Source organism: Marinobacter zhanjiangensis, from assembly GCF_014651935.1.
GTDB classification, from domain to species: Bacteria; Pseudomonadota; Gammaproteobacteria; order Pseudomonadales; family Oleiphilaceae; genus Marinobacter; species Marinobacter zhanjiangensis.
In genome coordinates this window covers 1-55,140 of the sequence record NZ_BMXV01000009.1, presented here as the reverse complement: position 1 = coordinate 55,140, position 55,140 = coordinate 1, and the positions used below count along the sequence as shown (strand labels likewise).

The 55,140-nt window shown below is 60.2% G+C and carries 59 protein-coding genes and 1 tRNA gene (1 of these 60 only partly in view); 31 read left to right on the top strand and 29 right to left on the bottom strand.

Features of this window, described 5'->3' with window-relative positions; genetic code table 11:
- Positions 1 to 535, bottom strand: partial view of a lipase secretion chaperone gene (locus IE079_RS16850; RefSeq protein WP_189578023.1) — the beginning only. 539 nt of this gene lie to the left of the window's left edge; the window shows 535 of its 1,074 coding nt (coding positions 1–535); it begins with the start codon at positions 533 to 535; its stop codon lies beyond the left edge, outside the window.
- Positions 536 to 801: 266 nt separating this feature from the next.
- Between IE079_RS16850 and IE079_RS16845 the strand changes: the two genes are divergently transcribed.
- A complete protein-coding gene (locus tag IE079_RS16845; RefSeq protein ID WP_189578022.1) occupies positions 802 to 1,551 on the top strand; it encodes a glutamine amidotransferase in 750 nt (249 codons plus the stop codon).
- A gap of 435 nt (positions 1,552 to 1,986) precedes the next feature.
- Here IE079_RS16845 and IE079_RS16840 read toward each other — a convergent pair whose 3' ends face one another.
- Genes IE079_RS16840 through IE079_RS16830 form a run of 3 tightly spaced genes read right to left on the bottom strand, consistent with a single transcriptional unit; the run spans position 1,987 to position 3,959 of the window.
- Positions 1,987 to 2,127, bottom strand: a complete 141-nt coding sequence (locus tag IE079_RS16840) for a hypothetical protein (RefSeq protein ID WP_189578021.1) — start codon at positions 2,125 to 2,127, stop codon at positions 1,987 to 1,989.
- Entirely contained in the window at positions 2,124 to 3,569 is a 1,446-nt protein-coding gene (locus IE079_RS16835) for an anti-phage dCTP deaminase (RefSeq protein WP_189578020.1), read from the bottom strand. The genes IE079_RS16840 and IE079_RS16835 overlap by 4 nt, the downstream gene beginning before the upstream one ends.
- A gap of 9 nt (positions 3,570 to 3,578) precedes the next feature.
- A complete protein-coding gene (locus tag IE079_RS16830) occupies positions 3,579 to 3,959 on the bottom strand; it encodes a hypothetical protein (RefSeq protein ID WP_189578019.1) in 381 nt (126 codons plus the stop codon).
- A 171-nt stretch (positions 3,960 to 4,130) separates the two neighbouring features.
- On the opposite strand from IE079_RS16830, the gene IE079_RS16825 reads away from it, so the two are divergent.
- The 15 genes from IE079_RS16825 (at position 4,131) to IE079_RS16755 (ending at position 12,490) form a co-directional block, all read left to right on the top strand.
- Complete coding sequence (locus IE079_RS16825) at positions 4,131 to 4,292, top strand: hypothetical protein (RefSeq protein ID WP_227712571.1); 162 nt, start codon at positions 4,131 to 4,133, stop codon at positions 4,290 to 4,292.
- Positions 4,289 to 4,753 carry a hypothetical protein gene (locus tag IE079_RS16820; protein ID WP_189578017.1) on the top strand — a complete coding sequence of 155 codons (465 nt, stop codon included), beginning with the start codon at positions 4,289 to 4,291 and terminating at the stop codon, positions 4,751 to 4,753. The genes IE079_RS16825 and IE079_RS16820 overlap by 4 nt, the downstream gene beginning before the upstream one ends.
- The gene (locus tag IE079_RS16815; RefSeq protein ID WP_189578016.1) at positions 4,750 to 5,013 is read left to right on the top strand and encodes a hypothetical protein; all 264 of its coding nucleotides are present in this window, start codon (positions 4,750 to 4,752) and stop codon (positions 5,011 to 5,013) included. Before IE079_RS16820 ends, IE079_RS16815 begins: the two co-directional genes overlap by 4 nt.
- Positions 5,010 to 5,249: a hypothetical protein gene (locus IE079_RS16810; RefSeq protein WP_189578015.1), complete on the top strand. Its 240-nt coding sequence runs from the start codon at positions 5,010 to 5,012 to the stop codon at positions 5,247 to 5,249. Before IE079_RS16815 ends, IE079_RS16810 begins: the two co-directional genes overlap by 4 nt.
- Entirely contained in the window at positions 5,246 to 5,596 is a 351-nt protein-coding gene (locus IE079_RS16805) for a hypothetical protein (protein ID WP_189578014.1), read from the top strand. Before IE079_RS16810 ends, IE079_RS16805 begins: the two co-directional genes overlap by 4 nt.
- Complete coding sequence (locus IE079_RS16800; protein WP_189578013.1) at positions 5,593 to 5,862, top strand: hypothetical protein; 270 nt, start codon at positions 5,593 to 5,595, stop codon at positions 5,860 to 5,862. The genes IE079_RS16805 and IE079_RS16800 overlap by 4 nt, the downstream gene beginning before the upstream one ends.
- 224 nt (positions 5,863 to 6,086) lie before the next feature.
- The gene (locus IE079_RS16795) at positions 6,087 to 6,386 is read left to right on the top strand and encodes a hypothetical protein (RefSeq protein ID WP_189578012.1); all 300 of its coding nucleotides are present in this window, start codon (positions 6,087 to 6,089) and stop codon (positions 6,384 to 6,386) included.
- Positions 6,387 to 6,394: 8 nt separating this feature from the next.
- Entirely contained in the window at positions 6,395 to 6,604 is a 210-nt protein-coding gene (locus tag IE079_RS16790) for a hypothetical protein (protein ID WP_189578011.1), read from the top strand.
- Between the two features lie 5 nt (positions 6,605 to 6,609).
- A complete protein-coding gene (locus tag IE079_RS16785; RefSeq protein ID WP_189578010.1) occupies positions 6,610 to 6,834 on the top strand; it encodes a hypothetical protein in 225 nt (74 codons plus the stop codon).
- A 57-nt stretch (positions 6,835 to 6,891) separates the two neighbouring features.
- A complete protein-coding gene (locus tag IE079_RS16780) occupies positions 6,892 to 8,214 on the top strand; it encodes a hypothetical protein (protein ID WP_189578009.1) in 1,323 nt (440 codons plus the stop codon).
- 3 nt (positions 8,215 to 8,217) lie between these two features.
- Positions 8,218 to 8,481 carry a DUF2523 family protein gene (locus IE079_RS16775; protein ID WP_189578008.1) on the top strand — a complete coding sequence of 88 codons (264 nt, stop codon included), beginning with the start codon at positions 8,218 to 8,220 and terminating at the stop codon, positions 8,479 to 8,481.
- A 3-nt stretch (positions 8,482 to 8,484) separates the two neighbouring features.
- The gene (locus IE079_RS16770) at positions 8,485 to 9,657 is read left to right on the top strand and encodes a zonular occludens toxin domain-containing protein (protein WP_189578007.1); all 1,173 of its coding nucleotides are present in this window, start codon (positions 8,485 to 8,487) and stop codon (positions 9,655 to 9,657) included.
- A gap of 114 nt (positions 9,658 to 9,771) precedes the next feature.
- Positions 9,772 to 11,037: a phage replication initiation factor gene (locus IE079_RS16765; protein WP_189578006.1), complete on the top strand. Its 1,266-nt coding sequence runs from the start codon at positions 9,772 to 9,774 to the stop codon at positions 11,035 to 11,037.
- Positions 11,034 to 12,002 (top strand): phage integrase, encoded by a 969-nt coding sequence (locus IE079_RS16760; protein WP_189578005.1) that lies wholly within the window; start codon positions 11,034 to 11,036, stop codon positions 12,000 to 12,002. Before IE079_RS16765 ends, IE079_RS16760 begins: the two co-directional genes overlap by 4 nt.
- Positions 12,003 to 12,028: 26 nt before the next feature.
- Positions 12,029 to 12,490 (top strand): hypothetical protein, encoded by a 462-nt coding sequence (locus IE079_RS16755; RefSeq protein ID WP_189578004.1) that lies wholly within the window; start codon positions 12,029 to 12,031, stop codon positions 12,488 to 12,490.
- 59 nt (positions 12,491 to 12,549) lie between these two features.
- Here the strand turns inward: IE079_RS16755 and IE079_RS16750 are convergent.
- From IE079_RS16750 to rpsU, 4 genes are all read right to left on the bottom strand, one after another.
- A tRNA-Ile gene (locus IE079_RS16750) sits at positions 12,550 to 12,626 on the bottom strand.
- 312 nt (positions 12,627 to 12,938) lie between these two features.
- Positions 12,939 to 14,777 (bottom strand): RNA polymerase sigma factor RpoD, encoded by a 1,839-nt coding sequence (gene rpoD / locus IE079_RS16745; RefSeq protein ID WP_189578003.1) that lies wholly within the window; start codon positions 14,775 to 14,777, stop codon positions 12,939 to 12,941.
- A 190-nt stretch (positions 14,778 to 14,967) separates the two neighbouring features.
- The gene (gene dnaG, locus IE079_RS16740) at positions 14,968 to 16,719 is read right to left on the bottom strand and encodes a DNA primase (RefSeq protein WP_189578002.1); all 1,752 of its coding nucleotides are present in this window, start codon (positions 16,717 to 16,719) and stop codon (positions 14,968 to 14,970) included.
- Positions 16,720 to 16,899: 180 nt separating this feature from the next.
- The gene (rpsU, locus tag IE079_RS16735) at positions 16,900 to 17,115 is read right to left on the bottom strand and encodes a 30S ribosomal protein S21 (RefSeq protein ID WP_007153483.1); all 216 of its coding nucleotides are present in this window, start codon (positions 17,113 to 17,115) and stop codon (positions 16,900 to 16,902) included.
- A gap of 441 nt (positions 17,116 to 17,556) precedes the next feature.
- Between rpsU and tsaD the strand changes: the two genes are divergently transcribed.
- Entirely contained in the window at positions 17,557 to 18,609 is a 1,053-nt protein-coding gene (gene tsaD, locus IE079_RS16730) for a tRNA (adenosine(37)-N6)-threonylcarbamoyltransferase complex transferase subunit TsaD (protein ID WP_189578001.1), read from the top strand.
- 8 nt (positions 18,610 to 18,617) lie between these two features.
- Here tsaD and plsY read toward each other — a convergent pair whose 3' ends face one another.
- Positions 18,618 to 19,211 (bottom strand): glycerol-3-phosphate 1-O-acyltransferase PlsY, encoded by a 594-nt coding sequence (gene plsY, locus IE079_RS16725; RefSeq protein WP_189578000.1) that lies wholly within the window; start codon positions 19,209 to 19,211, stop codon positions 18,618 to 18,620.
- A gap of 107 nt (positions 19,212 to 19,318) precedes the next feature.
- Between plsY and folB the strand changes: the two genes are divergently transcribed.
- Both folB and folK (IE079_RS16715) read left to right on the top strand, forming a co-directional pair.
- On the top strand, positions 19,319 to 19,678 hold the full coding sequence (gene folB, locus IE079_RS16720) for a dihydroneopterin aldolase (RefSeq protein WP_189577999.1): 360 nt from the start codon (positions 19,319 to 19,321) through the stop codon (positions 19,676 to 19,678).
- The gene (folK, locus tag IE079_RS16715) at positions 19,675 to 20,172 is read left to right on the top strand and encodes a 2-amino-4-hydroxy-6-hydroxymethyldihydropteridine diphosphokinase (protein WP_227712570.1); all 498 of its coding nucleotides are present in this window, start codon (positions 19,675 to 19,677) and stop codon (positions 20,170 to 20,172) included. The genes folB and folK (IE079_RS16715) overlap by 4 nt, the downstream gene beginning before the upstream one ends.
- 7 nt (positions 20,173 to 20,179) lie before the next feature.
- On the opposite strand, the gene pgi is transcribed toward folK (IE079_RS16715), so the two are convergent.
- From pgi to dksA, 10 genes are all read right to left on the bottom strand, one after another.
- Entirely contained in the window at positions 20,180 to 21,829 is a 1,650-nt protein-coding gene (gene pgi / locus IE079_RS16710; protein ID WP_189577998.1) for a glucose-6-phosphate isomerase, read from the bottom strand.
- Between the two features lie 24 nt (positions 21,830 to 21,853).
- A complete protein-coding gene (panC, locus tag IE079_RS16705) occupies positions 21,854 to 22,702 on the bottom strand; it encodes a pantoate--beta-alanine ligase (RefSeq protein ID WP_189577997.1) in 849 nt (282 codons plus the stop codon).
- Entirely contained in the window at positions 22,702 to 23,493 is a 792-nt protein-coding gene (gene panB / locus IE079_RS16700; protein WP_189577996.1) for a 3-methyl-2-oxobutanoate hydroxymethyltransferase, read from the bottom strand. The genes panC and panB overlap by 1 nt, the downstream gene beginning before the upstream one ends.
- Positions 23,494 to 23,585: 92 nt before the next feature.
- Positions 23,586 to 24,104, bottom strand: a complete 519-nt coding sequence (gene folK / locus IE079_RS16695; protein WP_189577995.1) for a 2-amino-4-hydroxy-6-hydroxymethyldihydropteridine diphosphokinase — start codon at positions 24,102 to 24,104, stop codon at positions 23,586 to 23,588.
- On the bottom strand, positions 24,101 to 25,462 hold the full coding sequence (gene pcnB, locus IE079_RS16690) for a polynucleotide adenylyltransferase PcnB (RefSeq protein WP_189577994.1): 1,362 nt from the start codon (positions 25,460 to 25,462) through the stop codon (positions 24,101 to 24,103). Before pcnB ends, folK (IE079_RS16695) begins: the two co-directional genes overlap by 4 nt.
- Before the next feature lie 799 nt (positions 25,463 to 26,261).
- On the bottom strand, positions 26,262 to 27,662 hold the full coding sequence (locus tag IE079_RS16685; protein ID WP_189577993.1) for a sigma-54-dependent transcriptional regulator: 1,401 nt from the start codon (positions 27,660 to 27,662) through the stop codon (positions 26,262 to 26,264).
- An 8-nt stretch (positions 27,663 to 27,670) separates the two neighbouring features.
- Positions 27,671 to 30,634, bottom strand: coding sequence for a sensor histidine kinase (locus tag IE079_RS16680; protein WP_308427787.1), 2,964 nt, complete (start codon positions 30,632 to 30,634; stop codon positions 27,671 to 27,673).
- The gene (locus IE079_RS16675) at positions 30,624 to 30,800 is read right to left on the bottom strand and encodes a hypothetical protein (RefSeq protein ID WP_189577992.1); all 177 of its coding nucleotides are present in this window, start codon (positions 30,798 to 30,800) and stop codon (positions 30,624 to 30,626) included. Before IE079_RS16675 ends, IE079_RS16680 begins: the two co-directional genes overlap by 11 nt.
- 97 nt (positions 30,801 to 30,897) lie before the next feature.
- Positions 30,898 to 31,779, bottom strand: a complete 882-nt coding sequence (gene gluQRS / locus IE079_RS16670; protein ID WP_189577991.1) for a tRNA glutamyl-Q(34) synthetase GluQRS — start codon at positions 31,777 to 31,779, stop codon at positions 30,898 to 30,900.
- A 58-nt stretch (positions 31,780 to 31,837) separates the two neighbouring features.
- Positions 31,838 to 32,278, bottom strand: coding sequence for an RNA polymerase-binding protein DksA (gene dksA / locus IE079_RS16665; protein ID WP_189577990.1), 441 nt, complete (start codon positions 32,276 to 32,278; stop codon positions 31,838 to 31,840).
- A 447-nt stretch (positions 32,279 to 32,725) separates the two neighbouring features.
- Here dksA and sfsA point away from each other — a divergent pair, with 447 nt between their 5' ends.
- On the top strand, positions 32,726 to 33,448 hold the full coding sequence (gene sfsA / locus IE079_RS16660; RefSeq protein ID WP_189577989.1) for a DNA/RNA nuclease SfsA: 723 nt from the start codon (positions 32,726 to 32,728) through the stop codon (positions 33,446 to 33,448).
- Here sfsA and IE079_RS16655 read toward each other — a convergent pair.
- On the bottom strand, positions 33,443 to 33,787 hold the full coding sequence (locus IE079_RS16655; protein ID WP_189577988.1) for a Rieske (2Fe-2S) protein: 345 nt from the start codon (positions 33,785 to 33,787) through the stop codon (positions 33,443 to 33,445). The two genes, sfsA and IE079_RS16655, sit on opposite strands and share 6 nt — an antisense overlap.
- Entirely contained in the window at positions 33,780 to 35,390 is a 1,611-nt protein-coding gene (locus tag IE079_RS16650; protein WP_189577987.1) for a bifunctional aminoglycoside phosphotransferase/ATP-binding protein, read from the bottom strand. Before IE079_RS16650 ends, IE079_RS16655 begins: the two co-directional genes overlap by 8 nt.
- 123 nt (positions 35,391 to 35,513) lie before the next feature.
- Here IE079_RS16650 and mrcB point away from each other — a divergent pair, with 123 nt between their 5' ends.
- Both mrcB and IE079_RS16640 read left to right on the top strand, forming a co-directional pair.
- Complete coding sequence (mrcB, locus tag IE079_RS16645; RefSeq protein ID WP_189577986.1) at positions 35,514 to 37,838, top strand: penicillin-binding protein 1B; 2,325 nt, start codon at positions 35,514 to 35,516, stop codon at positions 37,836 to 37,838.
- A complete protein-coding gene (locus tag IE079_RS16640) occupies positions 37,835 to 38,398 on the top strand; it encodes a tetratricopeptide repeat protein (protein WP_189577985.1) in 564 nt (187 codons plus the stop codon). The genes mrcB and IE079_RS16640 overlap by 4 nt, the downstream gene beginning before the upstream one ends.
- Positions 38,399 to 38,457: 59 nt before the next feature.
- Here IE079_RS16640 and IE079_RS16635 read toward each other — a convergent pair whose 3' ends face one another.
- Positions 38,458 to 39,393, bottom strand: coding sequence for a DUF4382 domain-containing protein (locus tag IE079_RS16635; RefSeq protein ID WP_189577984.1), 936 nt, complete (start codon positions 39,391 to 39,393; stop codon positions 38,458 to 38,460).
- 314 nt (positions 39,394 to 39,707) lie between these two features.
- On the opposite strand from IE079_RS16635, the gene IE079_RS16630 reads away from it, so the two are divergent.
- The 4 genes from IE079_RS16630 (at position 39,708) to IE079_RS16615 (ending at position 42,790) form a co-directional block, all read left to right on the top strand.
- A complete protein-coding gene (locus IE079_RS16630) occupies positions 39,708 to 40,223 on the top strand; it encodes an RNA polymerase sigma factor (RefSeq protein WP_373296225.1) in 516 nt (171 codons plus the stop codon).
- A gap of 10 nt (positions 40,224 to 40,233) precedes the next feature.
- On the top strand, positions 40,234 to 40,923 hold the full coding sequence (locus tag IE079_RS16625) for an anti-sigma factor family protein (RefSeq protein WP_189577982.1): 690 nt from the start codon (positions 40,234 to 40,236) through the stop codon (positions 40,921 to 40,923).
- Positions 40,920 to 41,357 carry a hypothetical protein gene (locus IE079_RS16620; protein WP_189577981.1) on the top strand — a complete coding sequence of 146 codons (438 nt, stop codon included), beginning with the start codon at positions 40,920 to 40,922 and terminating at the stop codon, positions 41,355 to 41,357. The genes IE079_RS16625 and IE079_RS16620 overlap by 4 nt, the downstream gene beginning before the upstream one ends.
- Before the next feature lie 74 nt (positions 41,358 to 41,431).
- Entirely contained in the window at positions 41,432 to 42,790 is a 1,359-nt protein-coding gene (locus IE079_RS16615; protein ID WP_189577980.1) for a tetratricopeptide repeat protein, read from the top strand.
- A gap of 64 nt (positions 42,791 to 42,854) precedes the next feature.
- Here IE079_RS16615 and hemL read toward each other — a convergent pair whose 3' ends face one another.
- From hemL to IE079_RS16590, 5 genes are all read right to left on the bottom strand, one after another.
- Positions 42,855 to 44,135: a glutamate-1-semialdehyde 2,1-aminomutase gene (gene hemL / locus IE079_RS16610; RefSeq protein WP_189577979.1), complete on the bottom strand. Its 1,281-nt coding sequence runs from the start codon at positions 44,133 to 44,135 to the stop codon at positions 42,855 to 42,857.
- A gap of 78 nt (positions 44,136 to 44,213) precedes the next feature.
- A complete protein-coding gene (gene thiE / locus IE079_RS16605) occupies positions 44,214 to 44,882 on the bottom strand; it encodes a thiamine phosphate synthase (RefSeq protein ID WP_189577978.1) in 669 nt (222 codons plus the stop codon).
- The gene (gene thiD / locus IE079_RS16600) at positions 44,879 to 45,646 is read right to left on the bottom strand and encodes a bifunctional hydroxymethylpyrimidine kinase/phosphomethylpyrimidine kinase (protein ID WP_189578131.1); all 768 of its coding nucleotides are present in this window, start codon (positions 45,644 to 45,646) and stop codon (positions 44,879 to 44,881) included. Before thiD ends, thiE begins: the two co-directional genes overlap by 4 nt.
- A gap of 37 nt (positions 45,647 to 45,683) precedes the next feature.
- Positions 45,684 to 46,112: a protoporphyrinogen oxidase HemJ gene (hemJ, locus tag IE079_RS16595; protein ID WP_227712581.1), complete on the bottom strand. Its 429-nt coding sequence runs from the start codon at positions 46,110 to 46,112 to the stop codon at positions 45,684 to 45,686.
- On the bottom strand, positions 46,109 to 47,884 hold the full coding sequence (locus IE079_RS16590) for a chloride channel protein (RefSeq protein WP_189578130.1): 1,776 nt from the start codon (positions 47,882 to 47,884) through the stop codon (positions 46,109 to 46,111). The genes hemJ and IE079_RS16590 overlap by 4 nt, the downstream gene beginning before the upstream one ends.
- A 197-nt stretch (positions 47,885 to 48,081) precedes the next feature.
- Here IE079_RS16590 and argC point away from each other — a divergent pair, with 197 nt between their 5' ends.
- The 4 genes from argC to erpA are packed head-to-tail and all read left to right on the top strand — an operon-like array spanning position 48,082 to position 50,812.
- Positions 48,082 to 49,119, top strand: a complete 1,038-nt coding sequence (gene argC, locus IE079_RS16585; RefSeq protein ID WP_189577976.1) for an N-acetyl-gamma-glutamyl-phosphate reductase — start codon at positions 48,082 to 48,084, stop codon at positions 49,117 to 49,119.
- A 30-nt stretch (positions 49,120 to 49,149) separates the two neighbouring features.
- Entirely contained in the window at positions 49,150 to 49,890 is a 741-nt protein-coding gene (locus IE079_RS16580; protein WP_189577975.1) for a DUF6776 family protein, read from the top strand.
- A 1-nt stretch (position 49,891) separates the two neighbouring features.
- Positions 49,892 to 50,398 carry a bactofilin family protein gene (locus tag IE079_RS16575; protein ID WP_189577974.1) on the top strand — a complete coding sequence of 169 codons (507 nt, stop codon included), beginning with the start codon at positions 49,892 to 49,894 and terminating at the stop codon, positions 50,396 to 50,398.
- A 60-nt stretch (positions 50,399 to 50,458) separates the two neighbouring features.
- Complete coding sequence (gene erpA, locus IE079_RS16570) at positions 50,459 to 50,812, top strand: iron-sulfur cluster insertion protein ErpA (RefSeq protein WP_189577973.1); 354 nt, start codon at positions 50,459 to 50,461, stop codon at positions 50,810 to 50,812.
- A 7-nt stretch (positions 50,813 to 50,819) separates the two neighbouring features.
- On the opposite strand, the gene IE079_RS16565 is transcribed toward erpA, so the two are convergent.
- A complete protein-coding gene (locus tag IE079_RS16565; protein WP_189577972.1) occupies positions 50,820 to 51,923 on the bottom strand; it encodes an anhydro-N-acetylmuramic acid kinase in 1,104 nt (367 codons plus the stop codon).
- Positions 51,924 to 51,926: 3 nt separating this feature from the next.
- Entirely contained in the window at positions 51,927 to 53,357 is a 1,431-nt protein-coding gene (locus tag IE079_RS16560) for an OapA family protein (RefSeq protein ID WP_189577971.1), read from the bottom strand.
- A 282-nt stretch (positions 53,358 to 53,639) separates the two neighbouring features.
- Between IE079_RS16560 and tyrS the strand changes: the two genes are divergently transcribed.
- Positions 53,640 to 54,839, top strand: a complete 1,200-nt coding sequence (gene tyrS / locus IE079_RS16555) for a tyrosine--tRNA ligase (RefSeq protein ID WP_189577970.1) — start codon at positions 53,640 to 53,642, stop codon at positions 54,837 to 54,839.
- The last annotated feature ends 301 nt before the right edge of the window (positions 54,840 to 55,140 follow it).

Genomic DNA, 55,140 nt, shown 5'->3' with positions numbered 1-55,140 from the left:
GGGGGGCAAGGTCTTCCAGCTCAGCCCAGTCCGCCTCCGCTGCCGTCAGCGCCTTGCGATAGTTGATATAGTCGCCGAGGATGCTGGCGGCCTGGACGCCGGTTTCGCCCGCCAGGCCGGCTTCCACGTAGCGTTTCAGTTCGTCCAGGGTGTCTGGCCCGGCGTTCTCCAGCCCACGGAAGGCCTCGCGCAGGGACGCCAGAGCAATCTCATCCAGTACCAGATTGCCGTCCTCGTCGATGCCAATGTTCGCCAGCGCATGCTGCAACCGGTCCAGGCTGATTTCCGGTTGTGCCGATTCCGCCTCTTCGGCTGATGCCCGGGTGTCAGAGGCTTCACTTTCTCCGGCAACATTGATGCTGGTATCCGGCTCCCGCCACTCACTGGCAATGGTCTGCTCTGGACGACCTGAGTCGTCGGAGGAAGTCCAGCCGGGATCGGGCTCGGGGGAATCCGGCCAGAGCATCCAGCCCCCCAGCAAGACCAACGGTGAGATCACCGCTGCCAGCCACCATCCGTCACGATTTCCTGCCACATCCCTCTCCAGTCATAGTCTTGCCCCCCGCTGTCATCTGGATGGCGAGGTTCGAGTGATTTCAGTACACGTCCAGTGTAATTCCCCCAGATCTTAGGTTGCCATAGGCTGAGTGACTATGACATGAGTGGCAGTTAACTCATTAAATGGGGGCAACACACCAGTGCCGGCCTGGAAGGCGGCACTGGCCAGCATTTCCGGCAGACCATGTTACATTAACCATTCCATATTCCACCCCTTCCACCCGTAAGGAGTCCCGGACGTTCATGGCCAGCTTGCTCATTCTCAAGACCGGTTGCACCTATCCGGTGATCAGTCAGACCTTTGGTGATTTCGAGCACTGGTTTGTGCGGCATCTGGATGCTGACTCCCGGCCGGTGGTCAGGGATGTCACCCGGGAAGGGCCGCCGGAATCGGTGGCGGGCTGGTCAGGCGTGGTTATTACGGGCTCGCCAGCCATGGTCACGGAAGGTCTGCCGTGGAGTGAGCAAACCGCCTCATGGTTGCGGGAGGCGGTGGATAACGACGTGCCGGTGCTCGGCGTCTGCTACGGGCATCAGCTGTTGGCCCATGCCTTTGGTGGTCGCGTGGGGTTCCGTGATGAAGGCCGGGAATCCGGTACCTTCCCGGTGACGCTCACCGAGGAAGGCAAGCAGGACCGACTGCTTGGCCAGCTCCCGGAAACCTTTCCGGCTCACCTTACCCACGCCCAGTCGGTGCTGGCGTTGCCACCGCAGGCGATCCTGCTTGCTCACTCTGACGGTGAACCCCATCAGGCGTTCCGCATCGGGCGCCAGGCGTGGGGGGTCCAGTTCCACCCGGAGTTCGATCACCGCATCATGACGGGATACCTGGAAACCCAGGCCAGGGATCTGGAAAGAGAAGGGCAGGACCCGGGCAGCCTGATAGCGAAGGTGCAGGAGACAGCCCAGGCCACAAGCCTGCTGGCCCGGTTCGCACGCTACGCCAGCGGCCAGAACGCCGGTCGACCTTACACCGGATCGACATCGCGATGAGGCAATGACTAACATTTCAGACGTTACCCGGTGATCCACTTTTTATTAGCAACGTAGGTTTATGTGCAAGCATTGCGGTGATCTGCATTGTATTGTTGGACGAGACGTTTCAGGTCGGCCTTATGGCCGGCCTTTTTTTTATGGCCGGACGAAAATCGGGTGGGATGCTTGCAGTACCCGCGTGATGGAGTGTGGAAGGAGTGGTGGGCCCAGCTGGACTCGAACCAGCGACCAAGGGATTATGAGGGCCCTGCAGCGGCATTCGTAGCCCCACACAGTTGCACAGTGGTCTGAAAAACAGTGGGTTAGCAGATAGCAGCAACCACTTCAGACCACTTAAAACCACAAGGTGGTTGACGTTTTGTCGACACCTACTAGCGTCTAGTCGAAAGATCTGGCTGCGTCTTGGACGTCCTTGTCCCGTGCATAGGCTTGTTAGTTAGGTTTTTTGTTGTCTTTTGAATCTTGCTTTATAGAATATTTCGTAATAGAGAATTCGCGCTTCCAAGTTGGCCAAGAGTTAACTATATGTTGTGCTCTTTCATGATTTCTTTTGATTTTTTCTTCGGTTTTCATGCTTCCTCCTTGGTCAATTTTGAGTACTCTTCCACAAGTTTGGTTTCGGATTCTAGATAAGATAAGGGCGACATCGGTACGCGTAGTTCAGCTCCCCTTCTCTCCCAATTCACGACTTTCCCATCTTTTTTTCTTTTGACTTTTCTGCCGTTACCTAAGTTCATTGAGAATAGATCAACAAACTTGCGAGGTCCAATACCAACGAACTGAGTAAAGTTAACTTTGTTGCTGGCGCGTTCTTCTTTGTCGTTTATTGTGTCATCGTGTAACTTTGTTGCGAAGCTTTTGGGATAAGGTTCAATATAAACAACTTCCTTTGCTCCGGCGGCTACAATATGTTTGGCACAGTTGTGGCAAGGAAATGTCGTGGTATAGAGCTTGGATCCTCTTACGGAAATCCCATTTCTTGATGCTTGAATTAAGGCTTCCATTTCTGCATGAACTGCTCTTCCAAACTCTGTAAGATCAGCCAGTCTTGATTTTTCCAGTGTTGCTTTCGCTTCGGCAAGTTTAGTGCTATCGATATCATTTCCAAGTAAAGATTTTATTGCTTCGTCGATTATGTTTGTTCTTTCTCTTTCATTAGAATCATAACCTTTGATGTAATCACGGTTGTCGAATTCGTCAGGCCAATACAATCCTCCTCCAAATCTAGGAACGTCGTTTGCACCTGTGGATACGATGTCGCCCATGTCATTGGTGATTACAGCCCCCACTTGTCTGGAAAGATCTGCAGACCTCAGTGAAGCCGCATACGCCATAAACATTGCATATTCCTCCTCCGTTGGAGGAGTGTGCGGATTCGAGAATAAGAGGTCTACAATTCTACCTAGCTGCTTGGATAGCCTGGTGTTGTCATCTGTAGTTACAAACGCATCAGCCAGTTGGAATACATTCCGTGTTTGCTGGCCTAACTTGTCATTTTCTTTATCGTCGCGGCCTATCAGGGCATCTAGGTCGTCCTCCTCGACGCCTTGAAGTTCCCTTAAATAATGTTTTTTGCTCTCGGTGCTTGCAGATATTCCAAGCAGAAAAAACCCTTGACCATAGACCTGTCTGAGAGTATTTACTTCATCCGCATGTTTTAACGACCTTATCACATGTACCGTTCTAGGTCTGGGCGAAACAGATTCATTGTCTGTTTCCCTGCTCGCATTGATTTCGTCCATCGCCATTAGTGCGTAAAGGTCTCCCCTGCCGTACTTGTTTCGCAAGTCAGATCCTGTTTTCATGGCCCAATTTAAGCGATCAACTTCTTTGTCAAGTCTTGGTCTTTTAATGCCGAAATGTTTTTCTACAAGTTCACTTAGGTGAATATAATTAACGGTGTAGTTAAATTGAGAGAAGATACTTTTTAAACGATTTTCGACGTCGGCATGATTAACCCCAACTGGACTTGCTAGCCCGATAATTAGCTCGCAGTCATTTGAAAAGTAATCCATGAGTCACCGTTATTTGTTTTTTAGTTTGTTGATGTTCTCTATTAGCTCTAGGATTTCATCCTTACTTTTCCCTTCGTATTCTGTTTGAAGTTCATCAAGCATTTTTTCTAGCTTCCAAGAAGTTTGTTCTTTATCGAACTCATTGGGGCTGGCTAAGTCGTTAATGCAAACTTCATCGTTTTCGAATTTCTCGCCTAACACTAACCATAGAGAAAATCGCATCCATTTTTGCGACGCGAATTCTATGAAGTCAGCGGTCAGTCTCGCCCTTCCATTTATGACGTTCACCCACCTTCGGTAGTCGATTCCTGACTCTGACGCCAGGTCCTGGATCGATTCCCCGGACCTTCGGACTAGGTGGGTGAATCTCTCGTGAATGGTGCTACTCATTAAATTCCCCAAAGAACGAAAATCACCCTTGACACATTAATGCACGGTGCATTAATGTGTATGGTGTAAATAATGCACCGTTGATTGGTGCTGCGAGTTCTTTGTCGAATTTTAGCAGAGTGCAAAACAGTGGACGAGCAGAAACAACTCATCTTGCTAGCAACCCCGGTCATGACCCAGGACCGTTACGCCCAGCTCACCGGGCTGACGGAAGGGCAGGTCCGGGGCCAGATCGAAAAAGGCCACCTGCCTTCTCTGAAGATTGGCCGGGTTCGCATGGTGAACATTGCGGCGTTGTCCCAGGTGGCACTGGAACAGGAGGACTGGCAATGAAGCGTCTGAATAGAGCCGGTGAGGCGGTCGCCCTGTATGTCCGACTTCGCAGTGAGGGTGATTGCAAGATCCCTGGCTTCTGGTTCTTCGATGGCAACAAGCTCGTAGGGTCTGCCGACCGCCTGGGCCCGGCCTGCATGGTGGCGCCTGGAACGGTCGTTGTCAGTGCCTCCGGTCGCCAGTGGGTGGCCGTTGGCGGTGACAGTACCAACGGGGCTACCGGCTGGTCCTTCACCTCTCCTTATAAGGATGAGGCAGAAGTAGAGGGGGACGCCGTCCACTTCAACGACAACGCCCGATCCCTGAAGATCCGCGCCAAGCTGGACGATTACCTGGACTACTTCCAAAGCGTCAAAGGCACCCTGCCGGATACCGTCGTCCTGCGCCGCGAACAGCTATCCACCTGCGGCGCCATGCCCGGCCAGATCTACAAAGGTGTCCGCCTGGAGGCTTACTTATGACCCCGGCCACCCGCGAACTCAAGAAACACCAGGGCCGAACCCTGTTCAACGTTGCCATCCACTTCCTGGACAACGGCGACCGCGATACCGCCTTCGAATGCCTGATCAAGATCCAGGGCATGAAGGCGGCGTTCGATCAGTTGGACAGCACCCTGTGCGCCTACGCCACGTTGGCCGAATCCGCCTTTATGACCTACGCGCACTCCCACGCCATTAGCCCGTTTATGCACAGCGTCCGGATGGAGGCCTCTGTCCAATGATTCGCACCACCCACCAGACACCAGGGCAGGGCATGACCATGCCCCACAGCGCCATCCCGGTAACCGACCGGATGCGCGAACTCGTCGCCGACATCGACCAGATGAAAGGCCAGCTGATGTCCATCAATGTCGTTAAGGACTCCAGTGAAGAGATCCGCGCCGGTGTGGAACTGGCCAACCGGATCCGGGACCTGGAATCCAAACTTGGACGCCTGGTAGTGGGGGCTTCTCGATGAACCGCTCCCGCAAGCCCAACAAACAACTGGTTCGCGACTGCCTCCAGCAGGCATTTCAGGACACCTTTGCCTTCCAGGCCGCTCGTCCGTCCTCTGCGCTCACCACCGACACCCTGGAAGGCCTTTTTACACTCTTGGCCGACCGCCTGGGCCACCTGCAGCACGTCCGCACCGACTACCCGTGCGACTACCTGGCCCGGTGCAAGGCCACCTTTACCGATCAACTCATCCACGAACTGGAAGCCAGGGGCTACCACAGCCCGGCGTTCGACCGCCTGACACGACTGCGCGACGCCTGGGATCACGGCCACCTGGATCTGCCCACGGTGACGGAGACACAACCATGAACACCATCCCCAAGCGCAAACAAAACCTGCCGGCGGAGCCAAAACGCTTTTACGTCATGGCCACCACCCGCATCCATGCCGACCTGTTAAAGGAAGCCGCGGCCCGCGGAACGGATCTTTACACCCTCGGCGGTGCGGTCTTGAGCGCCTGGGTCGAGGCCGGCTGCCCGGATTTCTTCGAAAGGGACCAGGCCCACCTGGAAAAGTCCCCGAGTCCGCCCCCGTCATCGTCACCGCTCGCGCACGACCCGGGGGCCGGGCAGTGAGGCCTGCAAGGCTGGCGCGCAGCGCCAGGGCCGCAGGCCCCCTGGCCTTGCGGGGCTCACTGGCTGGACCACAGTGCGCATCACGAGCGGTGAGGATGACGGGGGTGGACGCCCGCCCCTTGATTCCGAGCCGTGAGCAAACGCAGCCACCCGCAGGGTGGCAGGAAGACAACACCCAGGCCCACGTGGGCCATCAACGCCAAACGAAGCAAGAGGACTGACCAATGGAAAACTACCTGAACCTGATGATCATCGGCGCGACCCGCTACGACATCGACGGTAACAAAGGGGGTTCCGTCTGGGCCTACAGCCCGGCAGAGGCCACCGACGACAACCGCGTCGGTAACGAAGTCATGAAAATCGCCTGCGACTGGAAACACATCGACCAGCTGCGCAACCACGCCGACAAGCTCCCGGCGCCCTTCGTCGTGAAGGCCCAGATGAAAGCCGGGGCAGGGGGCAAAGTCACCTTCAAGGCCCTGGAGCTCAAGCCCCAGGACGCCATGAAAAAACCGGCTGCCTGAGCTGAGTCATGGGCAGCCTGATTTTGTGTGACGGCACCTGGCAAACCGGCCCCACGGGCTGGGAGTGCACCGGCACCGTCACACAAATCGTGTACTCGGCCCCGGTCGAGCACACACCCGCGATGGCGGCGGAAGCCTTCTTCCACGGCTTCGCCACCGTCGTCCCCGTAATGGCCGTTATCTTCGGCGGTCGCCAAATCCTGAAAATGCTGAGGTAACGCTTATGAAAAAAGTAACCCAAATCAAGTCACGCCTGGCCGCCAAGGCAGGCATTGCAGCCGCTGCCATGGCGGCCAGTTCCGGCGCCTTCGCCTACGACTGGTCCACCGTCACCGGCGGTATCGACCTCTCCGGCGAAGAAACCGCCGTCGCCGCCATCGTCGCCCTGCTTGCGGGCTTCTTCGTGGTGCGCAAGGGCGGTCGCCTCCTGCTGAGCATGATCAAGTAGGAGCACCACCATGGCCGAGTTGTGGGACTGGACATTCTTCGTGATGGGAGCTGTGGCATGCGCCTACCTGTTCAAAGATATCTGATCCTGCTGCTCGGCCTGTTCGGCTTTGCCAATCTGGCCCATGCCCACGAGTACTTCACAGAACAATCAGCGGCTCATGCCGCCTGTCTGGCAGGCACCTCCGGGGAAATCTCCAGCGATTGCCAGGAAGTGAAAGAGAACCCCGGCGGTAACTATCCGTACTACTACGCGGCCTTCACCTGCGGAGGCGGCTGCAAAGTGAACTACTTCTTCAAGAACCAGGAGCCCGCGTGCGAAGCGCCCAACTACATCGACGTCGTCACCGGCGAATGCGTCCAGGTCCAGGAACCGGAAGAATGCTTCGAGAACGGCGAGATCTACAGCCCCGACACCAAAACCTGCATCCCGGAATGTGAGAACGGCACCCTCCTGGACGGCTACTGCCTGCTCCCTGACGACGATCCCGACGACCCCGACGACGACTGCACCCCGGACACCGACGGCTACCAGGGCACTTACGGTACCGGCAACGGCCAGGTCCACGTCTGCGCCCCGGCAAAGAGTGAATGCGAAGACCAGAACGGCACCTACGGCATCGTCAACGGCGAAGCCACCTGCCTGCCGGAAGGCTACGGCGCCGACACCGTCTGCGACTCTGACAGCCTCAACATGATCGCCGTCAACGACGGCTACGGCTTCACCTGCGAAAAAGTCGACGGCTACCCCGGCGACGAAGAAGAGGAAGAAGACCCCGAACCCAACACCGACACCGACGGTGACGGCGTCCCCGACGAATACGACCGCACCAACGACCCCGACACCGGCAACCGACAGCGTGACGATATCCTGGACGAACTCGGTGAAGGCAACCGCCACCTCCAGAACATCGACAACCGACTCAAAGGCATCACCGAGAACGGCCTACCCGGCACCGGTGGTGGCAACGGCAGTGGTGACGACAGCGGCAACCCCGCCCCCACCCAGGAAGGCCAGGAACAGACCAACGAAGAACTGGAAGGTATCGGCGACACCCTCGACGAAATGAACGAAAAGATGGACAACCCCGACGACGGCTACAGCACCGACGGCCTGGGCAACGCCGCCACCTTCGAACAGAGCTCTAACCGCCTGTATGGCGCCATCAGCTCACACCCCACCATCGCGGCGGTGAGCCAGGTCCCCAGCATAGCCAGCAACACCAGTTGCCCGACCTACACCTTCCCGGCCAACGACTACTGGGGAGCCACCACCATGGATGTCCACTGCGACATCCTCGAGAACTATCGCGGCCAGCTCTCGGCCCTGTTCATGGCGGTGTGGACCATCGCCGCCGTTGTTGTCTTCTTGAAGGCCTGACCTATGTTCCAGAACATCATCGACGCACTTATCGACATCGTACTCTGGCTGCCCCGCAAGCTGTATGAATGGCTCGTCGACGCCCTGGAAGGCATGCTCGACTGGATACCCGAAATCCAGGTCGCCGACGTCCAGGACGTCTTTAACAGCCTGGGCGGGGACATGCTCTACTTCCTCACCATGATGGAGTTCGACTACGGCTTGACCGCCATCTTCACGGCACTGCTGGCCCGGTTCGTCCTCCGTCGCATCCCCTTCATCGGGTGACCTATGTCCATCGTGGGATACTCCGGTTTGCCCGGCTCCGGCAAAAGCTACGGCGTCGTCGAAAACGTCATTATCCCGTCCCTGGAAGTGGGCCGGCACATCATCACCAACATCCCGCTCAAGCTCGGACGCCTGGCCGACGACTACCCGGACGGGAAAATCACCGTCTTCAACAACCAGGACGCCGAAAACGACCCCCAGTTCTTCAGCCTGGACAAACACCCCGCCGGCGCCATCTGGATCATCGACGAAGCCTGGCGCTTCTGGAAAAGCGGCATGAAGGCCACCAACATCCCGCAATGCCAGAAAGAGTTCTTCACCGAACACCGCCACGCCGTGGGCGAGGACGGGCGCACCAACGAAATCGTGCTGGTCACCCAGGACCTGGCACAGCTCTGCGCCTTCGTCCGACAACTGGTCGAAGAAACCTACCGCGCCGTCAAACTCACCGCCATCGGCCAGCGCAACAAGTACCGGGTAGACGTCTACATGGGCGCCGCCACCGGCCAGAAGCCCGGCACCCCGATGCGCCAGCTCTACGGCAAGTACAAGCCCGAGATCTACCAGTATTACAAGAGCCACACTCGCAACAAGACCGACTTCGCCGCCGGCATGGAAGAAAAAGCCGACGACCGGGCCAACATCCTCAAAAGCCCCTTTATCAAGTTCGGTATGCCGATTGCCATCATCATCATGGCCTATGGCGGCTGGAAGGCCTTCAGCTACTTCCAGGTTCCAGACCCAGACCAAAGCCCCCAGGCCCAGCAACAACCGGTAACCACAACCACCGGCAACCCAGCAGCGAACGGAACAAACACCAGCGCTACAACAACAACGACAAACAGCACCGGCACCACCAGGAAAGTGCGAACACGCTTACCGGAAAACGCCCAGCGCCAGCAGCAATACGAAATCGAGCAGGGCTGGCTACCCGTCTCCGACAAGTGGCGCATCGTCGGCGAGGTCAACGGCATTTATTGGATCTGGGGCGAACACGGCACCCGGAAAATCCATTCCCGGGTGTGTGCCACCTTCCGCAAAACGGGCGAACCCTACTGCGTCATCGAAGGCCAACTGGTGACCTGGTACAGCTACAAAGAGCCCCAGCGGTACGACGAATACGAACGCGAAAGCCGGAATTACCTGGAGGTCGGCCGCGAGGACCCCGGCGCATGAGCGGAGCGACGCGCCGGCGTCTCGCGGCCGGCCCCCGGAGACGTCACTGTAACACGTCTCATGGAAAACGACCCTAGTCGTTTATTGACCACAGACAACCACAGAAGGCCACAGATGAAAATCAGAGACTTTGAACGCATGGATATCCGCACCGGGGAGATCGGTAAAGGACACCTGTTCATCGGACCCGAAGGCCAGCAGGTCAACCTCCAGAACGTCAACGTACTCTGGAGTGGGGTGGATACCGTCAGACAACTGTTCCAGGGACGGTTAAAACCCCAAATCCTGGCAACCATCGCCCAGGCCTACGAAGAAGGCTTCAACGCCACCATCACCCTCAACAACACCGAGTTCCGCCTCATGTCAGGCAGACGTGGCGGCTTCAAGTACCTGCTGCAGAATCGCGAAGTGGGCCTGACCATCCTTATCCAGAACTTCTATGCTGACGCCGACAGCCAGGGCACCCACGTCAAGATAGAGACCAGCCCCAGATGGCTCTATGAGCGCTCCAGCGACCAGGTACACGACGAACTGACCGAATGGGGCATGCTCTTCCTGAACGGCATCAACCCCGTCGGCATCGCCCTCCACCTGGCCGTGGACTTCCAGGGTTGGGAACCGCCCCAGGACTTCGCCAGCCACTTCGTCACCAGAGCCCGGACCATCAGCTGCCACAACGGCATCAGTGAACTGGCATTCCAGGGCCTCCAGGGCGCTACCATCAACGGGAGAGGGGAGACCTTCACCTTCGGCAAGGCCAACAGCCTCCAGGTCTGCCTCTACGACAAATCCAAGGAAATCGACGTCTCCGACAAGCGCGCCTTCATGGAAGGCATCTGGGAATGCGCCGTCAGTGAAGACAGCTTCCCGGACACCTGCTATGACCCGGAACTGCCCGTCTGGCGCCTGGAAGTTCGCTTCCATCACCGTATCGTCAACGAAATCTCCGACGGCACCCCCGGCATGAAAGGCATCCGCACCTTCGCCGATGCCGTCCCGCACCTGACCGGCCTCTGGCAATACGCCCTCCAGGGCAACCGCTACGAGGTCAAACGGGAATGGGTGCACCCCATCTGGACCAAACTCCGGGACGACGTCAGCTTCGGCCACCCACCGCCCAGCCTGGTGTATAAACGCGCAAAAAAGGAACCCGGTTGCGGCAACGAAAAGAACGTCTCCCTGGCCTTCGGCAACCTCCTGTCGATCTATGCCCGCAACCGGTTTAATGCTCGACAGGCCTGGGACTGCCTCAAGAAATCCGGCCTCTGGGAAGACCTTTGCAACTACTACCGACGCCGTGACATGTACGAAAACGAGCTATTCCAGCTCGTCCAGGAAGGGCTTAACCGACGACGACTGCTAACCAAGGTAGCCGCATGATCAAGAAGTTACCTTCCGGCAAATGGCAGGTAGACCTACAACCTGGTGGACGCGGCCAGAAGCGGATCCGCAAGAGCTTTCCCAGCAGGGCAGAAGCAGCCCGTTTCGAGCGCTGGCTACTGACAAAACACCAGGCAGGAGAAGACTGGAACCCGAACCGGGATACCCGCACGCTCCTGGACCTCGTAAAGCAGTGGTATGTTCACCACGGTCACGCTCTCAAGGATGGGGAAGGGCGCAAGAAGAAATTGGAAGCCATAGCCATCAGGCTGGGCAATCCCAGGGCAGGTCGTTTCACTGCTGGTGACTTCGCCGCTTATCGCCTGGTTCGCGTCGATTCGGGTACCTCCGAGAACACGTTGAACCACGAACAGGCATATCTGAGCGCTGTGTACAACGAACTCATCCGCCAGGGTCATTGGAAGGGGCGTAACCCACTGGAAAAGCTCCGACGTTTTAAACTGGACGAACAGGAACTCGCTTTCCTGGACCAGGAACAGATCCAGGAACTCCTGGAACAGTGCCGCCAATCATCGAATTCATCGGTCTACCACGTTGTCCGCCTGGCATTGGCAACCGGCGCTCGTTGGTCGGAAGCAGAGAGTGTCACCAGGTCATCTTTCACACCGCACCGGGTAACCTATGGATCCACCAAGAGCGGCAAGAACCGGTCCGTTCCCCTGGATAAGCGCCTATACGATGAACTGATTCAGGAAGTGCCGTTTCAGTCTTGCTACAGTGCCTTTCGGTCTGCTGTCGACAGGGCAGACATAAAGCTACCCAGGGGGCAGCTCACCCATATCTGCCGGCATACGTTTGCGAGTCACTTCGTGATGAACGGGGGCCACATTCTGACGCTCCAGAAAGTCCTGGGGCATTCTGATCTCAAGCTGACCATGCGTTACGCGCACTTGGCCCCTAACTACCTGAATGACGTGGTAATCTATAACCCTTTATCAAGGTGAGGTAGGGGGGGGGGTAATCGATGGTTTTGAGTCATATTCTTACGGATAACACTGAGCGAGCTAAAAGGAACCTATTACTGTTTTCGGCACTTTGCTTTTTTCTTAATCATCTTGGCGAGTTGCCAGGAAGAATTCCTCTGCTGGATATCCCTCTTGACGTTGCTGACAGGCAGCAAAGCGTCGCTCAGGCTTTTCTATTTGTTCAGATTTATTTTCTTACTCGATTTTCTGCGCTTTGCTGGGTCGACTCGGTCAACTGGCTGGCTCAATTGGATAAGTCACAATACCCCGATCACAGTAGGTTGAGCGTTGCGGACAGTTCGTTCTTCGAGGTTCTTAAGAGGTTTGCTCAGACTTATTATAATGAGCGTTCCAAAGTTAAGTTGGCGTTTGTGGGTTCATTAAACCAGACCATGGAAGTAGTGATTCCGTTGGGCGTGGGTGTTATCGGGCTTTGGGCCGCCTTTAGCCTGGTGAGTGTTGGTTGACGTTTGGTTGACGCCTACGGCGGGGAGAGGTTGCGGGGGTGTGGTAACGCATTGAAAAATGGTGGGCCCAGCTGGACTCGAACCAGCGACCAAGGGATTATGAGTCCCCTGCTCTAACCAACTGAGCTATAGGCCCAAATTCTCTGTTTTCGATTGTCTTTAAGCAGGCTGCCTTTCGGGCCTTGCGCCCTCAAGTCAGCGGGATTATGCCTTCCTTCGGAAGGTCCGGGGCGCTGGCGCCCGTTCGTCCCGCTGCGATGTGCCACTGGCACATCGGTCGGGCCTCACCCCCTGCTCTAACCAACTGAGCTATAGGCCCGAATATCTGTCTGCGAGAGACTTAACCATCTGAGCGGTAAGCTCTTTCCGGTTGTTTTTTTGATGCCTGAACGCAGAGCGGGCGCCATTATACCGTTGAGGCATGGCGCCCGCTACTGTGTTGGGCGGTTTAACCGTTGCCCTGGTCGTCGATGAAGCCGCGCAGGTGGTCAGACCGTGACGGATGGCGCAGTTTGCGCAGGGCCTTGGCCTCGATCTGACGAATCCGCTCCCGGGTGACGTCGAACTGTTTGCCGACTTCTTCCAGGGTGTGGTCGGTGTTCATCTCGATGCCGAAACGCATGCGCAGCACCTTGGACTCGCGGGCAGTGAGCCCGGCCAGGACCGAGCGGGTGGCTTCCCGCAGGCCTTCGGCGGTGGCGGAATCCACCGGCGAAAGTGCCTGGATGTCCTCGATGAAATCCCCCAGATGGCTGTCTTCGTCGTCGCCGATGGGGGTTTCCATGGAGATCGGCTCTTTTGCGATCTTCAGCACCTTGCGGATCTTGTCTTCCGGCATTTCCATACGCTCGCCAAGCTCTTCCGGGGTGGGCTCGCGACCCATTTCCTGAAGCATCTGGCGGGAGATGCGGTTGAGCTTGTTGATGGTCTCGATCATATGCACCGGAATCCGGATGGTGCGGGCCTGATCCGCGATGGAGCGGGTGATGGCCTGACGAATCCACCAGGTGGCGTAGGTGGAGAACTTGTAACCACGGCGATATTCGAACTTGTCCACCGCTTTCATCAGGCCGATGTTGCCTTCCTGGATCAGGTCCAGGAACTGCAGGCCGCGGTTGGTGTACTTCTTGGCAATGGAAATAACCAGACGCAGGTTGGCCTCGACCATTTCCTTCTTGGCGCGGCGTGCCTTGGCCTCGCCAATGGAGACGCGACGGTTGATTTCCTTGATGTCCGGAATGTCCAGATCCACTTCGGCCTGTACATTGGCAATACGCTTCTGCAGCCGGACGATCTCGTCCAGGCGCTCACCGATAGCGGCGGCATAGGGCTTCTTGGAGCGCGCGATCTTGGGTGCCCACTCCAGGTTGGTCTCATTGCCGGGGAAGGATTTGATGAATTCCTTCCGGTTCATGCGGCATTCACGAACGCAGATTCGCATGATGGCGCGCTCGTTTTCGCGGACCAGCTCGTTGGTGGAGCGGACCACCTTGACCAGTTCTTCAAAGGCCTTGTTGGCCAGCTTGAAGGGGGCGAATACCTGGCCAAGCTCGTTGAGGGCTTCCTGGGTTTTCTTGTGGGCGCGTCCGTATTTGTCCAGGCACTCTTCGGCTACGGCAAGCTTCTCCCGCAGCAGTTCGAAGCGCAGGCGGGTCTCCTCCGGGTCGGGGCCGCTCTCTTTCTCTTCTTCGTCGTCGTCATCGTCGTCACTGGCGGAGGTGTCGGTGTCAGTGGTATCGGAGGTGTCCTCGCCCATGAATGGCTCGGCGCCGTCCGGGTCCAGAAAGCCGGTCACGATGTCGCTGATGCGGCCTTCATTCTCGACGATGCGGTCGTAAGCCTGGATGACGGTGCCAACGGTACCCGGGAAGTGGGCGATAGCAGCCATGACATCGCGGATGCCTTCCTCGATGCGCTTGGCGATGACGATCTCGCCTTCGCGGGTCAGCAGCTCCACGGTGCCCATTTCGCGCATGTACATGCGCACCGGGTCGGTGGTGCGGCCAGCGTCGGATTCCACGGCGGCCAGGGCAGCGGCGGCTTCTGCAGCGGCCGCCTCGTCGGCGGTCGAGTCGCCTTCAGTCATGATCAGGGTGTCAGCGTCGGGAGTCTCCTCACTGACCTGAATGCCCATGTCGTTAATCATGCGGATAATGTCTTCTACCTGATCCGGATCCGCGATATCCTCAGGCAGGTGGTCGTTGACCTCGGCGTAAGTCAGGTAACCTTGCTCTTTTCCTCGGGCAATGAGGTCTTTCAAACGGGATTTCTGAGAATTGCCTGACATAGACACCCTGTGAACTTGATGGTAAAAAGGAAAAAAGTTAAACAACCATTATAGCGGTCACGTCCAACGACTGCCACCGAATGGTTAGATGGTGATCAGTGGTCGTGGTTTCAAGTCGTCGCCGAAAAAATCCTTTGCTTCCAACCTTCTTTCACGGAACCTCCTGATTCGTTCGTAATTGTGATGTCGCTTATCCGTGTTTTCCCTGACCCGCAGCCAACGAGGCTTTGAGCTGTTGACGCTCTTCCGGGCTCAGATCGGCGAAATTCAGGTCCCGGGCCTTTTCGGCCAGCGCCCGCAGGCGTTGCTTTTGTCGCGCCTCGTCGTTCGGGGCCAGCAGCGCACGGGCACTATCCAGTGCTTCCTCCCGCGCGGGCAGATGCTCAATGCCGTCGAACAGCGAGCGAAAACGCGCCTGGTCGTCCGGTGACCGGGCGAGCTGCTGGTAAACCTGCCGCCGGGTCTTGATGCCCTGGCGGCTGAGCCAGTCGGCAAACCCGGCGGCCTTGTCCAGTTGGCGGTTCTGACGGCACAGATCCTTCAGTTCCTCGGCCATCTCCGGAGCTTCCAGCATGGCCAGGCACAGCATGTGGTTCCTGCTCAGCCGGACCTGCACCCGTTCCTGTGGTTCGCCTCCGCCGGCGTTGCCGGACCGGTAACCGTCACGGCCGCCGGTCTTGTTCTGCCAGCGCCACGGTGGCCGACACAGCCGCATCATTTCCTGCCACATGGCGTTACGCAGGCTGCCCTGGGGCATGCGATTGAGCAGCGGTTCCACTCGCGCGCGCAGCTCACCCTGGTTTTCCGGCAGGGTCAGGTCCAGTCCTTCCTGCATGCGGTCAAACAGGTAGCGGGACAAGGGCCTGGCCTCGCTGATGCGACGCTCGAAGGCCTCGGCCCCTTCCTTGCGGATCAGGGTGTCCGGGTCTTCCTGGTCCGGCAACATCAGGAACTGCAGGTGAATGCCGTCTGCCAGCAATTCCAGTGCATTTTCCATGGCCCGGTCCGCAGCCCGGTACCCGGCGGTGTCGCCGTCAAAGCAGAACACCAGATGCCTTGTCTGCTTAAGCAGGGCGCTCAGGCTATCCTGATTGGTGGCGGTGCCCATGGCAGCCACGGCGTAGTGAATGCCGAACTGGGCCAGGGCGATCACGTCCATGTACCCTTCCACTACCAGCAGCTTGTCGACGCGGCGAAGCGCCTGACGTGCCTCGAACAGGCCGTAGATCTCGCGGCTCTTGTGGAACGCGTCCGACTCCGGCGAGTTGATGTATTTGGCCTTGTCATCCCCCAGTGTGCGACCGCCGAAGGCGACCGTACGGCCCCGGGTATTGCGGATCGGGAATATTACCCGGTTACGGAACAGGTCCCGGGGGCGCCCGTAACGATCCGATACCGTGCCGGTCTCGATCAGCGGTTTGCGCAGCTCCTCGCTGGCGGCGTTGTAAAGCGCCGTGCCAGCACCAGGGGCATAGCCGATCTGGTACAGGTCAATCACCTGCGCATCCAGGCCGCGCTCCGCCAGGTAGTCCCGTGCCAGAGCCCCCTCCGGACTGGCCAGGCGGTTCCGGTAGAACTGGTTGGCGAAATCCAGGGCGTCGGTCAGTGTCCGTGCCTGGCGGATCTGCTGGCTGGCCGCTTTGTCGTAGGGCACTTCCAGGCCTGCCCGGCGGGCCAGTTCCTCTACCGCGTCGGTGAAGTCCAGGCCCTCGAATTCCCGCACGAAGCTGATGGCGTCGCCATGCGCGCCGCACCCGAAACAGTGATAGAATCCCTTGTCCGGCCTGACGTTGAACGAGGGGGTCTTCTCATCATGGAAGGGGCAGCGGGCCTTGTAGTTGGCGCCGGCTTTCTTGAGGGTAATGCGGGAGCCAATAAGCTCGGCAAGGTCTGTCCTGTCCAGCAGGTTTTCAATAAATTGCTGGGGGATCAGTCCGCTCATGCCTACTCCTGAAGAGCCGCTAACTGCAATGGTTCGGTTTGGCGCCATAGCGCAAAATGCCGCCGGAGCACTGCCCCGACGGCATTGATATCACGCATGCCTGTCAGTATGGGGCTGACAGGTCTGTCGCGCCATGAACGGGTTCATAACCCTGCGTGAAGCAGGGCATGAATCTCGCTCTTAGTACAGGCGCTCGAACTTGCGCTGTTCCCGCTGAAGCTTCTTGAGATGACGCTTGACGGCAGCGGCAGCCTTGCGCTTGCGAACGGCAGTCGGCTTCTCGTAGTGTTCGCGACGACGAACCTCCGAGAGTACGCCTGCTTTCTCGCAGGAGCGCTTGAAACGACGCAGCGCTACGTCAAATGGTTCATTCTCTTTCACTTTAACAGCTGGCATTAAAGATCACCTACCTTGAATTCGGTTTGAAATATTGGACAAAAATCGGCCAGTCCTATTTAAGGGCGGCAATGATAGCGCCTGTGACGGCCCATCGTCAATTGCCCGGTGAAACTATCGGTACTCTTTCTGCTAGAATGCCGCCTGCTTTTTCCACTAGTGTCCCGTCTGGGTAATTCGTTAACCTACTGCGTGACGCTGAGGCTTCTGGCCAAGGCGCCAGTCCGAAGGTGTGGTGGTTCCACATCAAGGGCTGGCAACACCGGCCAGAAGTTTCAGCGTCACGCCCTTCGGGAGCCACTGAGGACTTTGATAGCCGCGTTGCGTTGACTCGATTTGGAACCACCAAACCTTCGCCAACGCGCCTTGCTCTCAAAGTCCTCAGTGGCTCAGTAGGTCAACGAATTACCCAGACGGGACACTAAACCTGAGGTACTGGCCATGCTGATTCTGGGTATCGAAACGTCCTGTGACGAAACCGGTGTGGCGCTCTACGACAGCGAGCGTGGCCTGCTGGCCGATGCCCTGTTCAGCCAGACTGACCTGCATGCTGACTATGGCGGCGTAGTGCCGGAGTTGGCGTCGCGGGACCACGTCCGCAAACTGCTCCCGCTGTGTGACGAAGTGCTGGGCAAGGCCGGCTGCCAGCGCGCGGACATTTCGGGAATTGCCTACACCGCCGGCCCCGGCCTGGTGGGTGCCCTGATGGTGGGTGGTTCGCTGGCCCATGCCCTTGGCCTGGCCCTGGATGTGCCAGTGCTGGGTATCCATCACATGGAAGGCCATCTGCTGGCGCCGATGCTGGAGGAGAACCCGCCCGCCTTCCCGTTTGTGGCGCTGCTGGTTTCCGGCGGCCACACTCAGTTGGTAAAGGTGGAGGGCATCGGCCAGTACCAGTTGCTGGGTGAGTCGGTGGATGACGCGGCCGGCGAGGCTTTCGACAAAACCGCCAAAATGCTGGAGCTGGATTATCCAGGTGGCCCCCGGGTTGCGGCGCTGGCGGAGCAGGGCCGCGAAGGAATCTATCGTTTCCCGCGCCCGATGACGGACCGCCCGGGCCTGGAGTTCAGCTTCAGCGGGCTGAAGACCTTCACCCTCAATACCGTGACGGCCGAGAAAAAAGCGGATAACTGGAGCGACCAGACCCGGGCCGACATTGCCCTGGCATTTGAGAGCGCGGTGGTGGATACCCTGGTGATCAAGTGTCGCCGGGCCCTGGATGCGGCGGACTGTGACCGCCTGGTGATGGCCGGCGGTGTCAGTGCCAACCGCAGGTTGCGGGCGGCACTGGAAGCCATGGCCGGAAAACGGGGCGCATCGGTATTCTACGCGCGGCCCGAATTCTGCACCGATAACGGCGCGATGATCGCCTATGCGGGCTGCCAGCGATTGCTGGCGGGGCAACGGGATGGTGAGCGGATCGTGGCGCGGCCGCGCTGGCCCATGGATACCCTGCCGGGCCTGTCAGAGGAGCGCACTGACGGTCTGGTATAAAGAGGCCGCTAGAACCGGCTCTCGCGGCCCTGTGCCAGGCGTATCAGGTTGTTGCGGTGGCGTATCACGATGACAATGGCCAGCAGGCCGAACATGGGCAGGGTTTCCGGTTCGAGCAGGGCACTGATGACCGGGCCGGAGCCGAGCGCGATGACCGAGGCCAGGGCGGAGATCCGCCAGCGCCACAGCACCAGCAGCCAGATCAGCGCCAGCAATGAAGTGGTCAGCGGTGCCAGCACCAGGCCGGATCCCAGGGCTGTGGCCACGCCCTTGCCGCCCTGGAAACGGTACCAGACCGGTACCATATGGCCGGTGACCGCGCACAGGGCAACCATGGCCTGGGCGAATACGGAAAAGCCGAACTGCTGCGCCAGCCACACCGGTGCTGCGCCTTTCAGCGCATCCAGCAGCAGGGTGATGATGGCGGGCAGCGGTCCGCCACTGCGGTAGACATTGGTAGCACCGGGGTTGCGGGAACCCAGAGCGCGGGGGTCTGACAGTCCCGATAGCTGGCAGATGGGAATGGCAAACAGTACCGAGCCCAGCAGGTAGGCGAGGGCGCAGATAGCAATAAACAGAATGGGGTGGCTGGCTACATCCATGGTTGGTCGGGATATCCGTGCAGTACCTGAAGTCTGAAACCACCGACCTTATCCCGTTGCCAGCAACGGTTCAATCAGCAAATAGCTAAATCTGGAGACGGAACGCTTTGACCGACAGCGTATTGATCGAAGGCCTGGTCGTGGAGGCGGTGATTGGTGTCTATGATTGGGAGCGGGAGATTCGCCAGCAGCTGCGGGTGGATCTGGAAATGGCCTGGGATAACCGCCCCGCCGCCGCTTCCGATGAGGTTCGCCAGGCGCTGGACTATGCCGCCGTGAGTGAGCATGTGCAGAGCTTCTTCGAGGGCTGCCAGCCGGCATTACTGGAGACCGCGGCGGAAAAGCTGGCCGCCGATCTGATGGAAGCCTTCGCTGTTCCGGCGCTCCGTCTGACCCTGTGGAAACCCGGGGCGGTGCCAGCAGCTCATCAGGTGGGCGTGCGTATCCAGCGTGGTGACTGGCGATGAGCGGGATGGTGCAGGTTTTTATCGGAGTGGGCAGTAATGTCGACCGGGAGCGATATATTCGCGCCGGCCTGAATGCGCTGGCGCGGGAGTTCGGCGAGTTGCAGGTGTCGCCCGTCTATGAAAGCGAGGCTGTGGGCTTCGATGGCTCACCGTTCCTTAACCTGGTGGTCGGCGTCCGCACGGGCAAGACCGTGGCCGAACTGAGCCGCTGCCTGAAATCGATCGAAACGGATCATGGCTGCCAGGCCAATGCCCGCCGATTCAGCCCCCGCACGCTCGATCTGGATATCCTCACCTACGGTGACCTGGGCCAGCCCCGCGACGGGGTGGATATCCCGCGTGAGGAAATCCTGCTCAATGCCTTCGTGCTGAGACCTCTGGCGGACCTGGCGGGAGGCTGCCGGCACCCGGTCGACGGGCGCACCTACCGCGAGCTGTGGCAGTCCTACCGGAGTGATCAGAAACTATGGCCCGTGGACTTCCGCTGGCCATAGGCGCCCGTCATTCGCCCCGAAACAGTTTCATCAGTCCGGCGGTGGAGCTGTCCAGTGCCACATCGGTGATCCCCTCGTTCAGCTGCTGCAGGATGGGTTTGCCCAGTTGCTTGCCCAGTTCAACCCCCCACTGATCGAACGAGTTCAGATTCCAGATTACTCCCTGGACGAAGGTGCGGTGCTCATAAAGCGCCACCAGGGCGCCAATGGTTTCCGGCGACGCCTTGTCGAACACCAGGGTATTCGACGGTTTGTTGCCGGGGACGACCTTGTGGGGCGCCAGCCGGTCCACCTCGTCGGCAGGCAGCCCCTGATCCTGAAGCTCTGTGCGCGCCTCATCTTCGGTCTTGCCCTGCATCAGCGCCTGGCTCTGGGCCAGGCAGTTGGCGAACAGGGTGGCGTGGTGGTTGGCGACCGGGTTGTGGCTGTTCAGGGGGATGATGAAATCCGCTGGTGACAGCACGGTGCCCTGATGCAGCAGCTGGTGGTAAGCGTGCTGGCCATTGGCGCCGACCCCGCCCCAGATGACCGGACCGGTCGCATAGTCCACGGGCCGGCCATCACGATCAACCCGCTTGCCGTTGCTTTCCATGTCCAGTTGCTGGAGGTGGTTGGGCAGGTTCTTCAGGTATTCGTCGTAGGTGAGAATGGTATGGCTGTCTGCGCCCCAGAAATTCACATACCAGACGCCCAGCAGAGCCATCACCACTGGCATGTTGTCCTGCAGTGGAGCATGGCGGAAATGATTGTCCATGGCCCGGGCGCCGGCCAGCAGACGGCGAAAATGGTCCATGCCCAGGGTCAGGGCAATGGGCAGGCCGATGGCGGACCAGAGGGAATAGCGGCCGCCCACCCAGTCCCACATGGGAAAAATGGCATCGTCGTGAATGCCGAATTCCCTGGCTGCGGCGGCATTGGCGGTGACGGCTACAAAATGGTGCCCCAGGTCGGTGTCACTGGCACCGTTATCCCGCAGCCACTGCCGGGCCAGCTGGCTGTTGGCCAGGGTTTCCTGGGTGCTGAAAGATTTCGATTGTACCAGGAACAGGGTGGTTTCCGGCCTTACCTGGCGCAGCACTTCGCTGATATCCGTGCCGTCGATATTGGCCACGTAGTGGCACCGTATGCCTTCCCGGGCCAGCGGTTTGAGCGCCTCGGTGATCATGCGGGGCCCCAGATACGAGCCGCCAATACCGATCGATACGATGTCGGTCAGGGTATCGCCCCGGAACCCTGTCAGTTCACCCCCATGGACCCGTTCGACAAAGGATTCCATTCGGTCCAGGGTCGCCTGTACTTCCGGCACGATATTCTCACCGCTGACACGGATGTCGCTGCCCGCGGCCGCGCGCAGAGCGGTATGCAGGGCCGGGCGGTTCTCGGTGTTGTTGATGGCGGTGCCGGAGAACATGGCCTCGGTGGCGTCCGGCAACCCGCAGGCGCGGGCCAGGGCGGTCAGCAGGGGCAGAGTGTCATGGTTGATGCGGTTCTTTGAGTAGTCCAGCCGCAGTCCGGCGGCCTGAATGGAAAAGCGGTGGAACCGCTCCGGGTCGTCCCGGAACAGTGCTCGCATATGGGTGTCCGTCAGAGCGGCCTGATGCTCTCGCAGGGCCTGCCATTCCGGTTTCCACACCAGCGGTGAGCCTTCCGTTGTCATATCGCTTCCTTTCGCTGCAGGGCGTTAGCGTTCGACTGACAGGTTATCTATCAATCGTGTTGTTCCCAGGAAAGCCGCCGCCAGCGCAGTAATCTGGCGGTCTCCGGGTGTTGCCGGTTTCAGGGTGAGGCTGTTGACGATGTTGAAGTAGTCCGGTCGCAAGCCTTCGGCGATGAGCTTTTCACGGGCGGTAGCTTCCAGGGTGGCGAAGTCGTCATTGCCTTCGGCAATGGACTTGCCCGTCTCTGACAGTACTCGATGCAAGGCAGGTGCCACTTTGCGTTCGCTGGAGGAAAGATAGCCATTGCGTGAGCTCATGGCCAGTCCGTCGGTCTCCCGCATGGTGGGCAGGCCGATGACGTCCACCGGGATGAACAGGTCCTGCACCAACTTGCGGATGACGGCCAGCTGCTGGTAGTCCTTTTCACCGAACACGGCGACGTCCGGCTGCACCATATTGAACAGCATGGTCACCACCGTGGCGACGCCATCAAAGTGACCGGGACGACTGGCCCCGCAGTGGCCTTCACTGACCTCCGGCACTACCACCTGGGTCTGGCGGGCGAGACCATCCGGGTATACGTCCTGCACCGTGGGTGCAAACAGCAGGGTGTTGCCCTCGGCCTCCAGCTTGCGCTGGTCGTCCGCCAGGGTGCGGGGATAGGCATCCAGGTCCTCGCCGGCGCCGAACTGCATGGGGTTGACGAAGATGCTGGTGACCACCACATCCGACGCTTCCCGGGCCCGGCGAACCAGCGCCAGGTGGCCCTTGTGCAGGTTGCCCATGGTGGGTACCAGGCCCACCCGTTTGCCCTGAGTGCGATAGCTGCGGATAACCGCCCTGAGTTCCTTGATAGTATGTACGGTACGCATTACTTGAACGTATGCTCCTCGCCGGGGAAAGTGCGGTCACGAACAGCCTTGACGTAGGCCTCGATCGCGCCGGGAATACTGCCGCCTTCGGCCAGGAAGTTCTTGACGAATTTGGCCTTGCGACCTTCCGGAATGCCCAGCATGTCGTGGAGCACCAGCACCTGGGCGTCGGTGTCCTTACCGGCACCGATGCCGATCACCGGCGCCTGGACCGCCTGGGTAATGCGGGCCGCCAGGGGAGCTGGTACGCATTCCAACAGGATGACATCGGCCCCGGAGGCCACCAGGTCACTGGCGTGTTCAATCATCAGTTCCGCCTGTTTCTCGTCGCGACCCTGCACTTTGTAGCCGCCCAGTTTGTTGACGAACTGGGGCGTCAGGCCCAGGTGGGCGCAGACCGGCACGCCCCGCTCGCTGAGGGCGGTGATGGTTTCTTTCATCCAGTCACTGCCTTCCAGCTTGACCATATGGGCGCCGGCGCGCATCAGCTCCGCCGCGTTGTCCAGGGCATCCGGGACGGTGCCGTAGCTCATGAAGGGCATGTCGGCCATGATCAGCGCGCCCTGGTTACCGGCGGCCACACAGCGGGTGTGATAGCACATTTCCTCGAGGGTGACCGGCAGGGTGCTGTCGTTGCCCTGCAGGACCATGCCCAGTGAGTCGCCTATGAGGATGACGTCGACACCGGCTTCGCTGACAACCTGGGCAAACGCCGCGTCATAGGCGGTGAGCACGGCAAAGGCTTCGCCCTTGTCCTTGTAGTCTCGCAGGGTGTTGATGGTAACGGCCATAGATAAGACGCCTTTACTGGAATGATGTGGCAGGTTGAGCGTTGCAATCCCTGAAGCTTATCGCAAGTAGCTTTTCCGGGCATTCACCAAGGTTAATGGTGGCGCGATGACGAGGCAAGGGGCGGTTCCAGTCGCTGCAGATGGCTGTCAGTGCATAGCGCAAGAAGCTCGTCGATCCTGCGGCCATCCGGCAGTGTCACCCCGGGGTTAATGTCCAGCATCGGGCGCAGCACGAAGTCCCGGTCGGGGATGCCGGGGTGAGGCACTGTCAGGCGCTCGGTATTCAGCGTTTCGCGACCGTAAAGCAGCAGGTCCAGGTCCAGGGTTCGAGGGCCCCAGTGTCGTTCGCGAACCCGGCCATGTTGCTGCTCGAGCTGTTGTAGCTCGTCAAGCAGGGATTCCGCCGGCAGGCTGGTCTGCAGCAGGGCCACGCCATTGACAAAATCCGGCTGGTCCTGGGGGCCCATGGGGCGACTGCGGTAGAAAGGAGACTGGCTGAGCAGGGTGGTGCGGGGCAGCATGGCCAGGCCGGTGACAGCGCTGGCCAGTTGCTGGAGTGGCTCCTCCAGGTTGCTGCCGAGCCCGATCCAGGCCTCGACCTGTCTGCTCACCCGTCTTGCCTCTGGCTGGCCGGCTTGCGACCCCGACGACGCTTGCGCGGCCCTTGCTGGCCCAGCTGGCTGAGCATCCGCTCACGCTCACGGTCATCCGCGGCCTGGAAATCCGTCCACCACTGGCCGAGCCCGGGCTCGATCTCGCCGGCCGCTTCCCGCACCAGCAGGAAGTCGTAGGCGGCCCGGAACCTGGGGTGGTCCATGATCGCGTAGGCCCGCTTGCCCTGGCGCCGGGGCAGGCGCATCTGCAATTCCCAGATTTCTTTCATCGGGCCCGAGAAGCGCTTGGGGATGGAAATGGCCTGCACCTGCCGGCCAATTACCTTGCCAATGGACTGATGCAGTGCCGGCTGTGCCGGTTCGCCATTGTCCTGTCGACGCTGCCATTCCGCCTGCAGGGCGGGCCAGAGCAGGGCGGCAAACATGAAGTAGGGCGTCACCGACTTGCTCTGCCGAAGCCGGTCGTCGGTGTTCTGCAGGGCCTTGACGATCAGCTCATCCGGCTGGCCCTCGTCAATGGCGCGGACTGTCTCCGGGAACAGGGGGGCCAGCAGGTCGTACTGCTGCAGCAGGTACCAGGTGGCCTCCCCATAGCCGGCGGAAAACAGTTTGAGTACTTCCTCGAACAGGCGTGCGGGGGGGATATGAGTCAGCAGCGGAGCCAGTTCGCGAATGGGTGCTTCGGTGACGGGTTCGATGGTAAAACCGAGTTTGGCGGCAAAGCGCACCGCCCGCAGCATACGTACCGGGTCCTCGCGATAGCGGGTTTCCGGGTCGCCGATCAGTCTCAGCTGGCGGTTGTCCAGATCTTCGACGCCGCCGGCGTAATCAACGATGGTGAAATCGCGGATGCAGTAGTACAGGGCGTTGACGGTAAAGTCCCGTCGCAGGGCATCTTCCTGCTGGTTGCCGTAAACGTTGTCCCGCAACAGCAGGCCATGCTCGTTGGTCTTGCGGTCATCGTCATCATCCGCGTCGTCATTGCCGGCGTTGCCGCGAAAGGTGGTCACCTCGATGACTTCGCGGCCGAACAGTACATGGACAATGCGGAAGCGTCGACCGATCAGGCGGGAGTTGCGAAACAGTTCGTGCACCTCCTCCGGCGTGGCGTCGGTGGCGATATCGAAATCCTTGGGCTGTTCTCCCAGCAGGATGTCACGGACGCCGCCGCCCACCAGGTAGGCTTCGAAGCCCGCCTTGTTGAGGCGGTTGAGCACCTTCTTTGCCGGCTCGCTGATCATCGAGCGTGACACGTTGTGCTGGTCCCTCGGGATTTCCCGACGCTGGTAGACCGGTCTCGCCGGGGCTTTCGAGGGAAACAGGGCGCGAACTTTTTTCTGTATGTTTCTCAGCATTGAAATCCATGAACTGCTTGTTGGTGGCCCGGCTCCGGGGCTGACCGTGGTTTGACGTTGGCTGGACGGACGCGGTCTTTTGGCCGGCGCCATCCTCGCAGGAGGGAGAGTTTAACGGTTTGCGCAGGATTTGCCCATGTTGGCGTCTGTTACCGGTGGGGGAGGGCCAGAAAATCAAAAGGCGGGAACGCTGTTGCGAACCCGCCCTGTAAGATTAGACGATCTGCATTGTTTTTGTTGTTGCGGTTATTATTGTTGGCAGGTCATTTGCCTGCTTTGACCTCATTGGAGGCCTTCAATCCTGCAAACGGAACGCTTTGAACACAGAGAGCGGTAGTGACTGCATGATCACTTTCAGCAGTTGTAGCGACACCTCAAGGGCGTTTCTTCTCTACGACTGCAGCTCTCACAAGCCAGGGCACCACTAAAAAGCTCAGTACCCAAAACACTCAGTTCGCTCACGCCCTGTTGTTGTTCTTGTTGCCGGGCGCTTTTTCTGCAGCTTTTTGTTTTTGTTGTGGCGCTGCGTTGTCACATTGTTTTTGTTGTTGTGCACCAAAGGTATTGCAGTGCGCGTGCCAGTTTTACCAAAGTCTTTAAAAACAACATATTAGAAATTTTTAATGGATTTTGGGAATAAAAACCCCGCGCTTAGTGTTACTCATGTCTCGGTTATCCATTATCTTGTGTTTCGTGCGGTAACACTGGGTAACACCTCAAGTGTTACCGGTGCGGTAACACCTGGGTAACACTCCCATAACGATTGCAGGTCGAGGGGGCAGGAGGCAAAGGTAGGGGGTCAGCTCTTCTTGCGGGGGATGCCCAGGCGCTGGCGGCGCTCCCAAAGGGACTTTCGGCTGATGCCCAGCTTCTGGGCGAGCTCGGTTTCGCTCATGCGGTCCTGGTTCTCCAACACAAAGTGCTGGAAGTAATCTTCCAGTGACAGGTCGCTGCCCGAGTCTGCCTCCCGTGAAGGCGGTGGCGTCTGCTCGTTGTCACCCTCCACGAGACTGCTGGGTATGTTGTAGTCATCGCCTGTTTCAATGTCCAGGTCCAGTTGATCCGGGGCGATAACATCGCCATCGGCCAGGATGGAAGCCCGTTCTATGGCATTTTCCAGCTCCCGCACGTTGCCTGGCCAGCGGTGTCGCTCCATGGCTTTCATGGCTTCCGGGGTCAGGCTGAGGCCGGGTTTGCCCATCCGGTCTGCCTGTCGTGCCAGAAAACGTTTGGACAGGCCCAGGACATCGCCCTGGCGTTCCCGCAGGGGCGGAATGCGGATCTGCATCACGTTCAGGCGGTAGTACAGGTCTTCCCGGAACTCGCCGGTGCGGGTCATGGCCTTCAGGTTGCGGTGGGTGGCGGCAATCATGCGCACGCTGACCTGGCGGCTCTGGGTGGACCCCACCTTGCGGATCTCTCCTTCCTGTAATACCCGCAACAGTCGCGCCTGGGCTTCAGGGGGCAGTTCCCCGATCTCGTCCAGGAACAGGCTGCCGCCGTCGGCGGCTTCAACCAGGCCGGTGCGGGCTGAAACCGCGCCAGTGAAGGCACCCTTCTCATGACCAAACAGTTCCGACTCGATCAGGCTTTCCGGAATCGCGGCGCAGTTAACCGAAATCAGCGGGTGGCTGGCCCTCGGTGACAGCAGATGCAGGGCGCGGGCGGCCAGTTCCTTGCCGGTGCCGGACTCACCCTGAATCAGCACGGTGGTTTCCGTGGGGGCGACCTTGCGAATCAGGGTAAATACCCGCTGCATGGCCGCGCATTGCCCGTACATGATGTCTGCCGGGTCGCTGCCAGAGCTGTCGGTACCGCTGGCTTCCTGCTCACCGGGTGTGGCCGCACGGGTGTTTTCCGCCAGGATACCTGCCACCGCAGAGAGCATTTCGTCATGGTCGAAGGGCTTGGCGATGTATTCCACAGCGCCTTTTTTCATGGAGTCCACCGCCGAGCGCAGGCTGGCGTAACTGGTCATGATCAGTACCGGCACCCCCGGAGCGTGGCCAATCAGGCTGGTGCCGGCTTCCCCGGGCAGGCGCAGGTCGGAGATGATCAGATCAAACGCGTCGAGATCATATTCGCCGGTGGCCCCTTCGACCGAGTCGGCCACGGCTACCTCATAGCCATTGTGCTGGAGCAGCTTGCGCAGAGCCGCGCGGATGATCTCTTCGTCTTCTACAATCAGTATTCGATGCATCGTCTCTGTCATGACTCCTGGTAATCCCCTTCACCACTGTCGTCGTCGGCTTCGTAGGCGGGCAGTTTCAGCCGCACCAGAGTACCACGCCCGCTCTGGGCGTCGGCGGGGCTTTCCACATTGATGGTGCCGTAGTGTTCCTCGACTATGCTGTACACCAGTGACAGCCCAAGGCCCGTGCCCTGGCTGGCGCCCTTGGTGGTATAGAAGGGCTCGAAGATGTGGTCGAGCTGTTCAGTGGGTATGCCGGTACCTTGATCGGTGACCTCGATGATAGCGGAGTATTCGTCGCGGTTTCCACTGATCCTGATGCGCCCACCTTCCGGTGACGCGTCCCGGGCATTGGCCAGCAGGTTGACAAACACCTGCACCAGCCGTTGCTCGTCACCGAGGATCATCAGATCCTCGGGGCACTCGTTGATGTAGTCAAGCCTGCGGCCCGTGTCGCTCAGGGACAAGAGGTTCACGGATTCATCCACGCAGCGGCGGATCTGCACCGGCTCATAGCGGTTGGCCTGGGCGTGGTTGCCGGTGCGGGCGAAATTCATCAGCGACTGCAGAATATTGGAGATGCGTCTCGTCTGTTGCTGAATCTGGTCCGCGGTTTCCAGAATGTCGGGGTTGTCGGTTTCCAGCTTCAGGTTCTGGGCCAGAGAAGAAATGCCGGTGACCGGGTTGCCCACCTCATGGGCCACGCCGGCAGCCAGCCGGCCCACCGATGCCAGCCGCTCGCTGTGCATCAGCTCGTCTTCCAGCAGCCGGGTTTCGGTCTGGTCTTCCACCAGGATGATGCTGCCACCTTCGGCGTGGTCCGGGCCAGCCAGCGCTGCCTTGTGAAGGTTCAGCCAGTGGGGGCGCCCCTTCAGGTCCAGCCGGTGCTTGTAACGGCGCAGGTCGGGCCCGAGCACGAACTCTTCCAGCAGGCTCCGCCAGTGCGAGGGCAGAGCCTGCAGGCGGGCGCCCACTATCTCGTCGGCGGAGATGCTGGTGAGCTCCGCCATAGCCTGATTCCACATCAGGACTTCTCCGTCATCGCCCACCGAGCAGGCGGGAATGGGCAGGTTCTGCAGGGTCTGCCGGTAGTGACGCCGCAGGTTGTCCAGTTCGCCGGCAAGGCCGGTCAGCCGGTTTTCGTACTCCCCCAGGGCCCGTTCCACGTACTGTATGTCCTGGGCTGTGCGGCTGCTGGCCATGGGTTTGAAGCCCAGGTGACGCTGCACCAGGTCCTGGGCCACGGACGGCCCCATCAGGCCGGACAGGTTGATCTCTATCTGGTCTCTCAGTCGCCGTAGCTGGTACGGTCGGTATTCCACCGGTGGCAACTCCAGCTGTTCCAGGGCCCGCACCACTTCCCGTTTGGCCACGGTGTAACCGAGGGGCTCTGAGAGCTGGCGCACGAAATCCGCGGACGACGCGGCAATCAGTTCCCGCCGTTGCGGCCGGGACAGGGCACCCAGTGAACAGGCCTGGGCCGCCCCGGTTTCCTCGGGGCTGGTGGGGCTGATGATGGACACCAGGGCAAAGATGACAACGTTCACCCCGAGGCTGATAAAGGTGAAGATGTGCCAGTTGTCGTATTCCGGGTCAACGGGCAGCATCGACACCCAGCTCAGCGGATCGGCGGTATGGGACAGTGGCAGTACCAGGGTGATCGCCCACAGGAACAGGCCGGCCAGCAGGCCACTGATCAGGCCCTTGCGGTTGCCTTCCGGCCAGTAGATCACGCCCAGGGCCCCGGGCAGCAAGTGCAGCACGCCGGACAGGGCCAGAATGCCCAGGGTGGACAGGTCCAGGTCACGCCCCAGCAGTTCGTGGAAAAGCAGCGCGGCAAAGATGATCACCGCGATCAGGATGCGCTTGGTCCAGCGCAGCCAGCGGTAGATGTCCTGCTGGTCCCGGGGGGTGCGCAACGGCAGTACCACATGGTTCAGTACCATGCCGGCCAGGGCCAGGGTGCTGACAATCATCAACCCGCTGGCGGCGGACAGGCCGGCGACATACATCAGTATGGTCAGCCACGGGTTGCCCAGGGCCTGGGCGGTGCTGATGGCATAGAGTGCCGGCTCGTCCCTCACCGGCAGGGCCATGCCGCCCCAGAGAATCAGCGGTACCGGCAGAGCCAGCAATAACAGGTAGAGCGGCAGCCCCCAGCTTGCCCGCGACAGGGATCGGGGGCTGGGGTTCTCGCTGAAGATCATGTGGTACATGTGCGGCAGCACCAGGGCACCGGCAAAGGACATCAGCATCAATGCCCGCCAGCTGCCATCGTCGACGCTCAGGCTCAATGCACTGACGCCCGGCGCCGGCATCGCCAGCCACTCCTCAAGCCCGCCGAGGCCATCGAACACCGAGAACAGGATGGTGCCCCCCAGCAACAGCATCGCGCCGAGTTTGACGATGGAGTCGAAGGCAATGGCGACCACCAGCCCCTGGTGACTGCCTGATGCCTGATCCCGGCGGGAGCCGAAGAGCATAGCAAACAGCACCACGATAATACTGAACAGGATGCTGATCACCTCCGGCGACGCGTCCGGTGTCAGCAGGTTGGCGCTGTCAGCCACTGCCTTGATCTGCATGCTCAGCAGGGCCATCAGCGAAATGCCGGAGGTCAGTGTGACCAGAGTGCCGGCCCACTGGCTTCGGTAACGGAAGGCGAACAGGTCGGCCAGTGAGGTGAGCTGGTAGGCCCGGCCTATACGCATGATCGGGTTCAGCAGCACCGGCGCCAGCAGGAACGCACCGCTGATGCCCAGGTAATAGGCCAGGAAGCCGTAACCATATTCGGCGGCTACCCCGACCGCACCATAGACGGCCCAGGTGCCGGCATAGACGCCGAGACTGAGTGTATAGACCAGGGGGTGGCGCACCCAGCGCCCGGGCAGCCGGCCCCGCTCGGTGGCATAAGCGATACCAAACAGCGTCAGCAGGTAACCCAGACTGATGACAACCAATACAGGCAGGCTAAAACTCATTGGGATCCCGTTGCCATTCCAGCCAGATACCAACGGCAATCAGGCTGCTCCAGAAGAGGTAGGGGGAGTACCAGGCATTATCCGGCGATACCCACCAGTCCAGGATGTTGGGTGAAAAGATATAAACAGCCAGAACCAGCAGAAAAACCAGGCGATAGATATACATCAGATGTTTATCCGGGCCGTTGATTCCGGGGTTTATACCATGGGCCAGGGGTAACTGTCAGGTTGCTGGTGTTTGCTCCGGCCCGTGATGGCTGATTTCACGGCTCCCGGGTGTGCTGCAGGGGAATCCGCTCCAGCGACCAATGCTCAATGGCCCAGGTCAGTATCCGTGCAGGCGTATCACCTCGCAGCGTCTGCGGTGGCTGCTGGCCAAGAGCGCACAGCGCATGCCACAGGTTCTGCCCTGGCTGGCTGTCGTCCAGCGCCGGAGCATGGTTCTGCTTGCTCAGTTTCTGGCCCTGGTTGTTGAGCACCACGGGAATGTGGGCCCAGCCGGGGGCGGTGCCCGCCAGGGCCAGGCATATCTGACGTTGCTGGGCGGTGGTCTCCAGCAGGTCTGATCCCCGTACTACATCGGTGATGCCCTGGTCGATGTCGTCCGCCACCACGGCCAGTTGATAGGCGACAAAGCCCTCCTTGCGGATAATCACCGGATCGTCCACTTCGGCCCGGACGCTCTGGTGCTGAGTACCAAGAATCCGGTCGTGCCACTGGGCGTTCTCGTTATTGAGGGCAAAGCGGATGGCCAGGGGCCGGTCCGGGGGCAGGGGGCCACCGCTACGACAGTGAAAGGGGTGATGCCCTTCGTTGGCCTTCAGCTCCTTGCGGGAGCAGCCGCAGTAGTAGGCCCGGCCCTGCTCCACCAGCCGGTCGGCCAGTTGCCGGTAAATCTCAAGCCGGGTCGACTGGTAGCGGACTTCGCCATCCCGGTGCAGCTGATGCCGTGCCAGGCTGTGCAGGATGTGTTCGGTTGCCTCCGGACTCTCCCGCAGGGGGTCGAGATCTTCGACCCGCACCAGCCACTGGCCGTTGCGGCTGCGGGCTTCCAGGTAGCTGGCAAGAGCGGTAACCAGTGAGCCGAAGTGCAGGGGGCCAGTGGGTGAGGGGGCGAAACGCCCGCGATACCCGGTAGCAGTCATGGAAGGCATTCCTGCGTGAGGGCCGGTTGACCCTCACGTCGATGTCGGTCTGGCGGTATCAGATGCCGGTCTGGCGCTCGCGGATCTCGGCCAGGGTCTTGCAGTCGATACACAGGGTGGCGGTAGGCCGGGCTTCCAGGCGACGAATGCCGATTTCGACACCGCACTGGTCGCAGAAGCCATAGTCGTCCTTGTCGATACGGTCGATGGTCTTGTCGATCTTCTTGATCAGTTTGCGTTCCCTGTCACGGGTGCGAAGCTCCAGAGAGAACTCTTCCTCCTGGGACGCACGATCGCTTGGGTCGGCATAGTTTGCTGCATCTTCCTGCATGTGATGCATGGTGCGGTCGACTTCTTCCATGAGCTCCTGCCGCCACTGCATCAGCAGGCCGCGGAAGTGTTGCAGCATCTCGGGGCTCATGTATTCTTCACCCTTGCTGACTTCATAAGGGGTGAAGTTGGTAAAACGCTCGCGTGTCTGTTCTGCGGTATTTGCCATGTGACCCGGCCTCTCTATTTAAACTCCAAAAGGGCGCAGTGTTGTTGCTTGTGTGCTGCGCCCGTCTGAAACAGGAACCTCACGGCTCCTCGGGAATCTGCGGAAAGTAGCAGATCTTATGCGGGGGCGCTAGTGTGCCGTGCGGTTAATTCGCTGATCTAATGAGCCCCTGAGGGCCTTGAGAGCAAGGCGCGGTGGCGAAGGTTTGGTGGTTCCAAATCGAGGCAGCGCAACGCGGCTATCAAGGCCCTCAGGGGCTCCCGAAGGGCGCGACGCTGGGACTTCTGGCCGGTGTTGCCAGCCCTTGATGTGGAACCACCACACCGGCGGACTGGCGCCTTGGCCAGAAGCCCCAGCGTCACGCAGTAGGTCAGCGAATTAACCGCACGGCACACTAGTGTCCTGAATCAAACATTGTACATCCTACCAACTGACCATGGGGACATCATGAATTTCCCGGAAACACTCGTCGAAGGCCGGCTGCTCAAACGATACAAACGGTTTCTTGCGGATGTGCGACTGCCAGATGGCGAAATCGTGACGGCCCACTGCCCCAACACCGGTTCCATGATGGGATGCCAGCCTGACGGCGCCCGGGTCTGGCTGAGCCCGGCAAGCAATCCGAAGCGCAAGCTGCGGTATACCTGGGAGCTGGTGGAAGCCTCGCCTGGCCAGCTGGCCTGCGTCAATACCGCTCGTCCCAACGCCCAGGCACGGGCTGCGGTGGAGGCAGGGGTCGTTACCGCGCTTGCGGGATATGGTTCGGTCCGGCCGGAAGTGCGCTATGGCGAGGAAAAAAGCCGTATTGACCTGCACCTGTCAGGCCACCCGGAACGGGCCGATGCCTGGGTAGAGGTCAAGAACGTCACCCTGTGCGAGGCCGGGGTGGGATATTTCCCGGATGCGGTCACCCTCCGCGGCCAGAAGCACCTGCGGGAACTGATGGCCCAGGTGCGAGCGGGAGATCGTGCGGTGCTGCTGTTCTGTGTCAATCACACCGCCGTCACGGAAGTGCGGCCAGCAGATCATATCGACCCGGTCTATGGCAGTCTGCTGCGGGAGGCCTCAGCGGCGGGCGTGGAACTCATGGCCTGGCAGGCAGAGCTGGCCCGGGATGGCAACCCGTCGGGCAGCCTGGCCCTGGTTCGTGAGCTGCCCGTGATGCTATAGCCGGGCTTCGATGCTGCCGTCAACGACTCGCAACGCCACCGCCATCAGCCGGTCGCCCTCGCAGGGCCCGGCAATGCAGTCACCGGATTCCGGAACGAACAGGGCGCCATGGTTGGCGCAATGAATAAAGCAATTGTCCAGGTCCATGAAACGCTCCGGCATCCAGTTCAGGGTGATGCCCAGGTGCGGACACTGGTTGCGATAGGCGTGCAGCTGGCCCTGGCGACGAAACACGAAGCAGGGCTGTTCGCCCAGGTGGAATTCCCGGAACTGTTCGTTGGCAATGTCCGCCTCCCGGCAGACAGCCACCCAGTTGCTGTCCGGACGCTTGTCAGACATAAGAAGCCGGTGATGTGCCGGACGGGATACCGGCCATCCCGAAGTGAGCACGGATGCGATGGGCCAACTCGCCGGCGGCCAGGCTTTCATCGGTGCGGATATGGATGGTATGCGATTTTTCCAGCTCGGACAGTGGCTCTTCCCACTGCTTTTGCTGTTCCAGCAGAGACTCGTTCGCTTCCGAAGCATCCCCCTGGCGGGCACGAATCCACTGGCGGCGGGTATCTTCCGGCGCTTCACAGTGGATAAGTGCGAACGGCATGCCGAGATTCTCCGCGACGCTGTCCAGCAGTTCCCGTTCGTTTTCCCGCAGGCAGGCAGCGTCGACGATCACCCCGAAGCCCGACTGCAGTAACTGTTTCGACAGATCCGCCAAACGATGGTAGGTCTTGCGGTTGGCTTCTTCGGTGTACAGGTTTTCGCCAATACCGGACCCGGAGGTGTCCAGCGGACCCATGCCGGCCATGCGTTTGCGTTCCACATCGGAGCGCAGCCGCACCAGGCCCAGTTCGCAGGCCAGGGCGTGGCTGACCGTGGACTTGCCGCTGGCGGACAGGCCGGTCGTGGCCAGCAGGTAGGGGAGCGGGATTTCCGTATAGTGCTCCGCCAGGTTGGCGTAGTCCCGGTATTTCTGCAGCAGGCCTTCTTTGTCCTGTTGCGACAGGCCCTCGTTACCGCGGGTGAACAGTGCAATCTTGGCCCGCACCAGGGCGCGATAGGCCTTGTACAACGGCAGCAGGGCCAGTCCGTCGAAGTCGCCACGCCATTCCAGGTAGGCGTTCAGGGTGTGGCTGGCCAGGGCGGATTCCCGGCGGGACTCCAGATCCATCAGCAGGAAGGCCAGATCATTGATTACATCGATCCAGCGGAAGGATTCGCTGAACTCGATGCAGTCGAACACCGTGACCTTGCCTTCGAAGGTGGTGATATTGGCCAGGTGCAGGTCGCCGTGGCACTCCCGCACGAAGCCGTCTTCCCGGCGTTGCGCAATCAGGTCCTGCTGGCGCTCGAAGGTGGCGCGGGTCCAGCCCTCCAGGGCGGAGAGCTGTTCCGTCAGCGCCGGGTCGCCATCCAGCAGCGGGCGGATCTGGTCAAAGTTTTCCTGCATGGCGGCGAACACGGCTTCCGGTGTGCCCAGGGGTTTGTCCTTCGGCACCGGTGGCAGCTGGTCGTGAAAACGGGCCGCCTGTTCGGCCAGCTCGCTGAGCAGCTCCGGGGTCAGTTCACCCCGCTCCTGCAGGCCGTCGAAAAGCTGGTCCTGGCGGAACTGGCGCATGCGGATGGCATACTCGAAGGGCTCGCCGCTGCCATTGAACTCCGGAGCTTCCGGGGTGCCGGTAATGGGCACCACCTCCAGATAGAGAGGCGCTGCCAGGCGCCGGTTCAGTCGCAACTCTTCCTCGCAGAAATGACGACGCTTTTCGAGGGTGGAGAAGTCCAGAAAGCCAAAGTCCATGGGTTTCTTGATCTTGTAGGCATAGTCGCCGGTAAGAATGACCTGTGAGATATGAGTTTCCAGTACCTGGAACCCCTCCACCGGATGGTCGTACAACGCCGGGTCTTGCAGATTTTCGATCAGGGTAGCGGCCGGTGCTTCGCTCACAGTGTACTCCTTGGTCAGTGTTAGGTCCGGAATGCCGTGACGGCACTATGATAACGGCCACATTACGCAAATAACACCGACAACGGATGACGGCGAGCGGTGTGGTTTGGTTATAATCCGCGAATGCCTAAGAAATCGCCTTCCAAACGCAAGAAATCCCCCGCCCGCAAATCACGCCCCACGTTCAGGCAGCGCCTCTGGTCACTGCTGTGGCGTCTGGGGGTGGTGGGGCTGGTATTACTGGCCGGCTGGACCGTCTACCTGGATGCGGTGGTTACCTCCCGCTTCGAGGGGCGTCGCTTTGAAGTGCCGTCCCGGGTCTACGCCCGCCCATTGGAGCTTTACGATGGCGCCAGCCTTGGCACCGAGGCCCTGCGTCAGGAGTTACAGTTGGCTGGCTATCGCAGCGGCGATGGTCGTCAGCCGGGTACCTGGCAGCAGAATGGCAGCCGCTTCATCATTGCCACCCGGGGCTTCGAGTTTGTCGATGGTGAGGAGCCCCGGCGCCGTCTGTCGCTGACTATCTCCGGTAATCGGGTGGCCGGCTTCCGGGTGCTGGAAGGTGCCCCTACACCGGTGGTCAGGCTGACCCCGGCGGAGATCGGTGGCATCTATCCGGCGCACCGGGAGGACCGGGTACTGGTAAGCCTGGATGATGCGCCGCCCCTGCTGGAGGAGGCTCTGCTGGTCACCGAAGACCGCGACTTCTACGACCACTTTGGCATCGCGCCCCTGTCTATCGGCCGTGCCATGGTGGCGAATATCAAAGCGGGCCGGGTGGTGCAGGGGGGCAGTACGCTGACCCAGCAACTGGTGAAGAACTTCTACCTGACCCGCGACCAGACCCTGATCCGCAAGGGTAACGAAGCCATCATGTCGCTGCTGCTGGAGTGGCACTATGGCAAGCGGGATATCCTGGAAACCTATCTCAACGAGGTCTACCTGGGTCAGGCCGGTAACCGCAGCATCAACGGCTTCGGGCTGGCCTCCCAGTTCTATTTCCGCAAGCGCTTCCAGGATCTGGCACTGCATGAATCGGCGCTGCTGGTAGGCATGGTCAAGGGCCCCAGCTACTACGACCCGCGGCGCAACCCCGAGCGGGCGAAAGAGCGTCGGAATCTGGTGATCGATTTGCTGGAGGAACACGGAGGCATTGACCCACAGACTGCCAGTGAGGCCCGCGCCAGACCGCTTGGCGTCACCAGCCGGCCGTCCTGGTCCGAGAACCGCTATCCGGCCTACATTGATCTGGTAAAACGGCACCTGGCGCGGGATTATCGCCAGCAAGATCTGCAGAGCGAAGGCCTGCGCATCTTCACTACCCTGCATCCGACGATCCAGGCGCAGGCGGAAACCTCGGTGGCCAGCACTCTGCACGAGCTGGACAAGCGAGCCACTGATACCCGTCTGGAAGCGGCCATGGTGATAACGGCCCGGGACAGCGGTGAGGTGCTGGCGCTGGTGGGTGGTCGCGATGCTTCCTATGCCGGTTTCAATCGTGCGCTGGATGCCAAACGGCCTATCGGTTCCCTGGTCAAACCGTTTGTGTATCTGACCGCGTTGTCGCAACCGGACCGCTACACGCTGATCACGCCGGTAAGGGACACGGGCCTGGCGCTGGAGTTCGAAAACGGCCAGCGCTGGGAGCCCCGCAATTTTGACCGTGAACAACGGGGCGAGGTGCCATTGCACATGGCTCTGTCCCGGTCGTGGAACCTGCCGGCGGTTCGCGTCGGCCTTGACGTGGGGCTGCCGGCCGTGACCGAGACCCTGCAGGACTTCGGGGTCACCTCCGCCATCAGTCCTTACCCGTCCCTGCTCCTCGGTTCAGTGGACCTGGAGCCGGTGGCCGTGGCCCAGATCTACCAGGGGCTGGCAACCTCCGGTTTCAACACGCCGCTGCGCACCATCCGGGATGTAACCGATGCCCGGGGCGAAGTGCTCAACCGGTACAACCTGGAGGTCAATCAGGTGGCGGACCCGGCGGCGGTACACCTGGTGCAGTACGCCATGCAGGAAGTGATGCGGGAGGGCACTGGCCGGTCCGCCTATTACACCATCCCCGACAGCCTGGGCCTGGCCGGCAAGACCGGCACCACGGATGACGGCCGGGACAGCTGGTTTGCCGGCTTCAGTGGCGACCTGCTGGCGGTTACCTGGGTGGGTCGCGATGACAACGGCCCCACGTCGTTGACCGGGTCATCCGGCGCACTGCCGGTATGGACGAGATTCATGGCCCAAGCGCCGCAACACAGTTTTTCACCGGTGGTGCCGGATGGCGTAGAGTATCACTGGGTGAACAGTGAAAAGCGCGTGCTCACCGACGAGCACTGCGAAAATGCGAGGCTGATCCCCTTCATCGTTGGCAGCGAGCCGGAAGGTTTTGAAGGGTGCGGCAGTGATTTCTCGAAACGCCTGCGCGGCTGGTTTGAAGGATTGTTCGAATGATTCAGAATTTGCGGAAGTTGATCATCCTCGGCGCGCTTTCGGTGGGCCTGGCCGGTTGTGCTTCGGATATCTATGCGCCGCCGGGCGGCGGTGATCGGACGCCGGACACGGAGCGGGCACCACAGCCGCCGACGGTGGAGGAAGAGGATCGTGAGCGAAAGGAGCGCCTTTCTGAACAGCCGGACCGGCAGGAAGAAGATCGCGCGCCCAGCCCGGGCTATCAGGAGCAGGGTGATGACCTGTCGCCGGCGGCCGCCAGCCTGATCAGCCAGGCCGATGACCTGATGGCTCAGGGCAAGCCGGACGCCGCCCTGAGCCAGCTGGAGCGGGCCCAGCGTATCTCGCCCCGCTCTGCACAGGTGTACTTCAAGCTGTCGGAGGCCTACGTGCGAACCGGCAACCTGGGCGCGGCCGAGCAGTTCACCCTGAAGGGTCTGTCCCTGTCCGGCAACAACAACCGCCTGCAGAAAGCCGGCTGGGAATTGCTTGCCAGTATTCGTCGCGAACGCGGGAATGTGGCTGGTGCCGAGCAGGCGGAGCGTCGGGCCAGCCAGTTGTAAACGAGAAAGCCCCTGCGGGGCAGGGGGCTTTGGGTTCTTTCTTGGTTTAAGGCAGCGGTTTACTCGATACGTACAGCCGGAATTTCTTCACCAGCGGTAACGGTTACGTTCTGGGTGCCAACGAACTCGAGGGTTTCAGAAGTTTCGTTATCGTCGGGCTGGCATGTGTAGCTGATGGTGTAGTCGCCTTCGGTCAGGAAGGCGGCCTTGTAGCTGTAAAGACTGGCATTATCCTCGTTGGTGACGGAGACGGCCACGAGAGGCCCTTCATCCTCCGCTGTCACGTTCAGATCAGTGGGCGTAACGTCCGCTCCTTCGTATACATAAACGGATCCATAGTACTCGTCATCTACGTCACAGCCGAGCTGCTGTTCCAGGTTAACAACGTCTACTTCGCCAACGATGGCACCGGCTTCGACATTATCGACCAGTCGATGGGCTGGCTTGAGCATATATTTGTTATTGCCTGAACCCTCGCCGCCGGCATTGAAAATGGATTTCTTCACATCGAAGTCGATGGTGAAGTCTGCAGATCCGCCAGCGGGGATGACGAATCCACCATTCAGTTTTAGGCCTGTCTGAGGACCCGATGGCAGGAACAGAAATTCCTGTGTCTGGTTGGGATCAGACGCTTCCACGACGTACGGGTCTTCCCCCAGGTGCAACCGGATCCACTCGTACTGCCCGGCCGGAAACTCCTGTCCTTCAAATAACTGAGCGACCTTGCCCCCCTGGAAGTCCAGCAGGTTGATATCTACCGGTGTCTCCAGTTCGATTGAAACGCTATCCGCTTCCGCAGGTTTGACCTCGACTGACGTGATATTGAGCTGTGCGACAGCAAGATCTGTAACAGGAGCATCCGTCAGACCGAGTGACATGGTCCCGGTGGACTCGGAATCAGTGCTGTCGTCGCTACCACTGCCGCTGCCCCCGCAAGCCGCTACGGCCGCCGCCAGTGCTGCAACACCAAAACTCTTGATCAATGGATATTTCATCTTGTCTCCTTCGAGCATGAGCCCGCTGTGTGAACCTTGGTTGGCTATGGGCCGTTGACTTCCCGGTCGGGGATAAAGTCGCGGCACCTGGCGATACAACGCCGACAGCCTCTGCAGGGTTCCGGTTATTCGTGTTACAAAACGTAAGTGTGCAATGGTCACCTATTCGGAGAGCAAGCGACGCATTAGCCGTTGTTTTCTGGTATAACGCGCCCTGAAACCCGTATTCACAGGTTGCTCAAGTGGCATTGATTCCATTCCGACGTTCCCGGACCAGGCGGTTTGAAAATTGCGTCAGGCCCCATCTGGCCAGCATGTACCGGTTCGCCTATCGTCTTACCGGTCAACGGGAGGATGCCGAGGACCTGGTGCAGGATGTGCTGACCAAGTTGTTCCCGCGGGCGGAGGAACTGTTTGAGGTGGAGCAGCCTGGCGCTTGGCTCAACCGGGTGCTTTACCACCGTTTTATCGACCTGACCCGCAAGCGCGGCCGGCAGGCGGATCTTGCGGCTACCGCGGTCATGTCCGAGGAAGCCAGCCGGAACTTTCTGGACAGCCTGGTGGACGTCAGTGCCGAGCCGGACCGCCAGCTCGGTGACGAGCAGATGCGCAAGGCCGTCGCGGTCGCGTTGGACAGTCTGTCTCCGGATCAGCGCACGCTGTTACTGCTTCACGAAGTGGACGGCTGGCGCCAGGAAGACATTGCCGAGGTGCTGGGTATTGCGGAAGGCACCGTCAAGTCCCGGCTCCATCGATGCCGGGCCAGCCTGAGGCAAACCATGGCGAAAGAATTGGAACCTTTTGTTCCGGGCAGACGTGTTGATGAGTAAGGAGACAGACATGACCAGCTGCCAGCAGAGCCAGGAAACGATTGAACAGTACGTGGCCGGGACACTTGCTCGGGCTGATGCCCTGATGTTTGAGCGTCATCTGGCCAGCTGTCCACGGTGCGCGAGTCGTTTGAGGTGGCAGCAGCGTATAAACGAAGAGGTAGCAGGTCAGTCCGGTATTCCCGAGCCTTCCGGCGATTTCGAATCACGGGTGCTGGCGGCCGCCACCGGGCGCAGCTTTGCTCGCCCCGGGCTGGCCACGCCGGTGGTTGGTGGTGCCTTTGCGGCAATGCTCGTCCTGGGGCTCGTTCTTGGCCTGAATCTGGATGACCGGGCACCCGACGGGGTCAGGCAGGCGGATTCCGGAACTGCTACTGAGGCGGTCGAGCGGTCTTTGGTGCCTGCGGAGCCCCGGGAGGAGACTGTGCGGCTTGCCTTTACCTCGCAATCACAGTTGGATAACGTCAGCCTTACGCTGGAATTGCCGGCCCATGTGGAGCTGGTTCAATTCCCCGGCCACCAGCAACTGACCTGGCAAGTGGATCTGAAACCCGGTGACAATGTCATTGCTTTACCTTTGCGCATAGCCTACCCGGACGGTGGGGAAATCGTCGCCCGTCTTGATGACGGTCGCAAAAGCAAGACCTTCCGGGCGCGCATTCCCGGTATCGGCGAAACGGACAAGGAACCCTCTTCATGAATATGACCCGGCGTTCGCCTTCCTTTCTGACGTCGCTGGTGGCGGTTCTGTTGCTGTCGCCTGCCAGCCTGATGGCCCAGGACGGGGATGATCTGGATGTCACCATGCGCATGGTGGCTGACGACGATGATCTGTCCGAGGGCCTGATCCAGGAGCTGCAGCTGCCGGAGTCGCCGACTGATATCGCGCGCAAGGGAGGCGAAGACCGGCGTGACCGGGCCGACAACCTTCGGGAGCAGGGGCGGTCACTCGGGCGGGAAATTTCGGAGGAAGCCCGGGGACGTCGCGAAGAACGCTCAGTGGGTCGGCCCGGCAGTGATCCGGGTTTTTCGCCCGCCGATCCCCGCGACCAGACCGGTAATGATCGGCCTGCGCCGAACGAGGATGTCGGTGGCAGGCCGGGGGGACGGCCTGACACAGGTGCGCGCCCCTGAGCCGCCATTCTTCCTGCTATACTTTGGCCAGCATTTTACCCCATCGACGATCTTTCTTGTGCCGGGAGACCTGTTTGCCGCGCCTGCTTTTCCTGACCCTGACTGGCCCATTACTGTTCATCATCCTGGCCTCGGCTTCAGCCTTTGGCGATGAGGTTTCTCCGTCTCGGGGCACTGACGGCCAGCAGCTCCTGCAATCGGGGGTGAGTGCCTTTGAGAGGGGCGATCTGGCACAGGCGCGTCGCCTTCTGGAGCAGGCTCGCGCCTCCGGCCTTGCGTCTTCTGCACTGCACTATAATCTGGGCGTGCTCTATTACCGGGCAGGTCGCTACCCCCTTTCCCGGCAGGCGTTTCGTGAGTTGCTTGGCACACGCCATGACGATCTCGCCCGTTACAACCTGGGGCTCGTAGCCCAGGCGGAAGGCAGGGAGCGGGAAGCGCTGGGGTGGTTCCGACAGGTCGCAGCGTCTTCGGAGCAGCAAAGTTTGCGGCGCCTGGCCGAGCGCCAGCTGCAGGGCCCGACTGAAAGCCAGGCCCCTGCCCCTGCGGAATGGCTTGGTTTTGCCTCCCTGAGCGTGGGCTATGAAAGCAACCTCGCCCTGAGGCCCGATAATGTGGCATCGGGTTTATCCGATAGTTTTAACGATGTACTGGTGGCCGGCCAGGGCCCATTGATGGATTTGGGCGGAAGCGCTGGCTCGGCAAAAGCTCTGCAGCTGTCGGCCAGTCTCTATCGCCGCCACTACCATGCTGAAAGTGATTTCAGCAGTGATGCGGCCCGGCTAGGGCTATCCTGGGTATCCCGGGGCGATGATGAAAAACATGAAATCGGTCTGAGGCAGAGCTATTTTCGCTCGGGCGGGGAGCCCCGGGAAACGCATACCTCGCTGCTGCTTGAATACCAGCGAGCGGCTTGTGTTTCCGGTCGCTTTGATGGCCGGTGTCTGCTTGCCCTGACTGCATCGCGGGTGCGGCCGTTCGACGGATACGAGCCCTATGAGGGCATGCGATACCTGGCTCGGGCAAGCTATCGCCATGACTGGTCTTATTGGCAGGCTTCTGCTCGTCTGGGTCTGGAGTTCAACAACCGTGAGGACATCGCCGCAGGGGATCAGTTCATAAGCCTGTCACCCCGACGTCAGGAAGTCGGGCTGGCGCTGACCTATAAGGGGTGGGAAGCATGGGATGTGGGCGGCGAGCTGGCCTATCGCTACAGTGACTATTCTGACCCCTATCAGCTCAGCGCCGGGCCTGACCGGGAGTCGGGCCGCCGGGTCGAGCACCGTTACACCGTCGAACTGACAGCGGAGTACGCGCTTTCAGGGGCCTGGACCCTTACCGGGCTGGCCGGTTACCATCGTAATGACAGTTCCCTGAAGCAGTATGACTACGTCAACCAGGTCTACCAGCTTGGCATCGACTACCTGTTCTGACGGTCCCCTCTGGAACTGCCAGCCCGGAAGCGCGGCAGACCTGACCGCCTCCGGGCTAAGACACTTACAGCGTTGCCATCACCCGTTCAGCTGCGGCAATGGTTGCCGCGATATCGTCATCGCTCAGTGCCGCGTTGGTAAAACCTGCCTCGAAGGCGGATGGTGCCAGATAGACCCCTTCCTTCAGCATGCCCTGGAAGAACGTCTTGAAGCGCTCCACATCGCAGTTCATCACCTGATCGAAACGGCTCACTTCCGGCTCGTCGGTAAAGAACAGGCCGAACATGGCGCCGGCGCTCTGGACTGTCAGCGGAATGCCGGTGTTTTTTGCCGCCTGGCGGAAACCTTCGCACAGGGCCTGGGTCTTTTCGGTCAGGCGGTCGTGGAACCCTTCCTCGGAAATCAGGTTCAGGGTGGTCAGGCCGGCCGTCATGGCCAGCGGGTTGCCTGACAGGGTGCCCGCCTGGTAAACCGGGCCCAGCGGAGAAATGTGCTCCATGATCTCACGCTTGCCACCGAAGGCGCCCACCGGCAGGCCGCCACCGATGACCTTGCCCAGCGCGGTCAGGTCCGGGGTAATGCCATAGTGGCCCTGGGCGCCGCCCAGGGATACCCGGAAGCCGGTCATCACCTCGTCGAAGATCAGTACCGAGCCGTGCTGGTCGCAGACCTCCCGCAGAGTCTCCAGAAAGCCCGGCGCGGGCGGGATGCAGTTCATGTTGCCGGCTACCGGCTCGACGATGATCGCTGCCACCTGGTCGCCCATTTCGGCGAAGGCCTTACGCACACCTTCGCTGTCGTTGTAGGTGAGGGTAATGGTGTGCTCGGCCAGGCTGGCGGGAATGCCCGGGGAGTTGGGCACACCCAGGGTCAGGGCGCCGGACCCGGCCTTGACCAGCAGCGAATCCACATGGCCGTGGTAGCAGCCCTCGAACTTGATGATCTTGTCCCGGCCGGTGTAGCCCCGGGCCAGCCGAACCGTACTCATGGTGGCTTCGGTGCCACTGTTGACCATGCGCACCAGGTCGATGGAGGGTACCAGTTCGCAGACTTTCTTTGCCATCTCGGTCTCGATGGCCGTGGGGGCACCATAGCCTACCCCCAGGTCAATCTGTTTGTGCAGTGCCTGTTTGATAGCCTCGTTGGAGTGGCCCACGATCATGGGGCCCCATGAGCCCACGTAATCGATATAACGCTTGTCATCTTCGTCGTAGAGGTAGGCGCCTTCCGCGTGCTTGAAGAAGATCGGCGTACCACCGACGCCCTTGAACGCGCGAACGGGGGAGTTCACACCGCCAGGAATGTATTTCTGTGCCTGTTCGAACAGGGTTTCTGAATGGTTCATGTCTGCGGCTCCTTGAGGGTCGCCAGAGTAAGTCGGGAATCCGGTCGGGACTCGATAATGAAAGTGACCGCAATCCTATCAGAGTTTGAAAAGGGGGTGGTGCTCCGCAAACAGCCGGGTAAACGCCCGGGCCCGGTCCTCGATCTGCACAATGTCGCCGGAGAACAGGCCGCCGACAACCGCAAGCAGGTCGGCGCCGGCGCGGATCAGGGGGGCGCCGTTGTCCACGGTAATGCCCCCGATGGCCGTGCGCGGCAGCCCGAAACGGCGGGCCTGCTCAAGCACGTCCGGTGTCGCCGCCGGCGCCCCCGGCTTGGTGCCTGACATGTGGAAGCGGCCGAAGGCCAGGTAATCAGCACCCCTGCGGCTGGCGGCTTCCGCCAGGTCCAGGCGGCCATGGCAGGTAACGCCGATAATGGCATCCTCACCCAGCAGGCTACGGGCTTCTTCCACCGAGCCGTCGGCCTGTCCCAGGTGAACGCCATCGGCGCCGCAGTCCCGGGCCAGTAACGGGTCGTCATTGATGATCAGGGGTACCCCTTCGCGATGGCAAAGGTCAGCCAGGGCCCGCCCCTGCCTGAGTCGCCCGGCCTGGTCGAGGCGTTTCTCCCGGTATTGCACCAGCACTGCCCCGCCCCGGAGGGCCGTCGCTACCGCAGGGACCAGTGTGTCCTCCGGTAGCAGAGCGCTGTCGGTTACGGCATACAGCCCGGGCCGCAGTCCCTTGCTAAACGCGGGGGTGCTCATGACTCGCCAGGCCAGGCGGCTCCCCGGTCCGGAACCGGTTGTCCCTGGCCTACCGCGAGGGCGTGGTTAATGGCGCCTGCCACGAAATGCTGGGCCTGCTCGATCGCGTCTTCCAGGGTCAGCCCGGCAGCGCGGCCAGCGGCGATAGCGGCTGCCAGGGTGCAGCCGGTGCCATGGTACTCGCCACCTACCCGTTCGATCTGCCAGTAGCGGACGGGGTGCTCCGGTCGGTACAGGGCGTTGGTGATCGTGGGCCCGGTGCCATGGCCACCGGTGGCCAGCACCCCGGCGCAACCCTGGTGCATCAGGGCGTCGGCCGCAGCACCTTCGCTTTCCCTGTCGCCGAGCATGGTCAGCTCGATGCCGTTGGGGGTAATAACCTCGGCCCGGGGAAACAGCCGGGTCTTCATGGCGGTCAGCAGTTCCTCGTCGGCCAGGTCGCCGCCGCCCGCTGCCTTGATCACCGGGTCCAGAATCAGGGGCAGGTCAGGGCGCTGGTCCAGGAAGTCGGCCAGCACGCTCACCACAGCGGCGTTGCCCATGGCGCCTGTCTTGACGGCATCAATCCGGCAGTCTCCGGCCAGGGCTTCCAGTTGCTGGCGGATCAGGTCGGCGTCTACCGGGGCCGCGTTATAGACATTGCGGGTGTCCTGCACGGTCAGGCAGCTGAGCACCGGCAGCGGGTGTCCCCCCAGGGCGGTGACTGCCTGGATGTCTGCCTGCAGGCCTGCACCGCCAGAAGGATCCAGCCCGGACAGAATCAGCACATGAGGGCGTTGATGAAGTTTGATAGCGACCTCCTCAGAAGGGTTTGACGACGGCGAGGATCACGATGGCAACCAGTGCCAGTACCGGCAACTCATTGAACCAGCGATAGAACACATGGCTGCGGTGGTTCCGGTCGTCCCGGAACACCTTCACCAGATAGCCGCAATAGAAGTGGTAGACAAGCAGCAGGGCCACCAGTGCCAGCTTGGCGTGAAGCCAGCCCTGACTGAAATAGCCTGACACATTGTAACTCAACAGCCACACACCGAAGACCACCGTGGCAATCATGGAGGGTGTGGTAATGCCCCGGTACAGCTTGCGCTCCATGACCTTGAAGCGTTCACGCCCGGGCTGGTCGTCGCAGGCAGCGTGGTAAACGAACAGGCGCGGCAGGTAGAAGATGCCGGCGAACCAGCACACCAGTGAAATAATATGCAGGGCTTTTACCCAAAGCATGGTCAGCTCCGTCGGTATTGGTAGTAACTTTCGATGTCTGATTTAAGAACGACACCATAGATCCGCTGGATCATCGGTGCGACCTGGCGTTGTACGTAGAGAGCTTGCGCCTGTGACGATTCGAACTGGTCCAGTGCCTCTTCCAGGGTGGCCTGGTACTGGATGGGGGCGATGTCCCGGCGGTTCGCCGGCATTTCCATCAGGTCGATCACCTCGGGCATTGGTCGGTCGTCCTCCGCTGCCCGCTTTTTCAGGTGTTCCAGGAAGCGGGCCAGATCGGCGGATGGCAGCACCGCCGTGGGGCCGTTATTGCCTTCCACCACCAGCCACTTGGGCTCGTTCTTGAGCAGCTTGCGGGCAGCGCTCAGGGTGATTTCCCGGTCGGTTCGGGTAACGCTGCGATCCATGAGCGCCCCCACGGACGCCCGCCTCAGGGCCTGGACAATGGGGGAGTTGTGATAGCTCAGGCCCTGGTTCTGGAGCATGGTCAGGAATACCGACTTCTTGCCAAACACCTCGCTGGTCACCAGGGAGGAGGTGGTGATGATCAGCATGGCGGGCAGGATGATGTTGGGGTTACGGGTCAACTCCATCAGTGCCATCAATGCGGCCAGGGGGGCCTGCAATACGGCGCCCATCATGGCGCCCATGCCCAGCATGGCGTAGAAGCCCACAGAGGAAGCCGCCGTCGGTGCCACTGCTGCGCCAATCAGCCCCAGGGCGCCTCCGAGGGTGGCGCCGATGAACAGCGTGGGGCCGATAATGCCGCTGGGCATACCCAGGCCAATGGTCAGGGCCGTAATCAGCAGCTTGCCGACGCCAACACCCAGCAGCAGCCAGAAGCCGATCTGCCCGTAAATGGCGCCGGTCACGGTATCGTAGCCGATGCCCATGACTTCCGGGATCAGAATGGCAAATGGCACCATCAACAGACCGGCGGCGCCGAGCCGCAACAGGATCGAGTGATGTTGATAGCGGCTGGCCCAGGACAGTAGGTGAATAAAACCGGCAGCCGCCACCCCGATAACAATGGCCATGGCGATGATCCAGGGGATTTCCAGCAACGAATTCATGGTCAGTGCCGGCACCGAGAATGCCGGCTCGGCGCCATAGACTGCCTGGGTTATGATGGCGGAAGTGACAGCCGCCAGGATAATCGGTGTAAAGCCGGCGATGGTGTATTCCATCATCACCACCTCCATGGCGAAGATGACACCGGCAATGGGCGTGTTGAAGGAAGCCGATATGGCAGCGGCACACCCGCAGGCCACCAGGGTGCGGATGCTGTTATTGGGCAGCCGCATATACTGGCCCATCAGGCTGGAGAAGGTGGCGCCCAGGTGCACTGCAGGCCCTTCCCGGCCGGCGGACTGGCCTGTAATCACCGTGGTAACGCCGGTAATAAACTGGATGATGGCGCTGCGCAGGGGAATGTACCCCTGGTGATAGTTGAGGCGCTCCATGACATGGACCACGCCGACCTTGCGGTCACGGCTGACCAGCTGGTTCAGCAGCAGGCCGAGCAGCAGGGCGCCGGCCAGAGGCAGGGCGCCGCGGGTCAGCCAGTGCAATGCCTCGAAGTTCTCGGCGTTGCCGGCAGGGAGGAAGTGGCTCAGGGGCCATTCAATAGCGAAACGGAACAACAGTATGACGCCGCCTGTTACGACACCCGACAGCAGTCCCAGCAGCGCCAGCTGGGGCAGGGCATCGACACCGGCGAGACGGCGACGGAACCTGGGAAACAGGTTGTCGCTCAGTTGTTTTTTCAGCTTCCCCATGGTGTCGCCATTGGTACCGGGCTCCTTCATGCACCAGGCGGTGTCATCAATACGGTGTGGTGTGGATCATTGTAACCAGCCCGGGCACGGCTGCAATAAGACACTGGTTTATCATGGTAGACTGACCGCACAAATGATCAGTCCGGGCTGCGGTGAGGTTCCGCGTATCGGACCCTATTCAGAAACAGGAGAGATCGGTGATTAAAGCAGGTATTGTCGGTGGCACAGGCTACACGGGGGTCGAATTGCTCAGAATTCTGGCCATGCATCCGGAGGTGGAGGTTTCCTGTATAACCTCCCGCTCGGAAGCCGGTATGGCCGTTGCCGACATGTACACCAATCTCCGTGGCTACTACGACCTGGTGTTCACCGAACCGGATGTGGACGTGCTGGCCCGCTGTGACCTGGTATTTTTCGCCACGCCCCACGGTGTGGCCATGCGCATGGCCCCGGAGCTGCTGGCCAGGGGCGTTCGCATTGTCGACCTGTCTGCCGACTTCCGCATCAAGGATCTTGACGTATGGGCGCGCTGGTACGGTATGCCTCATGACACGGCGGAGTGGGCTGAAAAGGCGGTGTACGGTCTGCCGGAGGTTGCCCGCGAGGCCATACGCAAGGCGCAACTGGTGGCAAACCCCGGCTGCTACCCCACTGCCGTTCAGCTGGGCTTCCTGCCGCTGCTGGAAAGCGGCCTGGTGCGCACTGGTCATCTGGTGGCGGACGCCAAATCCGGTGCCAGTGGTGCCGGCCGCCAGGGCAAGATCGGCATGCTCCATGGCGAAGTGGGCGAAAGCTTCAAGGCCTACGGTGCCTCCGGCCACCGGCACCTGCCTGAAATCCGCCAGGGGCTGGAGCAGGCGGCCGGCGGCAAGGTAGGTATCAGCTTTGTGCCCCACCTGGTACCCATGGTCCGCGGGATTGAAGCCACCCTGTATGCCGAGCTGGAAAACCCGGAAGACTTTGGTCGTCTGCAGGACCTGTTCGAGGACCGGTACCGTGACGAGCCGTTCGTGGATGTGATGCCCTTTGGCAACCACCCGGAAACCCGCAGTGTCCGGGGCGAGAATACCTGTCGTATGTCGCTGCACAGGCAGGAGGACAGCCCCGTCGTAATTGTCAGCTCGGTTATCGACAATCTGGTCAAGGGGGCTGCCGGGCAGGCCGTCCAGAACATGAACATCATGTTTGGTTTTGACGAGCGGACTGGCCTGCAGGCACCCGCTCTGCTGCCATGATCCTGTTGCTGGCCGCCGGAGGCTTTCCCCTTGGCTGAAACGCGGAATCCCCAGGAAGAGTTCGTTATCGTGCCGAAGCGGCGCAAACCGCGCCCCTACCGGGTGGTGGGGGTGTTGGTGTTGTGCCTGCTGAGCGGCCTTGTCGGCTATGGTGTGGGCTGGTCCCAGGGTGGTTACCGTATCGAGGACGTGGTCCAGACCCGGCCCTCACTGGCCCGGGAGCTTTCAGCGGTCAAGGCGGAGTATGACGAGGTCCGACAGGAGAAGGTCCGTCTTGAGCGGACCCGGGCGATCGACGCCCAGGCCCTGATTACTGCCCGAGACTCCATTGCCGACCTGGAATCGACAATCGCCAATCTGGAAGCGGATCTCACTTTTTACCGAAATATTATGGCACCCTCGGAAGCCAGTAAGGGCCTGCAGGTGGACCAACTGTCGCTCAGAGACGTGCGTGGCGAGGGGCGATACGATTTCAAGCTGGTGCTGACGCAGGTAGGTGACAACAAAAGCTACATTTCGGGCCTGGTGGCAGTGAATATCATAGGGGAGCAGGAAGGTGAACAGGAAGTCATCCCCCTGAGGGACCTGTCAGAGGATGTCGAGGACCTGGGCGTCCGCTTCCGCTTCCGCTATTTCCAGGACGTGGAAGGGACGCTGGCCTTGCCTGACAATTTTGAACCCTATGAAGTTCAGGTGGTTGCCAAGGCGGAAGGGAGCAAGGCCTCACAGGCGGAGCGTACCTTCGAGTGGCGGCAGCTCGCGGAGAATTGATATGTTCAGCAAGAAAAAACAGAAAGCCAGGCGTCCACATGGCCGTTTCGATACCCTGATATCGGCGAAAACCCGGGTGGAGGGTGACATTCACTTCACCGGAGGCCTGCATATTGATGGTCGGGTCAAGGGGAGCGTGGTATCGGAAGAGCAGGCCGACAGTGCACTGCTACGGCTTTCGGAGTGCGGCGAAGTGGAGGGCGATATTGTCGCCCCCAACATCGTCATCAATGGTACGGTGAAGGGTGATGTATATGCGCTGGCGCACCTTGAACTGGCCGGAAAAGCCGCCATTACCGGTAACGTCTATTACAACCTGATCGAAATGGAGGCAGGTGCCTCGGTAAACGGCAATATGGTCCACAGCACGGACCCTGATACCCTGCCACGGCGACTGTCCGGCCCCGGAGAATCCCAGCCGGTGGAGCGTAATGGTGCAGACCTGCCGGAAGACAGCCCCGGCGAACCCGGTGCCATACCTATCGATGAGCGAAAGGTTGCAGAATAGTTGATCAAATTACTCGGGAATACCATAATGGCATCATCAACATGATGTCGGGAGGCAGAATTGAGCGCAGTCCAGGAACAGATAGCCGTACCGCTGTTTTTCAGTGATAACGCGGTTGCCAAGGTGAGAGAACTCGTTGAGGACGAGGGTAACCCCGATCTCAGGCTGCGGGTCTTTGTCACCGGTGGAGGCTGTTCCGGCTTCCAGTACGGTTTTTCCTTCGACGACAGTCAGGAGGACGAAGACACTGCGGTTGAGCGGGACGGCGTTACCCTGCTGGTAGATCCCATGAGCTATCAGTATCTGGTGGGGGCCACCGTTGATTATCAGGAAGGTCTGCAGGGTTCCCAGTTCGTGGTCCAGAACCCCAACGCCACGTCTACCTGCGGCTGCGGCTCCTCATTCGCTATCTGATGTCTGCTTATCCCGGGTAGATTGCGCCCAGTACTCTGGGACCAGTGGCGCCGGTAACCCCAGGCACGTTACCGGCCAGCCCTTCCATGGTCTGCCTTGCCAGCCAGGCGAAAGCCGCTGCCTCAACCCATTGGGGGTCGATACCAAGTTCCCCGGTGGTGGCAACGTGCACATGTTGTGGCTCGAGCAGCTCCCTCAGTCGTAACATCAATGTGCTGTTCAGCGCTCCACCGCCGCACACGTACAGCCTCAACGGTCGCTCTGTGGGCAACGCCCCGGCAATGGACCGGGCGGTCAATTCCAGCAATGTTCTCTGTACGTCCCCCGGGGCATATTCCGCCTCCCTGCTCAGCCGGGCATCCAGCCAGTCCAGATTGAACAGTTCCTTGCCGGTACTTTTGGGGGCCGGCAGCGAAAAATAGGGTTCGGCCAGCAACCGGTCGAGCAGTGGTGTCACCACCTTGCCGCTGTGTGCCCAGCGACCGTTTTCATCATAGGCACGGCCGGTATGGCGCTGGCACCAGGCGTCCATCAAGCCGTTGCCGGGGCCGGTGTCAAAGCCCCCCGAAGCACCGGCGCCGCCGGCCGGAAGCCAGCTGATGTTGGCAATGCCTCCGATGTTCAGGAGTACCCGGTGCTCCAGCGGGGAGGCAAACACAGCATGATGAAATGCGGGGACCAGAGGCGCACCCTGGCCGCCCGCTGCCATGTCACGCCGCCGGAAGTCGGCCACTGTGGTGATACCGGTGCGTTCGGCAATGACATTTGGGTCGCCAAGCTGCAGTGAAAACGGATGCTCGCCCTGAGGCTGATGGCGGATGGTCTGGCCATGGCTACCAATGGCGACAACCGAACCCCGGTGGCCGGCTGTTTCGAGAAGGTTCAGAGTGGCGGTGGCAAAGCATTCGCCAAGGGCCCGGTCGCAGTGGCCGAGATTGTCCGGGGTGCCATGATTCTGGCTGAGGCTGACAATGGAACGGTAGAGAGAGTCCGGGAAAGGTTCGGTATGGGTGGCGACCAGGGTCGCCCCACCGGCCTCATCCAGGTCAACCAGCGCGGCGTCGATGCCGTCCATGCTGGTGCCTGACATGAGGCCGATGTAGAGGGGCATGGTTTACTGCTCTTCGTTGGCGATGGCGTCCTCGGCCATGGCGATCTGGCGGTAACCTTCGCCGAGCGTATTCAGCTGGGCAATCTGCTGCTGGGTAGCTGCCTTGAAGCGGGCCAGCTCAGTCTCCGGTACCGGATTGGCTTCCGGCAGGTCGATGGTGCGGGAGTTTCGCGCCACGCCATTCACCCGGAATTCATAGTGCAGATGAGCCCCGGTCACCATGCCGGATGCGCCGACATGACCGACGGTCTGGCCCTGCTCCACGCGGGTGCCGCTGCTGATACCCTTGCCAAGTTTGCTCATATGGGCGTAAAGGGTGGTGATGTTGTCGCCATGGGTCAGCACCACTGTGCGGCCGTAGCCACCCTTCCATCCGGCAAAGGAGACCCGGCCATCGCCGGCTGCCTTGATGGGCGTGCCGACCGGGGCGGCATAATCGGTGCCTTCATGAGGGCGGACCACGTCCAGCACGGGATGGCGGCGCTGCAGGTTGAACGGTGACGAGATGCGGGCATTGATGGGCGTGCGCAGGAAAGCCTTACGCATGCTGTTGCCGTCGGGGGTGTAGTAGTCACTGTCACCTTCGGTGTCGGTGTAATGAAGCGCGACCACTTCGCGACCACGATTCATGAACCGGGCAGCGACGATGTTGCCGTCATCGACTTTTTCGCCATCCAGATAAAGCTCTTCGTAGACTACCTCAAAGCTGTCGCCCTTGCGGATGTCATAAACGAAGTCGATATCCCAACCAAAGATGCCGGCCAGTTCCATGGTGATTCGATCATCAAGCCCGGCCTCTTTGCCTGCCAGGTAGAGCGAGCCCTGAATTTCACCGGAGGCGAAAGCCAGCCGCGGCTCCGGCTCGCGTATGACCACTTCGCCTGCGTAGCCATCCTCGGTACGTTCGATAACCAGAGATTCGAGCCGGTTGCGCTCAAGGCGCACTGCTTCAAGTTCGCCTTCCTCAGATGTGCCGAAAGCCACCTGTTCACCCGCGTAAAGGTGCTGCAGCTTGTTGGCTTCGCCTTCGCCATGGATGACGGAGAGCATCAGGCCATCGTTGAAGCCGGCTTCGCTGAACAGGGTGGACAGCGTATCGCCGCTTTCAACCTTGAATTCGGTCCATTCCAGTTCGGGCTCAGTCGGTGCAGCCGGCTGGGTTGCCTCTTCGACCGGCGCTGCCTCTGATGTTGTCGGCGCAGATGCGGTGACCAGGGGGGCTTCGTTCGCCGGGGCTTCTGTTTCGGCGTTGTCCGCCGGCGCTGATTCAGCGGGCTCGGAACGGGCGGAGCTTGCAGAGCCCGGGGTGTCCAGGCTGATGGTCATGCGCTTGGCTTCAACACCAGCGCCGGGGCTGAGTGCCAGTACTGAACCCACGACGAGGCTGATACCTGCAACGGCAATTAAATGTTTCTTGGGGAAGGTTTTAATCACGTTAACAACCTGTTTTTGTCGCTACGTCGGTAGCTTGTGTGATCTGGTTCAAGTGGTGACTCAAGTATAGAGCATGCCGAATCGTATAAAAAGCATGCGGTGTCACAGTGAAATAAAAGTCTGACGGCAGATTTTCCCGTTTCGGCTGATATAATCCCCGACTTTCCGGGGCCGGGAAACCGGCAACGATCCAAATGTATCAGGGTTTACGGTTACGCTCAGCTTACTTTTGTTGAGGACTGTAACGGACCCACCTGTTTTTTGCTATGGGGTTCAAGGTTTATGGCATCTGTTGATGAGGCGCTGGCGATAATCAAGCGTGGAGTGGATGAACTGATTCCCGAGGAATCTCTGGTGGAAAAGCTCCGTGAGGGGCGTCCACTGAAGATAAAAGCGGGGTTTGATCCCACCGCGCCGGATCTCCATCTCGGGCACACCGTTCTCATTAACAAGCTGCGCCAGTTTCAGGACCTTGGGCACGAGATCATCTTCCTGATCGGGGACTTCACCGGCATGATCGGCGACCCGACAGGCAAGAGTGCCACGCGGCCGCCGTTGACCGAGGAGCAGGTAAGGCAGAACGCGATTACTTATAAAGAGCAGGTGTTCCGGATTCTGGACCCGGAGAAAACCACCGTCGTGTTCAACTCCGACTGGATGAACAAGCTGACGGCCGCCGATATGATCCGCCTGGCGGGGCAGTATACCGTGGCGCGGATGCTGGAGCGGGATGATTTCGACAAGCGTTACCGTGCCGAGCAGCCCATCGCCATCCACGAATTTCTCTACCCGCTGGTGCAGGGCTACGACTCGGTGGCGCTGGAAGCGGATGTGGAGCTGGGTGGTACCGATCAGAAGTTCAACCTGCTGATGGGTCGTATCCTGCAGAAGCATTACGGCCAGGATTCGCAGGCCATCCTGACCATGCCGATCCTCGAGGGGCTGGACGGGGTGCAGAAAATGTCCAAGTCCCTGGGTAACTACGTCGGGGTGAGTGATTCGCCGGGAGAGATGTACACCAAGTTGCTCTCCATTCCAGACCAGTTGTTGTGGCGCTATTTTGAATTGCTCAGCTTCCGTCCCCTGGCGGAAATTGAGGAATATCACCGGGCCGTGGACGGTGGAGACAATCCCCAGGACTACAAGAAGATCCTGGCAGAAGAGATTATTACCCGTTTCCATGATGAGCAGGCCGCGGCCAGCGCGCACAAGTCTGCCGGCAACCGGGTTGGTCTGGGTGAGATACCCGAGAATGTCCCGGAGGTCTCTGTTGCCCTGGGCGATCGCTCCGAGGTTCATATTGTGTCACTGCTGAAAGAGGCGGGGCTGGCTCAGGGCAAGGCAGCAAAGGATGTGTTTGCACGGGGGGCGGTCTATGTCGATGGTCAGCAGTTGAAAGATGAGCGCATGTTCCAGGCTGGCGAGGATGTTGTCGTGCAGGCGGGCAAAAAGAAGATTGCCAGGGTTCTGATCACGGACTGACCAACAATTTCGTGCCGTTAAAGAAAATGAAACTTTTTTGTGAGTTCGTCGTTGACAGAAAGTGAGATCGCTGTAGAATGCGCCCCACTTCGACAGGGAAAGCCGGCAACGGCGCCCCGGGAAGGCGAAGTAAACGGTTGTTGGGATTAGGTTTTTCGGTACAGGGCTTCGTTGAAGCGATTTGAGAAACCGCGAAAATAACCGTTGACAAGGTGGCGATCTGATGTAGAATACGCGGCCTTGATGAGCTTCGGCTCACTGCTCTTTAACAAGTTGACCAAGTAATTCGTGTGGGCGCTGG

What these genes read in the sequence shown, in the direction of transcription:
- IE079_RS16845 (WP_189578022.1), top strand. Translation starts at nt 802, where the DNA reads ATGGCCAGCTTGCTCATTCTCAAGACCGGTTGCACCTATCCGGTGATC.
- IE079_RS16840 (WP_189578021.1), bottom strand. Translation starts at nt 2,127, where the DNA reads ATGAAAACCGAAGAAAAAATCAAAAGAAATCATGAAAGAGCACAACAT.
- IE079_RS16835 (WP_189578020.1), bottom strand. Translation starts at nt 3,569, where the DNA reads ATGGATTACTTTTCAAATGACTGCGAGCTAATTATCGGGCTAGCAAGT.
- IE079_RS16830 (WP_189578019.1), bottom strand. Translation starts at nt 3,959, where the DNA reads ATGAGTAGCACCATTCACGAGAGATTCACCCACCTAGTCCGAAGGTCC.
- IE079_RS16825 (WP_227712571.1), top strand. Translation starts at nt 4,131, where the DNA reads ATGACCCAGGACCGTTACGCCCAGCTCACCGGGCTGACGGAAGGGCAG.
- IE079_RS16820 (WP_189578017.1), top strand. Translation starts at nt 4,289, where the DNA reads ATGAAGCGTCTGAATAGAGCCGGTGAGGCGGTCGCCCTGTATGTCCGA.
- IE079_RS16815 (WP_189578016.1), top strand. Translation starts at nt 4,750, where the DNA reads ATGACCCCGGCCACCCGCGAACTCAAGAAACACCAGGGCCGAACCCTG.
- IE079_RS16810 (WP_189578015.1), top strand. Translation starts at nt 5,010, where the DNA reads ATGATTCGCACCACCCACCAGACACCAGGGCAGGGCATGACCATGCCC.
- IE079_RS16805 (WP_189578014.1), top strand. Translation starts at nt 5,246, where the DNA reads ATGAACCGCTCCCGCAAGCCCAACAAACAACTGGTTCGCGACTGCCTC.
- IE079_RS16800 (WP_189578013.1), top strand. Translation starts at nt 5,593, where the DNA reads ATGAACACCATCCCCAAGCGCAAACAAAACCTGCCGGCGGAGCCAAAA.
- IE079_RS16795 (WP_189578012.1), top strand. Translation starts at nt 6,087, where the DNA reads ATGGAAAACTACCTGAACCTGATGATCATCGGCGCGACCCGCTACGAC.
- IE079_RS16790 (WP_189578011.1), top strand. Translation starts at nt 6,395, where the DNA reads ATGGGCAGCCTGATTTTGTGTGACGGCACCTGGCAAACCGGCCCCACG.
- IE079_RS16785 (WP_189578010.1), top strand. Translation starts at nt 6,610, where the DNA reads ATGAAAAAAGTAACCCAAATCAAGTCACGCCTGGCCGCCAAGGCAGGC.
- IE079_RS16780 (WP_189578009.1), top strand. Translation starts at nt 6,892, where the DNA reads ATGCGCCTACCTGTTCAAAGATATCTGATCCTGCTGCTCGGCCTGTTC.
- IE079_RS16775 (WP_189578008.1), top strand. Translation starts at nt 8,218, where the DNA reads ATGTTCCAGAACATCATCGACGCACTTATCGACATCGTACTCTGGCTG.
- IE079_RS16770 (WP_189578007.1), top strand. Translation starts at nt 8,485, where the DNA reads ATGTCCATCGTGGGATACTCCGGTTTGCCCGGCTCCGGCAAAAGCTAC.
- IE079_RS16765 (WP_189578006.1), top strand. Translation starts at nt 9,772, where the DNA reads ATGAAAATCAGAGACTTTGAACGCATGGATATCCGCACCGGGGAGATC.
- IE079_RS16760 (WP_189578005.1), top strand. Translation starts at nt 11,034, where the DNA reads ATGATCAAGAAGTTACCTTCCGGCAAATGGCAGGTAGACCTACAACCT.
- rpoD (WP_189578003.1), bottom strand. Translation starts at nt 14,777, where the DNA reads ATGTCAGGCAATTCTCAGAAATCCCGTTTGAAAGACCTCATTGCCCGA.
- dnaG (WP_189578002.1), bottom strand. Translation starts at nt 16,719, where the DNA reads ATGAGCGGACTGATCCCCCAGCAATTTATTGAAAACCTGCTGGACAGG.
- rpsU (WP_007153483.1), bottom strand. Translation starts at nt 17,115, where the DNA reads ATGCCAGCTGTTAAAGTGAAAGAGAATGAACCATTTGACGTAGCGCTG.
- tsaD (WP_189578001.1), top strand. Translation starts at nt 17,557, where the DNA reads ATGCTGATTCTGGGTATCGAAACGTCCTGTGACGAAACCGGTGTGGCG.
- plsY (WP_189578000.1), bottom strand. Translation starts at nt 19,211, where the DNA reads ATGGATGTAGCCAGCCACCCCATTCTGTTTATTGCTATCTGCGCCCTC.
- folK (WP_227712570.1), top strand. Translation starts at nt 19,675, where the DNA reads ATGAGCGGGATGGTGCAGGTTTTTATCGGAGTGGGCAGTAATGTCGAC.
- pgi (WP_189577998.1), bottom strand. Translation starts at nt 21,829, where the DNA reads ATGACAACGGAAGGCTCACCGCTGGTGTGGAAACCGGAATGGCAGGCC.
- panC (WP_189577997.1), bottom strand. Translation starts at nt 22,702, where the DNA reads ATGCGTACCGTACATACTATCAAGGAACTCAGGGCGGTTATCCGCAGC.
- panB (WP_189577996.1), bottom strand. Translation starts at nt 23,493, where the DNA reads ATGGCCGTTACCATCAACACCCTGCGAGACTACAAGGACAAGGGCGAA.
- pcnB (WP_189577994.1), bottom strand. Translation starts at nt 25,462, where the DNA reads ATGCTGAGAAACATACAGAAAAAAGTTCGCGCCCTGTTTCCCTCGAAA.
- IE079_RS16685 (WP_189577993.1), bottom strand. Translation starts at nt 27,662, where the DNA reads ATGCATCGAATACTGATTGTAGAAGACGAAGAGATCATCCGCGCGGCT.
- IE079_RS16680 (WP_308427787.1), bottom strand. Translation starts at nt 30,634, where the DNA reads ATGAGTTTTAGCCTGCCTGTATTGGTTGTCATCAGTCTGGGTTACCTG.
- IE079_RS16675 (WP_189577992.1), bottom strand. Translation starts at nt 30,800, where the DNA reads ATGTATATCTATCGCCTGGTTTTTCTGCTGGTTCTGGCTGTTTATATC.
- gluQRS (WP_189577991.1), bottom strand. Translation starts at nt 31,779, where the DNA reads ATGACTGCTACCGGGTATCGCGGGCGTTTCGCCCCCTCACCCACTGGC.
- dksA (WP_189577990.1), bottom strand. Translation starts at nt 32,278, where the DNA reads ATGGCAAATACCGCAGAACAGACACGCGAGCGTTTTACCAACTTCACC.
- sfsA (WP_189577989.1), top strand. Translation starts at nt 32,726, where the DNA reads ATGAATTTCCCGGAAACACTCGTCGAAGGCCGGCTGCTCAAACGATAC.
- IE079_RS16655 (WP_189577988.1), bottom strand. Translation starts at nt 33,787, where the DNA reads ATGTCTGACAAGCGTCCGGACAGCAACTGGGTGGCTGTCTGCCGGGAG.
- mrcB (WP_189577986.1), top strand. Translation starts at nt 35,514, where the DNA reads ATGCCTAAGAAATCGCCTTCCAAACGCAAGAAATCCCCCGCCCGCAAA.
- IE079_RS16640 (WP_189577985.1), top strand. Translation starts at nt 37,835, where the DNA reads ATGATTCAGAATTTGCGGAAGTTGATCATCCTCGGCGCGCTTTCGGTG.
- IE079_RS16635 (WP_189577984.1), bottom strand. Translation starts at nt 39,393, where the DNA reads ATGAAATATCCATTGATCAAGAGTTTTGGTGTTGCAGCACTGGCGGCG.
- IE079_RS16630 (WP_373296225.1), top strand. Translation starts at nt 39,708, where the DNA reads ATGTACCGGTTCGCCTATCGTCTTACCGGTCAACGGGAGGATGCCGAG.
- IE079_RS16625 (WP_189577982.1), top strand. Translation starts at nt 40,234, where the DNA reads ATGACCAGCTGCCAGCAGAGCCAGGAAACGATTGAACAGTACGTGGCC.
- IE079_RS16620 (WP_189577981.1), top strand. Translation starts at nt 40,920, where the DNA reads ATGAATATGACCCGGCGTTCGCCTTCCTTTCTGACGTCGCTGGTGGCG.
- hemL (WP_189577979.1), bottom strand. Translation starts at nt 44,135, where the DNA reads ATGAACCATTCAGAAACCCTGTTCGAACAGGCACAGAAATACATTCCT.
- thiE (WP_189577978.1), bottom strand. Translation starts at nt 44,882, where the DNA reads ATGAGCACCCCCGCGTTTAGCAAGGGACTGCGGCCCGGGCTGTATGCC.
- IE079_RS16590 (WP_189578130.1), bottom strand. Translation starts at nt 47,884, where the DNA reads ATGGGGAAGCTGAAAAAACAACTGAGCGACAACCTGTTTCCCAGGTTC.
- IE079_RS16575 (WP_189577974.1), top strand. Translation starts at nt 49,892, where the DNA reads ATGTTCAGCAAGAAAAAACAGAAAGCCAGGCGTCCACATGGCCGTTTC.
- IE079_RS16565 (WP_189577972.1), bottom strand. Translation starts at nt 51,923, where the DNA reads ATGCCCCTCTACATCGGCCTCATGTCAGGCACCAGCATGGACGGCATC.
- tyrS (WP_189577970.1), top strand. Translation starts at nt 53,640, where the DNA reads ATGGCATCTGTTGATGAGGCGCTGGCGATAATCAAGCGTGGAGTGGAT.